Origin of the sequence: Pseudomonas sp. (assembly GCF_030683065.1) — a bacterium.
Taxonomy (GTDB): Bacteria; Pseudomonadota; Gammaproteobacteria; order Pseudomonadales; family Pseudomonadaceae; genus Aquipseudomonas.
Window position 1 is genome coordinate 1 of record NZ_JAUXMX010000037.1, and the last position, 57,671, is coordinate 57,671.

The window sequence follows — 57,671 nt, forward strand, 5'->3', positions numbered from 1 at the left end:
GGTGATTGTGCTGGATGGCGATGACTACCACGAGGCCCTGGTTGGCTGGTTCGACACGCAACCACCGCAACTCAGCCGCCTGCCGCGCGGTACTGAACTGGCTGAGGTACTGGCGGACTCGGCCGCCCACCAACGCCTGGCATGGTTCACCAATAGCGTGCTGCGCTACGACCAGATCGGCGAACACCTGGTGGTCACCGACATACGCCTGGGCATGACCGGCATGCACCCGTTCCGCTTCGACTTTGCCAGCCAACACAACGGCGAATGGCAGATTCATGAGCAGATCAGTCGCTGGCCATCAGAGCTGACCGATCTGCGGCGCCTGCAAGTGCTGTGGCGACGCATTTGGCAACCGGACGTGCAGGTGCCCCTGACAGCATGGGCCAACGAACTGGGAAAGCCCCTGCTCAGCGCCGCTCGGCAGGCCTGCGCCACCGAGCGTGATGACTGCTGACAGGCCCGCCGGCTTGTGTGCAGCACCGCTGATTCGCGACATCCACCCAGCCCCAGCGCTCTTAGATCCAATGTTCATGCGCAAGGTCTGCAGCATCGGGTGGATGACGCTCTATCCATCCACCCATAGCGATGGCGGATGAAAAAGGCGTCAGCTACGCGCCCCGATCCCCCTACACCGCTCTCGTAGCCCGGAGGCAATCCGGGAAGTTCGGCGTCTGTCAAACCGCTGCCGGATTGCGCAAAGCCCTGGGTTGACTTGACTTCAGGTACGGAACTGCGCGACCACGTCTTGCAACTCAAAGCCCAGGCGCGCCAGCTCAGCGCTGGAGGCGGCAGCGGCGATCTGCTGCAACTGAATCAGTAACGCGGTAACTGCTGCCAGACTGTCATGCAGCCGCTCGGCACGCTCGGTGCCTTGCTCGATAGCACCATTACGCTCCTGTCGGCGCGCCTGGAGAAATTCCATATTCACGGCAGCTAGCTGGCAGGATCGACAAGCTGGTTGCCCAGGTAATCGAGAAAGCAGCTGATGCGCGAGGCCAGCGCGGTATTGCGGTAGTACACCGCGTGAATCGGCTGCCGCACCTCGACTGTTTCACGCAGCAGCAGTTGCACCAGCCCACCGCTGGCGCGGTCGGCTGCGGTCATAAAGTCCGACAGGCAAACGATCCCCACACCGGTCAACGCCAGTTGGCGCAAGGTCTCGCCGCTGGAGGCGCTAAGGCTCGGGGTGATGCTGTAGGCATCGCCCAAAGCATGGCGCAGCGGCCACTGGTTAAGGCTGTCAGGCTGGGTAAAGCCGAGCAGGCTATGCCGGCTCAGGTCCTCGACGCTTTTCGGCATGCCATGAGCCTTGAGGTAGGCCGGGCTGGCGAGAATACGCAGGCGATTGCTGCCCAGCGGCCGCGCATGCAGGGTGGAATCGCGCAGCGGGCCGATGCGGATGGCGATATCGGTGCGCTGCTCCAGCAGGTCGATAATCTGGTCGCTACTGTGCAGCTCCAGCTGAATCTCCGGGTACTGCGCACGAAACCCCGCCACCAGCGGCACCACCGCATGCAGCATAAAGGGTGCGGCAGCATTTACCCGCAAACGCCCGGCGGGCTTCTGCCGGCGCACTTGTATCTGCTCTTCAGCACTTTCCACCGCATCGAGAATCTTGCGCGCCTGGACCAGAAAGGCCTGGCCCTCCTCGGTCAGCTCCAGACGGCGCGTGGTGCGGCGCAACAGGGTGACATCGAGCTTTTCTTCCAGCCTGCTCAGGGCGCGACTCACACCGGACGCCGTCTGCGTCAGTTGTTGGGCAGCAGCACTGATCGAACCACAGTCCACCACGCTGACAAAGGCCAGCAGTTCATCGAGGGTCGTTTTCATTCATGCATATTAGTCAAATATCTTGTGCTGAAAACCCTATTTTTCTGCATGAGTGTTCCGGTGAGACTGCGCGCCACACAACCCTCTGCGGAGTTTCCCCTATGCCCATCGCCCTACTGGCGCTCACCCTCAGCGCTTTCGCCATCGGCACCACCGAGTTCGTGATCGTCGGCTTGCTGCCCACCATCGCCGCTGACCTAGGTGTCAGCCTGCCCTCTGCCGGCCTGTTGGTCAGTCTCTATGCCCTCGGTGTGGCTATCGGCGCGCCACTGCTTACCGCCCTCACCGGGAAGGTACCGCGCAAGTCACTGCTGCTCGGCCTGATGGTGCTGTTTACCACCGGCAACCTGCTGGCCTGGCAAGCACCCGGCTATGAATCACTGTTGATTGCGCGGATCGTCACCGGCCTGGCTCATGGGGTGTTCTTCTCCATCGGCTCGACCATCGCCACCAGCCTGGTCCCGAAAGAAAAAGCCGCCAGCGCGATTGCCATTATGTTCACCGGCCTGACAGTGGCCCTGGTCACAGGCGTGCCGTTGGGCACCTTTATCGGTCAGCATTTTGGCTGGCGCGAAACCTTCCTCGCGGTGTCCGCCCTGGGGGTAATCGCCTTTGTCGGCAGCCTGCTGTACGTGCCGAAGAACATTCAACACAACAAACCGGCCTCGGTACTTCAGCAACTGCAAGTGCTCAAACAACCACGCCTGCTGCTGGTGTACGCGATGACCGCCATCGGCTACGGCGGCACCTTCATTGCCTTCACCTTCCTTGCGCCGATCCTGCAGGACCTGGCCGGTTTCAGCGCTGGCAGCGTCAGCCTGGTGCTGCTGGTGTATGGCGTGTCTGTGGCCTTCGGCAATATCTGGGGCGGCAAACTGGCGGATAAACGTGGGCCGATCAGCGCACTGAAAATCATCTTCCTGCTGCTCGCCGCCGTGCTGTTTATGCTCACCTTTACCGCCCACAATCCATGGCTAGCGCTGCTGACCGTGCTGCTCTGGGGCGCGGTGGCCTTCGGTAACGTGCCGGGCCTGCAGGTGTATGTGGTGCGCCAGGCCGAACATCACACACCGCACGCTGTGGATGTCGCGTCGGGCCTGAATATCGCTGCCTTCAACCTCGGCATCGCTGGCGGCGCCTGGGGTGGTGGGCTAATCGTTACCCATCTGGGACTGATCCATACCGCCTGGATCGGCGGCCTGGTAGTGCTGGTGGCGTACGCCCTGACCGTCTGGAGTGGTCATCTGGATCGCAAAAACCCACTGCCGCAACCGAGCAGCGGTAGCGTCACATTGGTCGCCGGCCACTGAGCCCGATCGGCGCTTAAAAGGTCGACCTTGCCGCGCCCTGCCTTGATCGTGCCGCGAATGCTCTCGTCTTGCAGGCGGCGCTTTTTCGAACCAGGGGAGGCTTGGTCGAGCACCGGGTTTTTTCGGTTTTAGCGGCGCTGCGAATCAGCTCTGCCAGGCGCTCCAGCGCGTCGGCACGGCTCTGTTCCTGGTTGCGCCAACACGCCTTTGGCGGTGATGAGGCTGGCGCGCAACGCCAGCAGCCGCTCCCTGGAGAACGGCGGTAAGCTGGACGCCTGGATGTCGAAGCGCAGATGTACCGCACGGGACACCCTATTGACGTTTTGCTCGCCTGGGTTGCCAAGCGCCTATGGGCTTAAGCGCCGATGGCCTGACCCAAATACCGCAGGCCGTGACTAGCTGCCACGGCCTGCAGGCTTGCGCGTTAAACGCGGAAGCGGCTGACCAGCATTTGCAGTTGATTGCCCAAGCGCGCCAGTTCGGCACTGGAGGCGGCGGTCTCGTCACTGGCAGTGGCGGTTTGCTCGGAAATGTCGCGCACGCTGATGATGCTGCGGCTAATTTCCTCGGCCACCGCACTCTGCTCCTCGGCAGCAGCGGCGATCTGCTGGTTCATCGACTGAATATTGGACACCGCATGGGTGATGTTGCTCAACGAGTCGCCCGCCTTGCGCGTCAGTTCGACGCTGCTGTCGGTGAGGCTGCAGCTGTTGCGCATCGCTGCCGCCACCTGCTTGGTACCGTTCTGCAGACCGGCTATCAGCGCTTCGATTTCCTCGGTGGATTTCTGCGTGCGCTGGGCCAGGCCGCGTACCTCGTCGGCGACCACGGCGAAACCGCGCCCAGCCTCGCCGGCGCGCGCGGCCTCAATGGCGGCATTGAGCGCGAGCAGATTGGTCTGCTCGGCCACCGCTTTGATCACGTCCATCACGCTGCCAATCTTGTTGCTTTCTTGCTGTAGCCCATTCATGGCCTCGCTGGAACGGCTGACCTCGGCGGCCAAACGCTCGATCTGAGCGATCACCTCGCCCACTACCTTGTCGCCAAGGCGCGCCTGGCCGTCCGCCTCGTTGGCGGCCTGCGAAGCCTGTTCGGCGTTGCGCGCCACTTCCTGCACGGTGGCCGACATCTCATGCATGGCGGTGGCCACCTGGTCAGTCTCGCTTTTCTGGCTATTAGCGCCCGCACTGGTCTGCTCGGTCACGGCAGACAGCTCCTCGGCGGCACTGGCAATCTGCCCCACGCCATCACGGATACCGCCGATCAACTCACGCAGGGTCGCGGCCATATGCTGGATACCTTGCTGCAACTGGCCCATCTCATCGCGACGGTCGACCTGCACACTGGCAGTCAGGTCACCCTCGGCAATACGCTGCACCGCGCTCAGGGTGTCCTGCAGCGGACGGGTGATCTGGCGGGTAATAACCCAGGCGGCCAGCACACCGAAGAGCATCGCCAGCAGCGTGGCGCCGATCTGCAAGCTACGCGCCTGGGCGCTCTCGATGGCCAGGCGGTCCATCTGGAACTGGTACAGCGTCTCGCTGATACGCACGATCTCGCCCTGCTGCACGGTCATTTCCTGACGGGTACGCGCAATGTCGCCAGTGGCCAGTTTGAACGCCTGCAGCGTCTTCTGGTACTGACCCAATGCCGTTGCGATGCGGCGTACCACATCCTGCTGAGCGACGCCGAAGGCTTGCTCCAACGGGCCGAGACTGGCGTGGGCGGCGGCGATGCGCTCAACCAGCGCCTGCTCGGTTTGCGCATCTGGGGCGCTGTCGTAACGTTCAAGCAGGTAGCGCAGGCGCAGCAGCTCGCCCTGGGTGCGGGTTAGCGCCTGCAACTGGGCAAAACGGTCGCCGTCGTACTCCGGCAACAACTCCACACTGCGCTCCATGGCGCCCAGCAACTCGCCGAGTTGTTGCGTCTCGCCGGCTACCTCGCGCCGTGCAGCATCAGTAGCCGCATAGGCGGCGCGCATGCCACCGAGCGAGCGCTGGTAATCCTGGTTATAGCGATCCTGCTCCTGCAGCAGCTTGACGTTGACCGGATTGGTGAAACTGCCGAGCAACTTCTTCTGCTGCTGCAAATAGATATCGAGGTTGCTCAGTACGCGATCGCTGCTCGCTGCATCGCCCTTGGCCAGCATGAACTGCAGGCGGGCAATGCGCAGATTGGTCAGGGTGGTGTTGAGCTGGGTGATATCGCTCATCCAGGTACTGCGCTGGATAAGGCTACCCAGACCGGACCAGGCGACCCATGCCAGGGCGAGAGTCAGGGCCAGCACCAGGCCGAAGCCGAGGGCCAGCTTACGGGTGACACTAAGGTTGGCAAACCAGGTGTTCATGAAAATTCTCCAGCTGTGACTAAGACAGGCCGTTCAGGTTTCGCTGGAGAATTATTGTTGTTGAAGCCAGCACAAGGGCTGTGCTGACGCCCTCACACGGGGTTGCGGCACAAAAGTGGTATGCGTGCCCGTAACAATCCACAAACAGTTTGTCGCCGGCATTGGGCTGGACTCGCGCCGGTTCCGCATTTTTACGGTGCGACGGCTGGCTGATTCCGACGCTGAATGCGCTTCAGCTCACCTGAGTGGCGCAGCCGCTCCAGAGCACTGGCCCAGGCAGCTACCCGCTCACCGTCACCATCGAGACTGAAGGCGATATACAGCGATGCGCGATAGGCGTCTGCCGCAGCGTGCCGGGGGCGATGTTCAACGGGTGGCTGCAGTAAGCCTCCCCCGCACCGGGGTCACCGATGATGATCCCGGTGCGCCCGGCCAGCAGCATAAGGTAGAGCTACTGACTCGCGGCGGCACTTCGCCCAGCGCCTGACGATGGCCGCGGCTACTTCTAACGCCAGCAGCTGTCTTGATCGCACCTGGCAACCCGAAATTCAAGTGCCGTTACTGGCCTGGACCAATGAACTGCGTAAAGCGCCGCTGACCAGCAGCGGCGTGCAATAACAGCGTTCTGATCAGGTACGGAACTGCGCGACCAAGTCTTGCAACTCAACGCCCAGACGCGCCAGCTCAGCGCTGGAGGCGGCAGTTTGCTCGCTGGCTGTGGCACTCTGCTCACCGATATCGCGTACCCGGGTCACGCTTTCACTGATGGTTTCTGCCACTGCGCTCTGCTCTTCGGCGGCGGCGGCGATCTGCTGATTCATCTGCTCGATGGTGCTCACCGCCTGGGTGATACGGCCCAGAGCGGCGCCGGCTTCGCCAGCCAGGGCGACTGTGCGCTGAGTCAGCTTACGGCTGCTTTCCATCTGCTCGACCGCACCACCCGCCATACGCTGCAGGCTGCCGATCAGGCCTTCGATTTCTTCCGTGGAGTCGTGAGTGCGCCGCGCCAGTGCCCGTACTTCGTCGGCGACCACAGCAAAACCGCGGCCCTGATCCCCGGCCCGAGCTGCCTCGATGGCCGCATTGAGCGCCAGTAGATTGGTTTGCTCGGCGACCGCACGAATTACCTCCAAGACACTGCCGATACGCGCACTTTCCTGGTTTAACGCCTGAATCGCTGCTGCCGACTGATCGACCTCCAACGCCAGACTGCCAATCTGCGCCACCGCCTGCTGCACCACCTGATTGCCCTGCTGCGCCTCACGGTCGGCGTCGCGGGCGGCCATGGACGCCTGCTCGGCGTTCTGCGCCACTTCCTGCACGGTGGCCGCCATCTGGTGCATGGCAGTGGCTGTCTGTTCGGTTTCCTGACGCTGACGCTGCACCCCGGCGCTGGTTTGCGCGGTGATCGCCGACAGCTGCTCAGCCGCTGCGGCAATCTGGCTGACGCTGCCACCAATTCGCCCGACCAGGCTGCGCAAGCTGCTGGTCATGGCCTGCATGGCTGCCAACAACTGGCCAAGCTCGTCGCGGCGATTAAGCGGTAAGTCCTGGCTGAGGTCGCCTTGGGCGATTCGCTGGGCGAAGGCAACGCTCTGGCGCAAGGGTATGATTATCGAACGGGTGATCAACCACGCCGCCAGTAGACCGAAAATCACTGCAGCCGCGCTCATGCCGGCGAGCAGCAGCATGGCTTGGCGACTGCCGGCAGCCATGCGCTGCTCTTCTGCGGCTTGCGCTGCCTCGGCCAGACCGAGCACTGCCCGTGCGCGCTCGATCATGGCGGTTTCAGTGGTGCGGCTTTGTTCGCGAACCTGCTGGTAATAACCGAAGGAGCGCTGGTAGGTAGTCAACGATTGCAAAGCCGTTTCGATCGACGCTTTCTGCTCATCGTTAAGCCACACCATCAGGCTGCGGGCGACACTCTGCAGATCCTCGCTGACGTAGGCCCACTCTTCCAACGCCGCGGCCGAACTGTCGATGATGAACAGGCTCTCCTGCCCACGCAGATCAAGCATGCGCTTGCTCATGCCAGATGCCGTTTCAGCCAGCGTCAGTGGGTCGCTGCCACGCAGCCGGTCACCCTGCAGGCGTAATTCACGCACGGCGTCGTACATATCCAGCTCAAGCGTCTCGAACTGGTCACGCGTTTCGGCTGCAGCATCGCTCATGTCCTGGCGCGCCGCGCTCGCCCGGCTCTGCAGGTCGACATAGGTATCGAACTGGGTCAGGTAGTCGGCAACTGCCTGCTGCATGGTCTGATAATGCTTGGCTTGCGCCGCCGGGACGCCCTGCTCTAACCGCGCCAGCAGCTCTGTAACTGCCGCCAGGCTCTTGTGCACTCGCTCGGCACTCTCGGTGCTTTGCTCGATGGCGAAACCGCGCTCCAGCCGGCGCGCCTGGAGAATCTCCGTATTCACGGCCGCCAACTGCCCGGTCAGGTTATGCCCTTGCAGGATGGTCTGCACCGCGATGAAGCCGCTAACGGCCACAGCAATGGTCAGCAACAAGACCAGGGCGAAGCCACAAAGCAACTTCTTGCTCACGGCAAGATCGGTGAACAGGCGGGAAGCAGTCTGCAACATACGCGTAACTCCATTATTGTTATTCGACACGCCAGCCCGCCTTTGCGCAGAGGGGTGGCTGGCATGCAGATGCACGACATCGACGTTTCAAGCCCAAAACATCGCAACCCTTGTGCCAGCTTTGACTTTCGCCTCTCTTTATCATCGGCCGCCAACTGCAAAGCATTAAGACAGAGGGCCTGCAAGGATGCGCGAGCAAGCGGGCAAGACCCTGCCAACCCCTCGCGCAATCAGCCTAACCGGCTGCTTTCCGCCGATAACCACCTTAAAATGGCGACTATTCGCCATATTAGCGGCGCCAGATATTCGTCAATTCAAATCCCGTACGCATAAAAAAGGGCGCACGATTCAATGTCGGGCGCCCCTTGTTGTCGATCTGATCCAGAACTTAGCGGCCGGCGAGTACCGGCAACACACGTGGCCGCAGCACCTCGCCAAGCACTGTAAGCAGACCGATGGCACCGACGATCCAGTACCACTCGGTGACCGGGTCGAAGCCGAGCCAACCGAGCGCGTGCAGGAACACCACCATGATCAGCACCGGACTGACGTAGCGCACCATGAACAACCAGAGGGCATAGCCCAGCGGCGGCAGGCCCAGTTCGTCGCGCATGATTTCGTCGCGCAGCGCATAGCCCGCCAGGCAGACCAGGAAAATCCCGCCAAGGGGCATCATCCAGCGCGATGTCAGGTAATCCAGCCAGTCGAAGAGGTTCTTGCCCAGCGGCGTCCAGCCGGCCATCAGGTTGAACGAAAGCATGGCCAGCAGGCTGATCACCAGCAGCACGCCGCCAGCCAGTACCGCAGATTTCATGCGGCTGATGCCGTGCTTCTCGTTTAGGTAGGCCACCGTGGCTTCGATCATGGAAATCGCTGAGGTCAGCGCGGCGATCGACACCATGGCGAAGAACAACACCCCGAACGCGGTGCCAAACGGCATCTGCTGGAAGGCCAGCGGCAGGCTCATGAAAATCAAACCTGGCCCTGCTCCCGGACTCATGCCATTGGCAAAGATAATCGGGAAAATCGCCAGACCGGCGAGCAGCGCGACGCTGGTGTCGCACAAGGCAACGACGAATGTGGTGCGGGCAATTGACTGGCCATCGGGAATATAGGAGCCGTAGGTGAGAATCGCCCCGGAGGCCAGACTGAGGGTGAAGAAGGCATGCCCCAACGCGGCGAGCAGGGCCTCGCCGGTGATCTTCGAGGCGTCGAAGCTGAACAGAAAATCGAAGCCGGCGCTGAAGCCGCCGCTGGTAAAGGCATAGCCCACCAGCACCAGCAGCATTACGGCCAGGCCAGGCATCATCCAGCGCACCGCATTCTCAATGCCCTGTTGCACCCCCTTGGCTACAATCGCCAGGGTCAACAGCGACACCAGCACGCTCCAGCCGCCGAGTTGCCAAGGATTGGCATTGTGTTGACTAAACACCTGACCGAGGGTGTCGACGCTGGTGGCTGCCAGCGAGCCGTCGAGCATCTTCCACGTGTAGGCGAAAGCCCAGCCAGCCACCACCACGTAGAAACACAGAATCATAAAGCCGGCCAGCATGGCCATGCCGCCCACCGCCTTCCACAGTGGATTGCCGCTGCTCTCGCGCACCACCCGGCCGATGGCGTCGATCGGGCTGCCACGCCCACGACGGCCGATAGCGATCTCGGTCATCATCACCGGAATACCAATCGCCAGAATGCAGGCCAGGTACATCAATACAAACGCACCACCGCCGTACTCGCCGGTGATGTAGGGGAATTTCCAGATATTGCCCAGGCCCACGGCGGAGCCGGTTGCAGCGAGGATAAAGCCCCAGCGCGAGAGCCAGAGGTTCTTCGGTTTTTCACGGGTCATGCGTCACCTGCTTGTTTTTATCTGTGACGAAAAAGAACCCGCCGCGCTTGTGGCGCGGCGGAATGAGCAGGCCTGGATAAAAGCCGGGTTTCGCCAAACCCGCGCAGCGTCAAGCGCGGTGCGAGGTTATTGGGCGTCGGGTTGCACCTCAGGCGCCGCCTGTTGGAAGGCATCCAGAGATTCACAACGCGCCGCCATGGCGAGAATGCGCGGGTACGCATCGAGGTCACAGTTAAAACGGCGGGCATTATACAACTGTGGAACCAGACAGGCTTCCAGATATCCAGGCCGCTCACCGAGGGACAGCCGATCATTGAACACCGCCAGCCCGGCTTCGACCGCAGCCAGGCCATTGTGCGTCCAATGCCGATACCAGGCGTCTTTCCCTGCCTCGCTGACCCCCAACTCGCCGGTCAGATATTGCAGCACCCGCAGGTTATTCAGCGGGTGGATATCGCAAGCGATATGCAGGGCCAGGGCACGCACCTGGGCGCGCTTGGCAGGGTCGTTGGGCAACAGCGCGGGTAGCGGAAACACGTCGTCGAGGTATTCGAGAATCGCCAGCGATTGGGCGATACGCACCCCGCCATTGCCTTCGTCCACTAGCAGCGGCAGCAATTGCTGCGGATTAAGCGCCTGGTACTCGGCCGCATGCTGCTGGCCGCCATCCTTGACCAGATGCACGGGCACTTGCTGGTAGGCCAGGCCCTTGAGATTAAGGGCAATACGCACTCGGTAGGCGGCGCTGGAGCGCCAGTAAGAATATAGAGTCAGCATGCAAGCTCCTTTGGCGACCTAACCAAGAGCGAAACGTAGGATGGGTTGAGCGCAGCGATACCCATCACTGCACCCGATGGGTATCGTCGCTACGCTCCTCGACCCATCCTACGATCTACCCATTCACGGCCTGTACTTTTCCACCACCTGATCGATGGCACCGAACAGGCTATGGCCTGCGGCATCGAACATCTCGATACGCACCCGATCGCCGAACGTAAGGAACGGGGTTTTCGCCTCGCCACTCTCGATAATCTCCAGCATGCGTTTCTCCGCCAAGCAGCTGGAACCAGCGCTGCGGTCGTAGTTCGACACGGTACCCGAACCGATGATGGTGCCTGCTCCCAGCGGCCGGGTCTTGGCAGCGTGGGCGACCAGGGTCGGGAAATTGAAAGTCATGTCGGTGCCGGCATCCGGCTGACCGAATAACGCGCCGTTGATGTGCGAGACCAGCGGGCGGTGCACCTTGCCGTCTTTCCAGCAGTCGCCCAGTTCGTCCGGGGTAATCGCCACAGGCGAGAAGCTGGATGACGGCTTGCTCTGGTAGAAGCCGAAGCCCTTGGCCAGCTCGCCAGGGATCAGGTTGCGCAACGACACGTCGTTGACCAGCATCAGCAACTGGATGTGCTGCCCGGCCTCGGCCGCAGTGACGCCCATCGGCACGTCGTCGGTGATCAGCGCAATCTCGGCTTCCAGGTCAATGCCCCAGGCCTCGTCGGCCATTTGGATCGGGCTGTGCGGCGGGATAAAACAGTCGGCACCGCCTTGGTACATCAGCGGGTCATGCCAGAAGCTTTCTGGAATTTCAGCACCGCGCGCCTTGCGCACCAACTCGACGTGGTTGACGTAAGCGCTGCCGTCCGCCCAGTGGTAAGCACGCGGCAACGGGCTGTGACAGGCGGCCTGATCGAAGGCGAATGCGCCCTCCTCCAGCCCATCGTTAAGACGCTGATACACCGCTTCCAACTTGGGCTTGGCCACCGCCCAGTTATCCAGCGCAGCCTGCAGCGTGGCGGCAATAACCGGGACTTTGATAGCGCGGCTGAGGTCGCGGGACACCACGACGAGAACGCCGTCGCGGCCTTTATTCAATGATGCGAGTTTCATGCTCAAACCTCGTAGGGTGCGCCGTGCGCACCACATATATCCGTCGGGTTGCGGCGCGTGCGGCCTACTTCAATCCCGGCGCACGCCAGGAGTTGACGTATTCGGGCACATCGACCTGTGCGGCGGCCGGGTGTATGTCCAGGGCGCGGCGGGTGTCGATCATCACCGCCACCTCGTCGATAAAAGTAGCCGGATCGACCTGCGCCTTTTTCAACGCCTTGGGGTGCGGCCCGTGGGGAAAGCCGCACGGGTGCAACGTGACCATGCCCTGCTCGATATTGTCGCGGCTGAAGAAGTTGCCACGGTGGTAGAACAGCACTTCGTCGTAATCGTCGTTGTTGTGATAGAACGGCACCTTGAGCGCACCGGGGTCGCTTTCCACCGGACGCGGAGTAAAGGTGCAGATCACGAAACCGTTGGCGACAAAGGTGGTGTGGGCCGATGGCGGCAAGTGGTAACGGTGGCTCATCAGCGGGCGAATATCGCGCCAGTTGAGGCGCACCACAGTGTTGTCGCCATGCCAGCCAACCACATCCAGCGGGTTGTACGGGTAGGTGACGGTGCTGATCTGATTGCGCCGCTTGATCCGCAGCTGCCAGGTGTTCTCGTCCTGCTGAGCCTTGAAGGCCTCATCAATGCGCGGATGATCGAGCACCGCCGGATCGAAAATCGCCTGCGGACCAAGCAGGCCCTTGTCCGGCAGCTGGTAGGCGCCATCGGTGCTTTCGATCAACAGCATAAAGGTCGGCGCACTGGTCTCAATCCGCCAGGCGGTGCCACGCGGAATCAGCAGGTAATCGCCGTCGCGGTAGCTCAGGTGGCCGAAGTCGCAGTAGAACTCCCCTGCCCCCTCATGAATAAACAGCAGGTCGTCGCCATCCGCGTTGCGCACCAGGTGGCGCATCGCGCCGTGGGTCCTCCACAGGCGCAACTTCATATCGGCATTGTGCAGGGTCAACGGCGCTTCCAGCGGACAATCGCGCTCACTGGAAATATCGTTGAAGTTGAAGGCGTGCGGGCGCAACGGGCCTTGCCAGTCGATCCAGGCAGTCGGCGGATGCTTATGGTGCAAGTGCGCCGTAGGGCCGAAAAACCCCTCGCGGCCCATCTCGCGCTCGTAGGTGCCCTCGGGAAAGTCGCAATGCGCCTGGCGCGAACACTCGCCTTCACGCAGGGGAAAGCTGATCCAGTTACGGCTCATGACAGAACTCCATCGTAGGGTGCGCCGTGCGCACCTATAATCGGTGCGCCTGCACACTATTAATCATAGGCGCCGGGGCGAAGGCTCATTCGGCCTAGGAGCCTGTCGGACTTGACCGTTCGTAGCGAGGGAAAGCCCGGCTTGAGGCAGTTATGGTGCTTTTCCGAGGCGAATAGCTGGCTATTTAACGAGGGAAAGCAGCAAAAATGACCAAATCCGGCTTTGCCGCAGTAGAACAGTGTTAAGTCCGACAGGCTCCTAGAGCACACCGCGCTTGATCTGGTCTTCTTCGATGGACTCGAACAATGCCTTGAAGTTGCCCTCGCCGAAGCCCTGGTTGCCCTTGCGCTGGATGATCTCGAAGAAGATCGGCCCGATCACCGTATTGGTGAAAATCTGCAACAGGATGCCGTCGTCCCCCGACGTAGCGACGCCCGGAGCGCCATCGATCAGGATACTCAGCTCACGCAGCACATCAGTCGGCTCGCCATGACCGGCCACGCGGGTGTCGACCTTGTCGTAGTAGGTGCCAGGAGTTGCCAGGAACTGCACGCCGCTGGCGCGCAACTGGCGCACGGTGGCATAGATGTCCTCGGTGGACAGGGCGATGTGCTGAATACCTTCGCCGTGGTACTCGCGGATAAATTCCTCGATCTGCGACTTGTCGTCGGCCGACTCGTTGATCGGGATACGGATTTTGCCGCACGGTGAGGTCATGGCCCGTGAAACCAGACCGGTGAGTTTGCCTTCGATGTCGAAATAGCGAATCTCGCGAAAGTTGGCAATCCGCTCGTAAAAGCCCGACCAGACATCCATCTGCCCGCGCTTGACGTTGTGGGTCAGGTGATCCAGCTCTTTCAGGCCGACCGCGTTGTCCTGCGGGGTGCGGCCTTCGATGTACTCGAAATCGACGTCATAGATGCTCTTGTCGCCATAGCGATCCACCAGATACAGCAAGGAGCCGCCAATACCTTCGACGCAGGGGATATTCAACTCGCCGAAGTTAGCGTGACTACCGACCAGCGTGGCCCCTTGCGACTCGACATAAGACGCTGCCTGGGCGGCGTTTTGCACCCGGAATGCCATGGCGCAGGCGCTTGGCCCGTGCTTCAAACCGAATTCGCGGACATGCCCGGTGGGACTGCCGTTGAGCACAAAGTTGATGTCGTTCTGCTGGAACAGCCAGACTTCCTTGGAGCGGTGCTTGGCAGTTTCGGTAAAGCCCATGGCAGTGAACAGCTCGCGCAACTGCTGGATGCCTTCGGGCGTCGGCGCGGTGTATTCGACAAACTCGAAACCGTCGGTGCCGACGGGGTTGTGCTGTTCGATCTTGTTCACGGCGGTCATTGCGCCTCCTCGTTATTGTTGTGGACTCAGCGCCATCGCAAAAAGGCAGGACGACGCGGATAGCTTCATAACAACCGAGGCGGGGACGCCCCACAAGACGACTAGAGCTGCAAGATAGCGGCACCTGGCGCGCACACTGGCAATAAAACCTTACAGCCTACTAAACTTGAGCAAAAGCGTCGGGAACGCGGTAAAAACCCGAGCAATGCGTAACGTTTTATTTACACGGCGGCGCATATTACTGCCAAACAAGCACTGATTTTGCTGAGGCTGCCGCATACACTCTCGATCAGCACCCTAAGGCAGCGCTGAAATACACCGAGCACAGGAGTTACCCGTGAGTCATAGCCCACAGCAGACACTCTAATACCCAGAGCAACCAGACGAAGCGTCAGCCACGCTCAAATAGTGGCACAATGCCATTCAAGTAGACGCTACTCAGACCGCCACAATCATGCGAGGGTAAAGCCATGAGCAATGACCCGAAAGAAACTGGCGACGAACCTGTCAGCGCAGAGCAACGCCTGGAATTGCTGGAGAAAGGTCGCAAACTAGACCGCATCCTGTTGTTTGCCCTCGCCGCAGTATTGGTCATGACGCTAGTCAGCTGGTTGACCATAGCCTTGCTCAGCAAGCCCGAGGTAAAACAAGAAAATATCAGTGCCGGGCAGATTCAGGGCTTGCAAGAACAAGCAGCCGCACTGCAGAAACAGATCACCGCACTCGAACAAACATCGCGTCAGCACGGCGACCAGTTGGGCAGCCTGCACAGCAGCAAGCCCGCCGTGACACTGGCCAAGGGCGACAACCGAGCCGTGCAGCAACAAGTTGCACAGACCTTGATCGGCCAAGAGCAGAGCTTCCAGCTCAGCCTGGCGGCGCTGAAAAACGGCATGCGCGACCTCGCCGGCATGATCGCAGGCTCACGCAGCTGGCTGAGCGACTACCAGGAAGCACTGGATAAGCAAATGGCCGACAGCCAGGCACGCGCGAAACACCTGCAGAAGTGGGCCGCCTCGCCAGCCGCGCCCTAGCCTCTGCAAGGGTAAGGCCGCAGCGGGTGACTTAGCGAGGCAACGGCCAGGCGCACAAGGTAAGAAGCGCGCCAGATAGCATCACTTTGCCCGTTGTCTCAATGCTGCAAATGTCCATACAGCTTGGCGTATAGCCCGCCATCGGCGATCAGCTGCTGATGATCGCCATCCTCAGCGACGCTGCCGCCATCGAATACCAGGACCCGATCCGCCTGCTTCACCGCACTCAGGCGGTGGGCGATGATCAGGGTGGTGCGCCCGCGCAGGAACTGATTGAGGGCCTGGTGCAGGGCATATTCGGTGGCGGCATCGAGGGCCGAGGTGGCCTCGTCGAGAATCACCACTTTCGGCTCGGCCAACACCATGCGCGCGATGGCCAGGCGCTGGCGCTGGCCGCCGGACAGGCGCACGCCGGAGCGGCCGACGATACTGTCCAGACCTTTTGGCAGCGCGCTTATGGTGCCGGCTAACTGGGCGATTTCCAGGGCGCGCCAACAGGCTTCGTCGCTGCGTTCACGGCCCATGCACAGGTTGGCACGCACCGTATCGTTGAACAGCGCCGGATGCTGCAACACCACCGCGACCTGCTCACGCACGGTTTCCAGACCAATCTCCTGCTGGCTGCAGCCGCCGAAGCGAATGATCCCCGCCTGCGGCGTGTAAAGACCCAGTAACAGCTGCACCAGGGTGCTCTTGCCGCCGCCACTGGCACCGACGATGGCCACCTTTTCACCCGGCGCAATGCTCAGGTTGAGGTTGTCCAGCACCGGTTCGTCGTTGTACGCGAAGGTCAGGCCACGCACCTCGATGCCGACGGTTTCGTGCCCGGTGAACGGATCTGCACCGCCTGGATACTGTGGCTCGTCACGCCGCGCGAGCAATTCATTGATCCGCGCCAGCGCACCACCGGCGGCGTAGAACGCGTATTGCAGGTTGAGCAACTGTTCGACCGGGCCGATCATGAACCACAGGTAGCTGAACACCGCGAGCATCTGGCCAATCGACAGGTCGGAGAACAGCACGGTGAGCATCGCTGCAGCACGAAACACGTCGATGCCGAACTGAAATAGCAGGCCGCTGGCACGATTCGAGGCGTCGGTTCGCCATTGCGAGGCCACGGCGTAGTCACGCACCTCCCGCGCTCGCCCGCCAAGACGACCAAGAAAGTATCCCTGGCGATTGCCGGCACGAATTTCCTGGATCGCTTCAAGGGTTTCGGTGAGCGCCTGGGTAAAGCGCGAGGTACTGTCGTTTTCCAGGCGTTTCAGGTATTTGACCTTTTTGCCCAGCAGCACCGTGGCGTAGATCACCAGCGGATTGAACAACAGGATCAACAGCGCCAGTTGCCAATGCATCCACAGCAATATCGCCGATGTGCCTGCCAAGGTCAGCACAGCAACCAGAAAACGACTGAGGGTTTCGCCGACGAACTTGTCCAGGGTTTCCAGATCGGTGACCAGGTGGGTGGTCACGGTGCCGCCGCCGAGGCTCTCGTATTCAGTGAGGGAAATGCGCTTGAGCCGCTCGAGCAGACGAATGCGAATACGGTAGACAATGTCTTTCGACAAGCGCGCGAACAGGCGTGCCTGCAACACGTTGAAGATCAATGCGGTGCTCCGCAGCAGCAAGGTCAACACCAGCATCAGGCCAATATAGCCGGCCGCGGTTTCCCAGCCTGTGGGGAGAAAGCGATCCATCACCGTGAGCGCGGTATCGCCATCATTGAGCAATACTTCGTCGACCAGCAATGGCAGCAGCAGTGGAATAGGCACGCTGCACAGAGTGGCGAAAAACGCCACCAGATTGGCCAGAACCAGGGCTTTCTTGTGATGCAAGGCCAGGCGGCGGATTTCCGCCCAGCTCAATCGATCAGGCATGAGCCGCGCGCTCCAACCAACGACCGAGCAAGGGCGCCAGAACGTCGAGGGGCTGATAGCCATTGGTCAGCAGAGCCAATTGGCCGTTATGCTCGGCCAGCAGGGTGGGGAACCCGGATATACCCAAGTCCTGCACCCAGCTGAAATCGGCACTGGTGGCTTCACGCTGCTCAGCACTGTCGAACGCGGCGGCAAATGCGATTCGTGGAATCCCCGCACGCTCGGCCAGGCCGACCAGCACACTGGCCCGAGTGACGTCTTCGCCCTTGGTATAAAAAGCGTTCTGGATCAACTGGGTCAGCGGCCAGACGCTTTGCGCATCGAGGCTCCGTGCGGTAACCAGCGCTCGGCAGGCCGGTTCCGTGTCGTAGACCATGCCCTCGGGCAAGCCGTCGATGAAATTGAATAGCTGACCAGTACTGGCATTGACCGCTTGCCAGTAACCCAGGTAACGCACCCGGGCAGCCGCGTCGATGGCCACGCTATCACGACGCAGACCGCCGAGTACCAGCTGCAAGGGGACACCGGCCGCAGCCGCCTGCTCGACGAGGGACTCGAGTACCGGGGCAAAGCCCCAGCACCAGGAACACATCGGATCCATCACGTAGAGCAAGCGCGCTTGCATGGTCTATCCCTCGTTAACGTGGCGTGGGTTGTAACCCAATGGATGCGGTTGGTTACGTGCTTTGGCCAGTTCGATCTGCTTTTGCCGTTCGCGAGCGCCGGCGCGGGTCTTCTCCGGCAGCGAATCCCAGCAATACGGGCAGCTTACGCCTGCGGTGTAGTACTCGGACTGACGATCTTCCACGGAAATCGGCGTGCGGCAGGCATGACACTGGTCATAGTCGCCCGCCGTCAGGTCATGCCGCACCGTGACCCGGTTGTCGAAGACGAAGCAGTCCCCGCGCCACTTGGTCTGTTCCTGCGGCACTTGCTCCAGGTACTTGAGGATCCCGCCTTTGAGATGGAACACCTCGGCGAAACCAGCACCGAGCATATAGCTGGACGCCTTTTCGCAACGAATCCCGCCGGTACAGAACATCGCCACTTTTTTGTGCCTGGCCGGGTCGAAGTGCGCCTTGATGTAATCGGGAAACTCGCGAAACGATTTGGTCTTGGGGTCGACCGCCCCGTCAAAAGTGCCGATCGCCACTTCATAGTCGTTGCGCGTGTCGATCAACAATACTTCGGGATCGCTGATCAATGCGTTCCAATCTTGGGCGTCAACATAGGTGCCAACCTGCTGGTTCGGGTCGACGCCCGGCACGCCCAGGGTGACGATTTCCTTCTTCAGTTTGACCTTGGTGCGGTAGAACGGCTGTTCGTCGCAGTACGACTCTTTGTGATCGACATCGGCCAGGCGCGGATCCAGGGCGAACCAGGCGAGCAGGCCGTCGATGCCGGCGCGCGAAGCGGAAACGGTGCCATTGATGCCTTCTTCGGCGATCAGTAAGGTGCCCTTGACACCATTGGCCAGCATGCTTTGCAGCAGGGGCTCGCGCAATGCAAGGTAATCCGGCAGGGAAACGAACTTGTACAGCGCGGCCACAACTATTTTGTCAGTCATCAAGCTTCTTCCTTCAGTAGTCGCCCACGTAAAGGGCGGACTGGATCTACAAACGAACGCGCCGGCGTAAGCCGGCGCGCTGCGTAGTTTACTTTTCTTGGCGCTTGCCGTGTAGAGCGGATCAACAGAGGTTCAACGCCTGCGCCACTCGCGTAGCGTCAATGCCCGCCCTTGCAGGTCGGCGAGGCTGGCGCGACACCTTGCTGCGCCCACTCCTCGGGGGTATAGGTGTGCAGCGCCAGGGCATGCACCTGGCCCATCAGCTCACCAAGGCTGGCGTAGACCTTCTGATGGCGCTTCACTGCATTCAAGCCCGCAAATAAAGGGCTGACGATCACGGCTTTGTAATGGGTTTCCAGCCCCCTGCTGTGCATGTGACTTTCGTCCAGCACCTCAAGATGCAAAGGATCAAGTGCAGCCAAAGCAGTCTGCAGTTGAGCTAATTTCGACATATTAAAACTCCATTCACGGTTTTTTCGGCTCCAGCTCAGTGGTCATGTCCGCCAGCAGCTTATTCACTTTCGGCACGGCTGCTTGCAGTTTACCCTGAGTGAGCTGTGCCGACTGCTCGGTCAACATCGGCATCTTTTGCAAGACTTTCTGGCCCAATGGCGATTGATAGAAGCTAACCAATTCCTGCAATTCCTGCTCGTTGAAATTGCTGGTATAGAGTTTGATCATGTCTGGCTTGAGTTTGTCCCAGGCGACCGCCCGATCCAGCTCGGTGTTGGCCTTGGCCTGATAGGTTTCCAGCAGCGCCTGTTTGTCCTTGCCCGTACCGCTTTCGGCAAACCGCTGGGCGAACATCTGTTGCACCTGGGCATAGACGGGCACCACCAGCTTGTCGGCCTGAGCCAGCTGTAAAAAACGCTCCGCATCGGCAGCATGGCTGGTGGCATCGGCAAACGCCTGAGCGCTGCCGCAGGTCAATACGGCGACGGCACAGAGGGCAGAAAAACGTGACATTTTAGGCTCCGGATTTAATGGGACGAGTAGGTATGACCCATGGCCGACCATTTTGTGCCCAAGCCCGTCCGCCACTCAAGCAAACGCAGCGCAACGCCGGCACTTGCCTTACTCTGCAGGTGCGGGCACGTCTACCCGCTTCGATGACAACGAACGCGCTGCGCTATCTGCAGCAACATACATGGATGTAATCGATGAACAGCCACCCACACGCCTCATGCGCGATCCCCCTGTGCGACGCTCGAGGCCAGCTCAATCCGCAGGCCATTGGTTGGTCGCCCCGCCCTCGGGTCGACTGCGCCCTGCCCGGTCACCTCGGCCGCCGTAAACGCTGGAACCACTGGTGTATCACCACCCCGCACTGGATGCTCTCCCTGACCCAGGCCGACCTCGACTATGTGGGCTACGGCGCCGCCTACTTCCTCGACCTGAGCAACGGGCAGTCAATCGCGCATAGTCAGTTGCGTCTGTTTGGAAAAGAGTGCGGGCTGCCAAGTCAGCCTGAGCAAAGCCATGAATTCTGCCACCCACGCCTGCAATTTCGCGTTATTGAGCAGCCTGGACGCCTACGCCTGACGGTTGCGGCACCAGATATAGGCGGCCAACCACTGCAGGTTGACCTGGATATCCAGCGACCCGCTCACCTCGACTCGGTCAACCTGGTCGCTCCGCTCGGCCCGCGACACTTTCACGCGACATGTCGACAAATGGGGCTGCCTACTCGCGGCAGCGTGCAACTGGGCAACCACCATTACAGTTGCACCGCCGGACAGAGCTTCGCCGCCATGGACTTTGGCCGCGGTGTCTGGCCATTGCACAGCCGCTGGACGCGCGCCGCCTTTGTCGCGCCGGGCGGCATTGCCGGCAACTTCGGGGCGGGCTGGACCGATCACAGCGGATTGTCGGAAAACGCCCTGTGGTTCGGCGGTGAATTGCTGCACCTGGATACCCAGGTACTGATCCAACAACCCCAGACACCACTGGCGCCGTGGCGCCTGAACAGCCTCGACGGACGTGTCGACTTGACCTTCACGGCGCAGCAGCTACACAAAGCCTGCCCACGCTTCGGTCCCTTCTACGCCGATACCCAACAGTGGTTTGGCCATTTTGACGGCATACTCCGCGGGCCAACAGGCGCATGCGTGCCGGTCAATCGAGCGCTGGGCTGGCTGGGGAAAACCCAAGCGCGCTGGTAGAGCCACTGCCGACAGCGCACAAGCACCACAGGCAGCCGGTTAGGGAACCTGCGAACCCTTGCAGCGGCCTAAACTTGCTGAATAGCCTTCTGGAGAGTTCCATGAGCCGCACCGAAACTGACAGTCTAGGCCCCATTGAAGTACCTGAAACGGCTTACTGGGGCGCGCAAACCCAACGCTCACTGGTCAACTTCGTCATCGGCGAGGAGCGCATGCCAGTGGCCGTTTTGCATGCCCTGGCCTTGATCAAGAAAGCCGCCGCGCGGGTCAATGACCGCATCGGCGACCTCCCGCCGGACATTGCCAGGCTGATCGAGCAAGCCGCCGACGAAGTACTGGCCGGCCAGCACGACGCGCAATTTCCGTTGGTGGTCTGGCAAACCGGCAGCGGTACCCAGAGCAACATGAACGTCAACGAGGTAATCGCCGGCCGCGCGAACGAACTGGCCGGCAGCGCGCGCGGCGGCAAGAGTCCGGTGCACCCCAATGATCATGTCAACCGCGCACAAAGCTCCAACGACAGCTTCCCCACGGCCATGCACATCGCCGCTGCCAGCGCCGTGCTGCATGACTTGCTGCCGGCCCTGGCCGAACTGTCTGGCGGGCTGGCCGAGCAAGCCGCACGCCACAGTAAACTGGTGAAGACCGGGCGCACTCACATGATGGATGCCACACCGATCACCTTCGGCCAGGAACTCTCTGCTTTCGTCGCCCAGCTCGACTATGCCGAGCGAGCGATCCGCGCCACCCTGCCGGCGGTTTGCGAGCTGGCTCAAGGCGGCACTGCCGTCGGTACCGGACTCAATTCACCGCCGGGTTTTGCCGAAGCCATCGCCGCCGAACTCGCGGCGTTGAGCGGCCTGCCGCTGGTCAGCGCGCCCAACAAATTTGCCGCCCTGGCCGGCCACGAACCCCTGACCAGCCTTTCCGGGGCGCTGAAAACCCTTGCGGTGGCCCTGATGAAAATCGCCAACGATTTACGTCTGCTCGGCTCAGGCCCGCGTGCAGGGTTTGCCGAGGTCAAACTACCGGCCAACGAGCCTGGCAGTTCGATCATGCCAGGCAAGGTCAACCCGACCCAATGCGAAGCGCTGTCGATGCTGGCATGCCAGGTACTGGGCAACGACGTGACCATTGGTTTTGCCGCGAGCCAAGGCCATCTGCAGCTCAACGTGTTCAAACCGGTGATCATCCACAACCTGCTGCAGTCGATTCGCCTGCTCGCCGACGGCTGTCGCAACTTCCAGCAGCACTGCATCGCCGGCCTGCAACCGGATGCAGCACAAATGGCTAAGCACCTGGAACGCGGCCTGATGCTGGTCACGGCCCTGAACCCGCATATCGGTTACGACAAAGCCGCTGAAATCGCCAAGAAAGCCTATCAGGACGGCAGTACCCTGCGCGAAGCCGCACTGCAACTGGGTTACCTGACAGCACAACAATTCGACGCCTGGGTACGCCCGCACACCATGCTTGGAGCAGGCCACCATGACTGATGCAGGCAAAAGCGGCGCCACCCCCATCGAAGGCGATGGTAAACGCATCCTGATGATCCTCGGCACACCAAAAACCAATAGCCTCTGCCACGCCCTTGGCGAAGCCTATGCCCAGGGCGCGCGCAGCAAAGGGCACGTGGTGCGACAATTGAAACTCGGCGAACTGAGCTTCGACCCAGTGCTGCGCGACGGTTATGACCAGAGCCAGACCCTGGAGCCGGACCTGCTCGAAGCCCAACGGCAGATCCACTGGGCCGAACACCTGGTGTTCGTCTACCCCGTCTGGTGGGGCGGCTTACCGGCACTGCTCAAAGGCTTCTTTGATCGGGTGTTCCTGCCTGGTTTCGCCTTCAAGTACCGCAGTCGCTCGCAACTATGGGACAAGCTGCTGAGTGGCCGTACCGCCGATTTGCTGGTAACCCTGGACACCCCGCCCTGGTACTTCCGCTGGATCTATGGCGCGCCGGCGCATCGACAGATGACCCGCACCATCCTCGGTTTCAGCGGCATCAAAACCCGACGCCTGAGCGAGTTCGCCCCGGTCCGCAACTCCTCCGAAGAACAACGCCAAAGCTGGCTACGCCGCGCCGAAACCCTCGGCAGCCGCGCCTGAAACGGCCTGGATATCCATAGAGGAGTACAGACACCATTCAGAACGGCCTCCCCAAGTAGAGGTAGAAACTGTTGTTGCCGTCCTGTGCCCGCCCGTAACCCAGATATAGCGGCCCCAGGGGACTGTCTGCGCCAACGAAGATGCTGGCGGATTTCAGCCAATCCTCCGAATTGCCACGCACTAGTGGGTTGCCGATACGTCCAGCCTCAAGGGATAAGCCGCCATAAGCACCCTCCAGCAGAGTGCCGCGCATAATCCGGTGGTAGTACATAAGACGGCCGAACTGCAGGCTTTCGCCGAGCAACTGGCCGGTGGAGTAACCAGACTGCTGGAGGAAACCGCCCCACTGGAAGTACTCGTAACGTGGCAAGGGGGCACTGCCCAGCTTGTCTCCCACTTTCATGGAGAAGTTGAACGTGTGATTACCGAACGACTTGGCCAGCGTGCCATCAGCAACCACACGGGTGAATGCTTCATCCGCGCCCAGCGCACTGCGCGAATCATAGATATTCAACCCCGCACGCCAGCCCGAACGGGGGAAATGAACGCTGTCGAGCTGATCAAGTAGTAGGCGGCCGGTCAACGCGCCCAGTTGTACCCGCGACTCGCCCGGCGACAGGATCTGCGGGCCGGTATCCAGGGTCGGTTCCAAGATACCCCCGAGTATACCCAGACGCAATTCACCATAGCGGCTGAAATGACTGCCCAGGTCGACCCCGGCGGATTTTTCCAGCACCTCATAGCTGGCGATCCGATCATCTTGCTGATAGAGGTCGGCGGTACGCCGCTCAATAGTCAGGTGCGGGGCGACAAACAACGGCCCCGTAGCGCTTAAGGGCTGATAGAACTCACTGTACAGGCCACTGGTACGACCAATCTGCAGATCGCTGCGCCACTCGGCGCCCAGTTCATTGAGCCAGGTTTTCCGATAGCTGCCGAGCAGGTTGAAGTAGGCGTCGCCACTGAAGTCAGTGGACAGGCCCAGACCGAAACGCAGGTAGTCAGGCCCCCAGGATTTCTCCGCGGCATCAATGGCCAGCACATGTTTGCCGGCATCATCCAGCAGGCTGTACTTCACATGCTCGAAGTGGCCGGTGCCATACAGACGACGCAGATCGCGATCCAGGGTGGGCTGATCGATCAACTCGCCCACCCGGGTATCCAGCACTGCCTGGGCATAGTTGGGATTGACCCGCTGCAGGTTCTCGAAGCGGATCTCATCTACCACCCGCTGCTCAGGCTGCACGGTGATCTGCTGGCGCTGACGCAAAGCGGCATAGTCCGCGGGCGGCATGGACAGGTGCTGAAGTTGGGCGGACACCTGGCGTGCGGCGGTCTCCCCCAGCGGGGCAATCTGTCTCAGGTTGTCGAAATCGCCAGTAGAGAAATTGCCCAGCTCCGGGGAAATCAGGATGTCTTGGTCCGTCAGCGTCGCCAGCGAGGCCTGGACGTTCTGCTCGGTCAGGATGCTCAGCATTTGCCCGGTGACGCCGAATATACCGTTGATCTCCTCGCGCTTGAGCAGCGGGGTCCCGACATTGACCGCGATGATGATATCCGCCCCCATTTCACGGGCAGTCTGCACGGGCAGGTTGCTGGTGAGCATGCCATCGACCAGGAGCATGCCATCGACTTCGGCCGGGGCCACAGCACCCGGTACCGACATGCTGGCGCGCATCACGTTCGCCAGTTCGCCCCGGTCGAAGACCACGGCCTTGCCGGTGACCAAGTCGGTAGCGATCGCACGGAAGGGTATGGGTAGGTCATCGAACACGTAGAAGCCTTTTGCCTTGCTCAACTGGCGCAGCACAGTTTCCAGTTGCACCCCGGTCACCAAGCCCTTGCCGACCTTCACCTGGCCCTGCTGCAAACCCACCTCGGGGGTGAAGAGAATCGTGTAGTCATCCTGTTTGCGGCGCATATTCTGCTCTTGCCGCGGCGGGTTTTCCTTGAACAGCAGTTCGGTGGAAATACTACCGAGCAACTGCTCCATCTCCGGTAGTGACATACCAGTGGCGAAGGCAGCTCCCACCAGCGCCCCCATGCTGGTCCCGGCGATACAGTCGATTGGAATACGGTATTCATCCAGCACTTTGAGCACACCGACATGGGCAGCACCGCGCGCGCCACCACCGGAAAGCACCAGGCAGATGCGCGGGCGCGCCTCGTCCAAGGCCGCGGATTCGGTCCGCTGGTGATTGGCGGCCAGAAGGGATGCGGATAAGCATGCAGCCGTAATGGCTATCCATAACGGATACATGTAACGGACAAACCCTGCGTTCATACATCCTCCCAGGGATATTTTTAGCTATGTCTGCGCAGCGGCCAGCAGGCCCCATTCACAGGTTCAGGGTGATACGGTTCGGATCAGGCGGGAAAAGTCCGCCGAGTCGCTCGCCTGGCGGGCTCGCGTGTTGATCAGGGCATCACGCTGCACCTCGCTGAAGGGCCGCTGGGCATTCTGCAGATAGCCGTTTTCATAGAGATATTCGGGCACATAACCACTGGCAAGGACTTTCCAGCTAAAGGAAATATGCTGCGGGTTAACCCGTGAACTCATCCAGATGCGCGTCGTGCAATTGGTGGTCAGGGTGTTGTAGAACTCCGGCCGATCCCTCAGTGAGTTCATCCGGTGCAGGTACTCCAGAAACAAGCGCCGGCCATTCTCGATCGGGGCACGGAGGGAATACAGGTAGACATCTTCCGGCGGATCGCGCCGATAGTTAGTGCGCAGCCGGATCACGTCGCGCTCGTCGGCTACCACGTAGTAAAGTTCGTACTGGCGAAAAAAACCCTTGAGGGTGGAGTAGCTCTCGTGGCGTTCCTTGCGCGTCTCGATGGATATGGCCAGATGCGCACCGTCAGCAAACGCGAAGCTGAGAAACACATGGGCAATGGCCGGCCCCATCCAATACGAAGTAACCATGTCGACCCCCACCAGCTGGCGTAGATCGAACTCCCGGTCGTAATACGCTGGGGTGTAGTCGGTTTCGCTGCGGTACTCGAAGTTGCGGATGTTATGCACCGTGACCCGATTCCCGACGATGGTGGCATATGGCAGTACCGCCACATCCGCCTGCCAATGCCTCGCGTTGGACGGCTCGATGCCCTGATACCAGGAGAACAGCGCAGCCAGGGGCAACAGATAGGCCAGCAGCGCCCGCCTGCGCCAGCGCGCCATACCGAGGCCAAGCAAGGCGATCAGGCTCGACAGGGCAAACAGTAGGGCCAGGGCTAACCGTAAAAGACCCGCATCGTCCCCGGCGAAGACGATGGCCAATACGCCCCAGGCACCTAGTGCCAAGATCAGCAGCCCTAGCAGCAGCAGGCCTATGATGGTTGTAATACGCTTCATCGTGACTGCCTCATTCTGATCACTTCAAGCCCTGCCTTGGACGCTGCGACATGCCACCTGCATGACCACGTCACCATGCACATCTGACTCGCGGCCGAAGAAAGAATAGGGTTCTGCATAGCCTGTAAGGGTTGGACGCAGCGCATGCAATACGGCGGTCGTTGCCCCTTGCACATGCTGGTTTCAACGGCATGCTAGTACAACAGCGGGTCCTCGGGATTGAGGCTAGCCAGTTCCGCGAACAATGCATTGGCCTGTTGTATGGCACCGGACTCACGCAGGTAACTGATCAGGGCCATACGCAGGGTGCGGTTGGCCGGGGCCAGCACTAGCTGGGCGCGCAGCAGGGTCAGCGCCGCCTCGACTTGCCCAGCATCGTGCAGGGCAACGGCGAGCACATAGGCGTAATCGCGATTCTCCGGGGCCAGTTCATAAGCCTGACGCAATGCCGCCAACGCCTCCTGACGCTGACCACTACGAACCAGTGCCAGGCCCAGTGCGTGGTACAGGCTTGCCTCCTCGGGGTAATTCGCCGTGCTTTCGTGCAACAGCGCGATACCCTGCCCTGCCTGCCCCTGGGCTTCCAGCCATTGCGCCAGCATTAGCCGTGCGGGATGAAAATTCGGATTACGCTGCAAGGCCAGGTGCAAACTCGACTCGGCCTGATCGGCGCGCTGGGTCACTTGATAGAGCGCGGCCAGATTGGTCAGCGCCTCGGCACGATCCAGCTGCGCCCGCTGCGCCTGCTCATAGTCAGCCAGGACCGCCGGCCAGCGCGGCAAGCCTTGGTGCAAGGCGGGCGGTAGTTGTGCCAACTGCCAGGTGGCGGCCAGTCGTACCGCTCGACGAGGGTCATTCAACAGCGGGCCAAGAGCCTGTACCTGTTGCTCGGGCGTGGTCAGCGCGCCCACCACTTCGATAGCCGCCAGGCGTACGACGGGGTCGGGATGACGCAGGGCCGCAACCAGTATCTGCCCCGCCTGCGGTGTCGGATACTGGGGCAACTCTGCCAGCAGGGTCGCCTTGCGCAACCCAGGTAAATCCGTTCTCGCCAACTGTGCATAGAGCGCGGCAGCTGCACCGGCACGCCCCTTGCGGGCGGAAAACAGGGCCTGAGCATAGCCGCCGTCGGCTGGCGCCGGCATGCCGTACCAGGCGTTAAACTGCTCAACAAGCTTCCCCGTTTCATCCTGCTGGTGGCACCCCAAGCAGGCGTCGCTGTGACCAAGTTCCAAAGCCTGGCGCGGGTTGGGCCGGCTAAAGCTGTGGTCATGGCGCAGGTCATTGCCCATGTAGTAACGCCCGGGCATATGGCAGCTCTGACATTGAGCACCTGGCGAATCTACAGGGTGATGGTGGTGAGCCGGCGACTGATAGTCCTTGGCCTGCAAACCACCCATTCGAATGCCGCTGCGGATGGCCTGGCCGCTGGGGTTATGACACTGGGTACAGACAGCGTCGCCCCTGGCGCGCAGTTCAGTGCTATGGGGGTTGTGGCAATCCGAGCAGCGCACGCCGGCGGTATGCATACGACTCTGGGTGAAGGAACCGTACTCGAACACTTCGTCTTGAATCTTGCCGTCGACCTCATATACACCGGCAGCCAGGAGGCTGGGCTGGTAATCGTCATACAGCCGATTTGCTGCGTGGTAGCCCACCTCCAGCGCCGCACGGCGGCTATGGCAGCGGGCACAGGTCTCCACTTCTGTGTGATTGCCGGCATCCTTCAGGTTCACCGGCAAGCCACGGCCGGTTGTGCCGAAGCCCTGCGGATCGGCCGCCCAAAGCAGATGATTGGAGGCTGGGCCATGACAGCTCTGACAACCCACGCCCAAAGCCTGCCAACGGCTGGAAAAACTATTGGTTTGACTGTCGAAGCGGCGCTCGAATCCGGTGGTATGGCATTCGATGCACATGGCGTTGGCATTCTGCTGCGCACCGCTCCAGTGCAGCGGATCACGATGATCCACCTGGGGATAGAGATGGAACCACTGTTGCTGCTCCACATTCCAGGCTGCCCCCAGGGCCTGCAGATGACCACCCGGCAGCGCCAGCAGATACTGTTGCAGCGGGCTGACGCCGAATGTATAGGCCACCTTGAAATCGGCTGGCTGGCCGTCTGCCCCCGGCAGGGTGACCCAGAACTCCTCACCCTTGCGCTTAAAGACTGTGGTTTCTGCCGGCGTATGCAACGGCGCGGCAGTGAAGTCCGCCAGAACGGTCTCAGCACTGGCAAGCTGCATAGCCAGATGATGATGGGAGCCTTGCCAGTCCTGCACCTGTGAGGAATGACAACCCTGGCATTGCTGCTCATCCACCCAGCGCGCTGCACCCTGAGGGGTCGGTACCGCTGGTGTGTCCCACCAGATGGCATAAATGCCAGCCACCAGGATCAGGCAAAGAGCCAATAACACTAACCAGAAGCCTTGACGTGGCAGGTGGGTATGCATAGTGAAAGGCATTCTAAAATCCGGACAGAGAGAACAACGCAATTCACCAGCCCCCGCCACACCAAGCCCAAGAGCGAGGAGTGGGGAGGCACCGCCATCGAACTTACTGGAAACTCAATATATCGCGGGTCAGGTTGTCGATCACCGATTTGAAGTCATTGGCAGTTAGCACCTGCTTGTCATTATCCAGGGTTTTGCCAAGGCCCTTGCGCACAACGCGCAGTAAGGGTTTGCCAGTGGAGGTGTCCACCAGTTCCGCTTCCAGATACAGCTCGGAGTTCTGACTGCGCCCGCCACTGGCCGCCATGGCACCAGCCACCACCAAGGCTACCGGAATCACCTCATAGGGTTTAAGGCCCTGGGTACTAGCATCGACACCGGTGATGGCCCCGCGAAACGCCAGGGTACCCGGGCCGGCACCGATACTGGCCGGCTTCAGGCGACTGAACAGGGCAGTACTCACTCTGTCATTGGTGTAATCCAGCAGCTCCTGCAGGGTCTGCTGGTTGATACGTTCGCTGGAATGAGGCTCTGGATAGAAACGGATGGGCTGGTAAATCACTTGGGTGTAGTTGGCTACGTTGAAATCAGGGTCGGCCCAGCGCAGCACGCTATCACCACTGGTGGTCTTGGCCGCACTCAAGCCCTCGTAACTGGACAGGAATCCGGAATACTGCGACTGACTGGTGGTCGTAGTACTGCATCCACCGAGGGCGAAAACAGTGGCCAATAAGCCGCTCAATAGCAGTTTCGTTGTTTTCATCGTTAACACTCCAGGCAAGTAAACAGGCGATGTGCTTAAAAGTAGAGTCGATAGATGCCAGCATCATGTGCGCAATGCTGTGCCCTGAAGAGCTTAACGTGGGAATAGCAGGGTCACCGCCGCCCTGAAACCCCAGCCGTATGCACCATTTACCGTACTGTCGAGCCAGTAACGTGGACCGAGCTGAATGCTCAAAGGCTGGCCGCCAATCCTCAGCAGCTGGGTCACCGACAGGTTCAGCGGCACGGACCACTCTTTAGTCCGCCAGTCATAAGTTGACTCGGTATTGACACCGAAGCTGGTGTAGGTAGAGGTGGTGTAGGACACAAAGGGTTGCAGAAAGGTGGCGTTGATCCTTTCACGGTCATCGGCAGGGCTACCCTCCAGCGACCACAGATGATTAGCCAGAGCGCCAACGGTCCAGCCATTGGCCTGTTTCAGGACCACCGCCGTAGGGCCGGCGGCCCACTGATCCTGGGTTAGCAGATCATCGCTACCAGTCGGGATAAGAAATACCGGGCCTGCGCCCCAGATCCAGCCACTCTCGGTGGCGGCCTTGGGTGAAAAGAACAGACTTTGGGTCACATCACCGATACCTGACTTATCCGCCAATCCATTGGGGGCCAGGCTGCGCTGATCGATTACCGGCAGAATAGTCCTTGAGATCAAGTTCCAATCTTCATTGATGGAAAACGGCAGTACCGGTTGGATATTGGTCACCGTCTGGATGCCGTCGCTGGTTGGCCCCAGCTTCTGGTTCCAGTTGTACTGCACCGGCAGGCTGTAAATCGCGGCGATGGGATTGAGGGATTTTTTCGCCAGCTCCGCCGCGTCATCAGCCAGTGCCCCACTCGCCACAAGGACCAGGCAGCCCCCTATCAAACCGTTACACTTCACCTGCTAACCCCCCATACAAAGAAAAGGCCATGTAGCCGTTTTGTGTTGCGCGGCGCCGAAGCACTTTTTATCAGCCAGCTTGCTGGCGATCCCCCCACAGGCAGGGTGCACCCTGCGTGCGCACCGGCGAATGACCGATGTGGGTGATGCGCACAGCGCACCCTACGAACTCAGGCCACTCAGGCGCAGGCCTTGGTATGAAACAGCCCGGTGCTAGAAGCGCCAGGTCGCACTGGCACTCAGAACCTGGATCCAGGCACCGTCGAAACTGCCAGACACGCGGTCACCATTGGGTTTTTCCTGGGTAACCGGCATGTCACCCATCCAGGCGAACTCATAGCTCAGATTCAGCTCGGTCTGCTCATCCAGCGCATGGGTAAGGCCGGTAGCGAAACGCCAGTTCTCACCCATTGGCACGGTGATACTGCGATCCTTGTCGGCCACCGACGAGCTGTCGTAACCCACACCCGCCGACCACATCCAGCGTGGGTCGAAACGGTATTGGCTACCCAGCGACAGGTGCCAGGTGTCCTTGAAGTTGGCATTCAGGGAAGCCGACTTGGGCTGGTTGCTGTCCAGGTCGATACCGACCTCACCAAAGCGCGACCAGTCTTGCCAGTTGGCGCTGGCCAGCAGCGCCCACTGTGGATCCAGTTGGTGATACAGGCTGAAGGTCAGGGTCTGCGGCACCTGCATCTTCAGGGTAGTGGCGGCGTCCAGCACGCCGCGATTTTGCAATGCGTTCGTGGCTAGCGGGCCCAGGCCCTCAAGCTTCATGTTGTCCTCGAACTCCAGGTCTATCTCGCTGGTGTAACTGAGACCCAGGCGGGTACCCGGATTCGGCGAATAGATCAGCCCAAGGCTGGCGCCATAGCTCCAGTCATCGGCTTCGAACTTGGCCCGGCCATCGCTCAGCAGCGGATTGAGATTGTTCACCGCCAGCTCGTTGCTCAGCATGGCGTAGTAGCCAATCAAGCCGAGGCCAACAGCCCACTGATCGTTGAACTTGTAGGCCACGCTGGGCATAAAGGTCATGCCCATCAGTGCCCCGTCCTGCAGGAAGTAGCGACCGCTCCAGTCGTCCTCGTAGTCGACACTCAGGCCGAAATCACCATAGTTGGCGAAGCCGACGGACCAGCCATTGCCCAGCTCATGGGTGACGAACAGGCTGGCGCCCGGGATCCACTCCACCGCATTGCCACTGTCGCCGCCGCCGACAGTGGTGTTGCCGTCGACTTCGAAGCGCATATTGCCGTGCAACAGCTGAGCCCCACCACTGACCTGGGTACCGGACAGCAGCGCCATACCTGCCACGTTGCTAGCCAGGGTCGCCGGCCCCTGGGCACGTGCAGCAGCACCGGCGTTGGCCAGGCCGACGCCGTCGCTGCCAACCTCATAAAGCATCAGGCCACCGGCCAGCGCCGGCAGGGGCAAGGCCACCAGACAGGCCAGCAGGGTCAGGGGGAAATTCGGTTTCATGGGTTCAATCCTGCCAAATAGGTTGCGTCACTCCGGCGCGCACCATGCGCGCCGGAGTCGTCGAGTCAATGCACCTGAACGGTGATTGTGTCGATTTTGCCGGTGAAGGCCGAACGCTGGCCGCTGCCGATGCTTTCCACCACCGGGGTGGCCAGATCGACGCCGACATCAGCCGTTTCATCCGCGGAGAACACCACAGGCTGAGTGCGCTCAATCCGTCCTTCTGCCACCTTCTGCTCATTCACGTAAAGCGTGCCCTGCCCGCCCTTGCCGAGGCCACCGCCGTCATAGGCGAACTCATAGCGCACAGTGGCCTTGCCCGCCGGCAGTGGTTTACTCGCCTGCAGTGCAGTCTGCTGCAAACCCAGGTAGTTGTAGGCGTAACCCGGCACGCCGTCCTTGACGTACAGCGACCAGCCACCGAAACGGCCACCCTGAGCGATCAGGGTGCCATTGGCCCCGCCTGCGGGGATCTCCACCTCGGCGGTGATGGTCTTGGACTTGTTCTTCACGTTGATAAAGACGTTTTCGCTCATGCGCGTCATGCCCTCGCCCAGGGTCAGGGAGGTACGACCAGCCATCAGATCCAGACGCCCGGCGATTTCCGGCACGGCCCGCTCAAAGCCACGGTCATCGATGGGCAGCACGTGGTTCTTTTCGGCTTCGGCCATAAACAGGGCCTGCATCTGCTTGAGCTTCTCCGGCTGCTTGGCGGCCAGATCAGTACTCAGGCTGAAGTCATTGCGCACATCGAACAGCTCCCAGACATCGTCGGCCAAGGGACGAATCGGCTTGGGCGCCCAGGCCTCGCGGTGGATGGTGCGGGCAAACCAGCCCTCATGGTAGATGGCGCGGTTGCCCACGATCTCGAAGTACTGGGTGGTGTTGCGCTCGGCTGCCTTGGCATCATCGAAGCTGTACGCCATGCTGGTGCCTTGCATGGGGATCTGCGGGGTACCATTGACCACTTTCGGCTCCGGCAAGCCGGCCGCCTCGAGAATGGTCGGCGCCACGTCGATCACATGGCTGAACTGGCTGCGTATTTCGCCCTTGGCCTTGATGCCCTTGGGCCAACTCACCACCAGGCCATTGCGGGTACCACCGAAATCGGAGGCCACCTGCTTGGTCCAGGCGAAGGGCGCGTCGAAGGCCACGGCCCAACCGGCGGCCATGTGCGGATAGGTGTCCGCACTGCCCCAGCTGTCCAGCTTCTTCAGCATGTCCGCCAGGCTTTCCGGTACACCGTTGAAGTAGGTGTACTCGTTGCTCATGCCGAACTCGCCGCCTTCGGCGCTGGTACCGTTGTCGCCGATGATGTAGTAGACCAGCGTATTGTCGGCCTGACCGATGTCGGCGGTAGCCTGCAGCAGGCGGCCGACCTCATGGTCGGTGTAATCGACGAATGCGGCAAAGACTTCGGCCTGATGGCTGAACAAGCGCTTCTCGTCAGCCGAAAGTTTGTCCCAGTCCTTGATTGCGGTGGGTTTGGGCGGCAGCTTGGTGCCGGCCGGAACGACGCCCTGCTTGATCTGACGGGCCAGGCTTTCTTCGCGGATCTTGTCCCAGCCCTGATCGAATTTACCCTTCCACTTGGCGATCCACTCCTTGGGCACATGATGCGGCGCATGCACGGCACCCGGCGAAAAGTAGACAAAGAACGGTTTATCCGGCGTCAGCGCCTTCTGGTACTTCATCCAGGCCACGGCCTGGTCGGTCATGTCGGTGAGGAAGTGGTAATTCGGGTCCTCCGGCGCCTCGATCGGCGTGGTGCCATCGTACAGCGCCGGCGCCCAGTGATTGGTCTCACCGCCAAGGAAACCGTAGAACTTGTCGAAGCCCTGCTGAGTAGGCCAGCGGTTGAACGGGCCAGATACACCGGTTTCCGCCGCAGGCGTTTCATGCCACTTGCCGAAAGCGGCGGTGCTGTAACCATTTAGACGCAGCATCTCGGCCACGGGTGCAGTGGCGTTGGGAATCTGCCCGGTGTTGCCGGGGAAAGCCGTGGCCAACTCGGTGATCAGGCCCATGTTCACCGTATGGTGATTGCGCCCGGATTTGAGCGCGGCGCGGGTCGGCGAGCACACCGCCGTGGTGTGGAAGTTGTTGTAGCGCAGACCCTGCTGGGCCAGGCCATCGAGGGTCGGGGTCGTAATCGGGCCACCAAAGGTGCTGGTTGCGCCAAAACCCAAATCATCGATCAGCACAATGATCACGTTAGGTGCGCCCTTGGGCGCCTCAATCCGGAAAGGAGCAGGCGGCGTGGCATTGCGCACGTCCAGTTCGGTGTAGCGAGGACGCTCAGGCTCGGCGATTGGAAGCACCGTGCGCTCGAGCGCCGGAGCGCCGGTTTGAGCATAAGCACCGATACTCGACAAGCTGCCGAGAAGAAAACAACACAAGACCGATCCGTAACGTTTCATCCTGCTTTCTCCACAATTCCCAAGGTCGCTGGGTGCAGGATAGTAGTCACGTAGCGGTAGGCGTCAATTTACCTTGGCATTTTGCGCCAAGACTGTTTTAGGTCAATTTTCTGACACACGAAACCAAATCAGAGCGCGTCTTAATTGTTATTAAAGAGGCTGCCTCAGGACTTGTAGACAGTTGCGCCGCAGGGCTCGCCACTGCGAAGGTGGCAAACCGGACCAGCGCCTGAATGCGCGATTGAACGACCCAGCGTCGGTGTATGCGAGCATGGCGGCGACCGCTTTTACGCTGAGATCTGTTTCCTTCAATAGCCTCTTGCTGATGGCGTAACGGGCCACATCTACAATTGAAAAATAACTCGCACCCTCCAATTCCAGCTGCCGATTCAGGGAACGTGTACTGAGGCCAAGATGCTGAGCAATATCAGCCTGGCAACATTTGCCAGACAGTAGCTGCGCATAAATGGCGACCTGCGCACGCTCAGCCAATGCCAGATGACCGGCCGGGTTAGCCGCGCACTCAACACCGGCCAAGCCAGGTAAGCCTGTAGGCAACACTCTTGCCAGCACCTCCGAAGGGAAGAGCAGTTCGTTATTCAGGCTGTTGAAGTGACATGGCGCCCCCATCAATTGCTCATATTTCTCGGGCCTAGTCGGTGGGCGATGGGAGAAGTGTAGTGCCTCAGGCCGCCATGTGGGCCCGCACAAATCCTGCATGATGCGTAATGCGATCATAAGGGCCGCGTCCTGAATCAATGACAACCCACTGAAGCTGCCCTCAAACACGCCATAACCTAATGCCGCGTATCCATCCACATGACGCAGGGTCACAATTGCGGCACGATCGTGCAGATACAGCATTTGCTGCGCTGCCTCCAAGGCCTGCCCCACTGTCGGCATCATGCCCATCACTTGAGCGACCGGGCCGAGCTGAGCGACACCGCTGTAATACCCCAGCAATAGCCCCAAGTGTTCGCAATGCAACTGCTGGGCAGCGCGTTCCAAGATGCGCCCCAACGTGACCATCGGAATACTATTCTCCGGCTGTTGAAGCAGTGCAGGCGAAATATTCAACTCGCGCAAAATGGGCGCCAAGGAGCCGCCCAAAGACTCCATCAGCCTGGGCAATGCCATCAGCGGAGCCACCCGCAGTTGCCCTCTAGCCAAAGATAACGACCTATCCATAGCCACCTGCCTTGTTCAATCCGAACGCAATGCCCGCCAAGCGAGCTGCACCGGATTCTAGGTAGCACGAAGCTTGGCTTTATTAATCCAGATCAACGTAATCAGTGATGCTCAGGTACGTGGCCAGCACGTAATACTGCAGCCATGTCATTTGACCTAACCGTGTTGGTTGTAAAGTCCTAAGCCGGCGTGCCCCATCTTGATGGTCAATCCATCTCGTCAGGATGTCCCCGGCATACTGAATAACCTGCCCGGCAAGCGAGGTGTCAACACAAAAGGCGGCACTGCGGCCGGACAACGCCGTAAGGACGATCCGTGGCCGCGAGCCCTATGAAGGAAGGATCTTAACTAACGGATTGAGTTTGCCGTCATGGTGACGCCTACCAACTTTTCCTTCAGGCATCTGGCATGAACGAATACTCGTATTCACGTTACCTCAACGTCGAACGGAACGTCGGGCAACCCCGCCCACATTGCCGATCACTCCAGGTTGATTAATGCCTGGATCCACCACTCCTACGCCAGGAGCACCGAGGCCAACGCCAGGTGCTACTCCTAAACCAGGTGCACCCACACCGACGCCGGGGGCCACGCCTACGCCAGGCGCGCCGACTCCAACACCGGGAGCGACGCCTACACCGCGCGTGACCCCAGGGCCAGGCTTACCAACTCCGAGGCCGGGATCGACCGCTGCAGCTGTACCGGCCAGCACCAGAATCAAACACCCAATCACTGGTACAAATATGCGCTGCGCCGCTTCGTACTTCATCATTGCCTCCCGTTACATATGGCGTCGCCTCAATGGCGACTACTGCACGACATAGACCAGGTTGTTGCCCTGGAAGCCCGAGCGGTAAAGGACACCACCGCAATTCTGATATTCGACGCCGCTGTTGATCTCGGCCTTGCAGCCAGCTGGCAAGGTACTGACAACGGTACCGACCGCCGGAGCGCCTGCCGGGCGTGAAGCGGTGGCCTGCGGTTGCGCTGCAGTAGCAGGCGGAGTTGCTCTCGATGCCGCGGCCGCACGGGCGGTACTACGCCGCGCAACGCCGGCCACCGACAAGGGAGTGAGGGGCCTGCCAACAACGGCGTGGGCTTCAGGCATCAGTGTCAAACCCGACACTGAATCGGTCGATACTTGCGCCAGGTACAGCATCGGCACCAACGATGCGACGACGAACGTCTTGAGTATTTTGCTTGCTGCCATGTCGAATTCCTTGATTTAGCGCGGCAGAAAATCGACTTTGTTGACACCCGCAGGCGCTACGAACGAAAAAGTCTGCGCATCGAAAATCGGCTTCAACTCCCACTTTGTAAGCGTAACCGCGAACTGCGGCGCATTGGGCAGGTCGCGCGTGGTGATAATGAGCTTGCGCGGCAACGGCTGCGAGCCTTCCTGAATCCAAACCTGCAAATCGACATGCGGTGCGCGGAAGGCAAGATGGTCACAGCGCACGCCCTCAATCATGGCCTTACCCACCACGAAACCATCGGTTACGCCGTCCATCAATACATCGAAAGCATTCTTATTAATCAGGTCACCTGCTGGCGCGACTATGTCGAGCTTGGTCCGGGCAAATTCGAGCATGGCCTCTAGCGTGTCAGGCGCCGCAACTTGAGCGTAGGCCTTGTCCTGCGGGTTATGCAGCGTTAGAGATTTGCCGTCGTAGACAAAAACCTGATCAACAAGATCACCGGTGCGTTCGGCACGAAGCTTATCTGGCCGCTGCACCGACACACGGGCACTGTGATTGAACTCTATCTTCTGCCCGGAGTTCAGCACGACTTCAAGAGTATTGCGCGTCTCAGCGTTGAACTGCTTCTGACTCGCGAGAAAATCGGTTGACTCCTTCATCAGCCGCTGTGCCTCAGGATCTATGCCTGCAGGCTGGGCCTGAACCGCCAGCGCAAAACTGGCTAAGACAACTATTGAGCCGCACCAAATAAATGTTGCCTCCAGATGCTTGCGAAGAGTGGATTGCATGATGGGTCTATCCTTATTGAGTGATGCCCACTGCAATCGATATGCTCGATCGCTTGCCAATCCACTAGATGGTGCAACCCCACCCTGAGGTTTAGCTTCGGAGCTTATTTAAACTGTAGGACAGCTTTTTCAGCAGCTGAAAATTTATCTTCTAGCCTGCTGTAACTTGGCCATCGCGCAGGCAGGTTCGCTCGGCGTATACACATAGCGGCCTAGCCTGGCAAAAGACTGGTAAAGCGCAGATTTTCAGGAAACAGCCTCTGTGAAAATGAATACCTGTATTGCTATGGGTCGGCATGAGCCAGACGAAATAATCTCCACCGTAGTCAACGCGCTTGTTCAGGCAGCTGCGGCTCGAATCTGATTGGTGCAGACCAGACCAGGCCACCCTCGATCTGCCCAGACAGGTGATAAACCCCGGCCAGCACTCCTCGCTCGGGACTGCGCATCAGTTCGAGCCACTCCTCATCAAAGGCGGCATTGATATTCTTGCGTAGCTGCGCTTCTGTTTCCGGCCGGTCATTCTCGCGCGCGATGGCAGTGAAGGCCGCCACGCCCAGGGAAATAGTCGCGCCGGCCACCCCACCGACTATTGCCGAGACTGCGCTGGCGCCGCCGCTGGTGGTGAAGTCGGCCACCAGCCGTTCGCTGGTTCGTTGCGCCACCGAGGAAATTCCGGGGTTCGCCGACCAGTTACCCAGGCCCCCGGAGGGGCTGCGGATACTTGTGATCAGAGCCTTATAGGCCGGCAGCCTGTCGAGCGGGTCGGCGTGCACGAGCTGGTAAAGGGAGGCGCCGGGGGCAAGCGCAATCGCCGGAATCTCCTTGAGGCGCTGGTCGAACTGCTCCTGCGGTACGCCATGGCGCGGCCCAATGCCGTGCAGCCGCTGGTCGAGTTGGCGAACGTAGAGCCCGATCGTGCGCTGCATGATCTGCTCCGGGCTGGTCTCCTCGGCGACCGGCTTCAGCACGCGACTCTGGTACTGCTCCTGCAGATAGAGGGCCAGCCGCTGGACAGTCGAATCCTTCTCGCCATCGGCGCTCAGCTTGTACCAGGACACCTTCACGCTCAGCCATTGCTGGGTCCAGTAGCTGGAGAACCACGGAATGAAGACGACGTCGGTCTGCCGGTAAACCAGATCCATCCAGCGCTGCATATCCTTCAGGGCATGCGCTCTGGCCTGGTCCGAGGCGGCCTGCGAGGCCGCGGCGATGTCGCGGTCGACCTGCTGCCAGGTGCTCGCGGCAATCTGTATCGGCGGGTCGCTGGCACAGCCCGCCAGTGCCAGCAGCAGGGCGACGATCAGGACTCGCAGACTGGTCATCTCAAGCCTCCGCAGCAGCAATGCAAGCACATACAGGGGTTGTAGGAGGCCTCCAGCGCTGCTCATGAACCTGCTATCCCGCAGGCCCATGACGCTTGCGCAGCGCTGCCAGCCCCGCGCCAACGGAACGTCCTGCTCGTCCGGCTCTGGTGTTGTGCGTTCTGGTGTTGTGAGTTCTGGTGTTGTGAGTATAGGTGTTGTGAGTATAGGTGCCGGCAAGGCTGTTGCCTTCACGGTGCCCGGCAACTGCACGCAGGCTCAAGGCTCAGCTGTGGGGAAAATATCGAGCGCCGTAGCGAGGCCGTCATTCTAGGAGGCTGTCCGAGAACGGAGCAGTGTTCAGTACCTCACCTGTTCCGGCGGTGCTGTACTGGCGCTGAAACGGTGCCGCAATGATGGCCTCAGCCAAAGGCCGAGAAATCTATAAAGATCGCAAGACCTTCGTTGAACCGCTATTTGGCCAGATCAAAAATTGAGCAGGAGCAGTTGAACACCTGGGTCAGTTTTCGGTCAGCGGCAACAGGTGAAGGGTTTAGTGCGCCCGGAATACGGAAACTTAGTGCCAAAGCCGACCTAAAGCGCTGAATTTTGCCTTAAAACAGGCAAAAGTGGCCTCGTAAAGCGGCTAACGAAAGTTTTGTTGAGGCTTGGTTGACCGTAGATCACCTTCGGGTGGTCAAGTGGTGCTTTGGGGGCGCCGGGCGGACTGGAACCGCATTCTCAGGCAGCCTCCTGGGTTTGCAGAAGGCGCAGCGCTGCCGTGTTTATGATCCAAATCAACTTTCCCTTTACCGAGGCGCGCCACTATCGCCACGGCATGTCCTATGAGCTGTGGATGGCTCAGCATCTGCAAGGTCAATCGAAAGCCCTGCCGACAGAAGAAACCTCTCGGATTAATACGACCTTCATCGCGCTGGGGGATGCATGAGCCTCGAACATTCCGCGCCTGCAACGACAGGGCTTGCATGCGACCGTGGGTAAAAGCGTCAGACAAAGAAACTCAGGCTCGTCTAGCTTTTTATCGTGCTGTTGCTATGCAAGAGCAAGTACCCGGATCAATAGCAGCGGATGGAGATTTCAATGAAGTTCAGCTACTCAACCCCCCTTTGGGTGGCAATCCTCAGTTTGCTGCTGGGTACAACGACCGTGCAGGCACAACTCACTGCCGCTATGAAAATGAGCACCGAGATTGCACCGGGAATTGCCTCGCCGGACAAGGTGGATACGCGACTGGGTACGCTGAACTTCTTTGACGGCTTCCCGGATCAGGACACCGTTACCAAGGTCTACGACAACCTCGACTTCCAGCGCGCGGTGCAGGCCTACCTGCTGGCACTGCCCGCCGTGAACATGGCCGGTCTGCGCGAGGGTCTGCTGACCGTCGGCCCGGCCAACGTCACCATCCCGACCTTTGAAAACAACCTCAATGCCCGTTCGATCTTTCTGACCCCGAACGCCACCACGCCCTACACCTGGATCTGGCTCAATCTGCATGAGGGTCCGCTGGTGGTTGAAGTGCCGCCCATGACCCTCGGCATGATCGATGATTTCTGGTTCAAGTACGTGACCGACATCGGCCTCGTCGGGCCGGACAAGGGCCAGGGCGGCAAGTACCTGCTGCTGCCGCCGAGCTATGCCGGCGAGGTGCCAGAGGGCTATCTGGTGGTGCGGATGCCGACCTACGAGTCGATCCTGGTGTGGCGCAACATGCCGGTTAAAGGCGACATCAAGCCGGCCATCGAACGGCTGCACAAACACACCCGCATCTATCCCCTGGCCGAGGCTGCCAACCCACCCGCCAACACCTTCGTCAACGTCTCCGGGCGCGACTTCTCCACGGTGGCACAAGCCGATTACCGCTTCTGGGAACGGCTCAACTACGTGGTGCAAAACGAACCGGTGGAATCCCTTGATCCGGTCACCCTCGGCTTCTTCGCCTCGATCGGCATCGAGAAGGGCAAGCCCTTCGCGCCGGACGAGCGCATGAAGAAAATCCTCACCGAGGCAGCTGCAGTAGGTGACGCCACCGCACGCACGCTCACCTTCCAGAGCCGCATCCCCGAGGCTTTCTATTACCCGAACAGCACCTGGCGTCAGTGGCTGGGCGGTTACACGTTCCAGTCGCAACCCGGCGTGGCCTATCTGGATGCCGCGGCTTTCTTCTACTTCTATGCCACCGGGGTAACCCCGGCCATGGAAGCCAAGATGGTGGGCCAAGGCTCGCAGTACGCCGTCGGTCTGGTGGACGCCAAGGGCAAGCCGCTGGACGGCAGCAAGACCTATCGCCTGCGGGTGATGGCCAATGCGCCGGTAAAGGACTTCTGGTCGGCGATTGTCTACGACAACCAAACCCGTTCGATGCTGCAAACCGATCAGGCCTTCCCCCCAGGTGAGCAGCCTGGACAAGGGTTTGCGCGTCAATGACGATGGTTCGGTGGACGTTTGCTTCGGCCCCGAAGCGCCAGCCGGCATGGAGAAAAACTGGATCCAGACCATTCCGGGCAAAGGCTGGAACATGCTGTTCCGTCTGTACGGCCCGCTTGAGCCTTGGTTCGACAAGACCTGGAAACTGAACGAGATCGAACAAATCAAGTAAGCCGCATTAGCCAGTCAGAGGGCGGCACCCTGCCCACGTTGCGCCTTGACGGCCGGCCGCTATGGATTGAACAGCGAGACGCGCGTACCTGCCCCTGACTGCGCACCGCTTAAAATGATCGGCAGCGGTGAAAACTGAGTGCGCAACTAACCGCTGTACCTGGCAGCCCTGATCAACGACCATTGGCCGCAAGCCGGGCTTGCCTGCCCTGCACCCACAGTTACCCAAGGCCGGACCTTGTTCTCCTCTGAACGTTTAAAAGGTATCGATGTATTTGTATGCGTAGCCGAACTCGGCAGCTTTGCTGCGGCGGCCGAACGCCTGAGCCTCACCAGTTCGGCGGTGAGCAAAGGCATCGCGCGGCTGGAGACCCGCCTGGGTATCCGCCTCTTCGAGCGCACCACGCGCAGGCTTGCGCTAACCGATGCAGGCACAGCCTTCTACCGAACCTGCACGCGAGTGCTCACCGATCTGGAAGAGTCGGAGCAGGCCCTGCATGCCGAGCTCTTCGCGCCGCGCGGGCGCATCCGCATTGATCTTCCGGCCTCGTATGGGCGCTTGCACGTGTTGCCGGTGATTCTGCAGTTCGTAAAGCAGCATCCGCTGCTGATGCCGCATATTTCCTTTACCGATAGCTTTGTCGACCCCGCCGATCAGGGCATCGACATCCTGGTGCGGATCGGTGGCTCGGATATTTGGCCGGCAACGTTGGGCCATCGCTTCCTGGGCGCCGAGCGCCTGATCTACTGCGCCGCCCCCGAGTACCTGTCCACGCGGGGGGCACCGGCAAGCGAAGCGGCACTTGAACAACACGATTGCGTGCTCTACGGCCATAGCGATGGCCAGGTCAGCCCCTGGTATCGGGAAGGCCCTCAGCCGGGCGATAAAAAGCGCCGAATCATGCCGGCACGAATCGCTGTCGGCGATGGCGATGGCGAAGTACTGGCCGTTCTGGCGGGATATGGCATTGCGCAACTGCCCACCTGGCTGGTGCAAGGGCATCTGGACAGCGGAGCACTGGTGGAGGTGCTACCGCAGTTGGCCACCGACGGCCTGCCGATGAACCTGGTCTGGCTAAAGAAACGCGAGGCACTGCCCAAGGTCAGCGCCCTGCTGGAAGTGCTCGCAGTCTGTCTGACGCCCGCGGGGCACAGCTTGCCTGAGCAATCAGATACGTGAATCCAGATCATCAATACTCAGAATAAACACCTGCAATAGGAATCTAAAGAACCAATACCATGGTGCCCCCTTTACTAAAGAGCGGCGTCATGAGTGCTATCGAATCACCCCGGCCACTGGCTTCCACTGCTGAAAGCTCTACGCTGAGTATCACCATTCTGTCCATCTCGGCCTTTCTGATCGTCACCACAGAATTTCTGATTATCGGCCTGCTCCCGGCCTTGGCCCGTGACTTTGGCATTTCCATTGCCGCAGCCGGTCAGTTGGTCACGCTGTTCGCCTTCACCGTCATGTTCTTTGGCCCACCGCTGACCGCCGCCCTCGCCCACCTGGACAGGAAAAAGCTGTTTATTACGATCCTGCTGGTCTTCGCCTTTGCCAACGGCTTGGCGGCACTTTCGTCGAACATCTGGGTACTGGCGATCGCGCGTTTTATCCCGGCACTGATGCTGCCGGTCTTCTGGGGCACAGCCAGTGAAACGGCAGCCCAACTGGCCGGCCCGGCAAAATCGGGGCAGGCGATAGCCCGGGTCTATCTTGGTATCACCGCCGCGCTCCTGCTGGGCATTCCCCTTGGCACACTGGCGGCCAACGGTATCGGCTGGCGGGGCGCTTTCTGGCTGCTGTCGGGCCTGCCACTGGTGATGGCGATTGCCATCGCGCTCTACATGCCGACAGTCGCGCGCAGCCCACGGGTCGATTTCCTCAAGCAAGCGCGCATCTTCAAAGAGCCCCTGTTCCTGGCCAACGTCGCGCTGTCGATCATCATCTTCAGCGCCATGTTCGTTGCGTACACGTATTTGGCAGACATGCTGGAACGCCTAGTCGGCGTGGCCCCGGCGCATGTCGGCTGGTGGATGATGGGCTTCGGCGCCATAGGCCTGATTGGTAACTGGATTGGCGGCAAAGCAGTGGATCATTCGCCCCTCAAGGCCACAGCCTTGTTCGTTGCACTGCTTGCGCTGGGCATGGCGGCGGTCACGCCGCTGGCAGGAGCAGGCTTACTCGTCTGCATTGCGCTCGCGCTCTGGGGCATTGCCAACACCGCGCTGTATCCGATCTGCCAAGTGCGGGTGATGAACTCGGTGAGCCATTCACAGGCTCTTGCGGGGACGACCAACGTTTCTGCGGCTAATGCGGGGATAGGTATTGGAGCGATGCTTGGCGGTTTGACTATCCAGACCGCAGGCATAGCCAGCGTTGGCTATGTAGCCGCGGCCGTTGCGGGCCTTGCGCTGCTGGTGATGCCGTTGGTGGGCCGCCTGGCCGCTCGCAAGTGATGGCCAGAAAAGGCGAAACCAGCACCTAGCAAAACCGAGAGCAGATGGTTAGTCCTAGCGCTCCCCCCCGTCCTCGACCGGGTAGAAACGGCATCCTGATGGTTTCGTCCACTGCATGAATTCGAGGAGGGTGGTGCGCATGGCACATCTGCGCAATGTGCGGCGTTGCTCAGGCCGCCCCAAACCCTGTCAGGCCAGCAGGAAGTCCAGCAGTTGGCGGGTAAACGGCTCACCGACCTCGACATTGGACAGGTGTGCGGCATGAAACTCGATCAGTTGCGCGCCAGCGATCTGCTGCTGCATAAAGCGGCCGTGCTCGGGCGTGGTCACCACATCGGCGGTGCCACAGACGATCAGGGTCGGCACCTTGATGGCAGCCAACAGCGCGCGAAAGTCGGCATCACGCACCGCCGCGCAGTTGCCGGCGTAGCCCTGGGCCGAGGTGGCCGCCAGCATCGCGGTAATACGGCTGGCCTGGGCCGGCTCGGCCGCGGCGAATTCGGGAGTGAACCAGCGCGCAATGGACGCATCGCGAAGATCGCTCATGGCCTGTTGGCCGCCCTGCAGCACCATGTCGATGCGACTGTTCCACACGTCGTCGCTGCCGATCTTGGCCGCAGTGTTGCACAGCACCAGCTTGTGCAAACGCTCACCGGCATTGATGCCCAGCCACTGGCCAATCAGCCCGCCCATGGACAGTCCACAGAAATGCACCTGAGCAATATCCAGGTGATCGAGCAGAGCCAGCACATCGCGGCCCAGTTGCTCGACGCTGTAGAAGCCCGCACTAACCTGCGACTGGCCGTGACCGCGGGTATCGTAACGCAGCACCCGGAAATGCTCGGTAAAGGCCGGCATCTGCGTGTCCCACATACCCAGGTCAGTGCCCAGGGAATTGCTCAGCAACAGCACCGGCGCGTCCGCCGGGCCTTCGAGTTGGTAATTCAGGTCGCCAGCGGCGAGGTGGACAACAGGCACGGCAAAACTCCTTCAAATGAATAGGACTCGATGTTCGGCCAGGACACGTTCGCCCCAGCGGCACTGCCGCTTGCGATCAAGCCCTTGCCACGGGCGCCTGCATGAATGGTGCAGGCAGGCGCGGATCGAGGCAACGCGGTTAGCCTGCGGTGCGCAGGGCGCACCCTGGGATCTGGAGGCTCAAACCCGTTCGATAGCCAGCGCCAACCCCTGGCCGACACCCACGCACATGGTCGCCAGGCCACGCTTGCCAGCGGACTTCTCCAGCTGGTGCAAGGCGGTCAGCACCAAGCGTGCGCCGCTCATGCCCAAGGGATGACCAAGAGCGATGGCACCGCCATTGGGGTTGACCTGGGCCGCGTCGTCGGCCAAGCCGAGGTCGCGGGTTACCGCCAGGCCTTGCGCGGCGAAGGCTTCGTTGAGTTCGATCACGTCGAAATCGCTGATCTGCAGATCCAGGCGCTGCAGCAGCTTGCGCACCGCCGGCACCGGGCCATAGCCCATGATCCGCGGCGCCACACCGGCACTGGCCATGCCCAGCACCCGCGCACGCGCGGTCAGGCCGTGCTTTTTCACCGCGTCGGCGGAGGCCAGGATCAGCGCCGCCGCGCCATCGTTGACCCCCGAGGCGTTGCCGGCGGTGACGGTCTTGCCTTCGCCATTGACCGGCTTGAGCTTGGCCAGGGCTTCAGCCGTGGTCTCGGGACGCAAGTGCTCGTCCTGGTCGATCACGCTGTCACCCTTCCTGCCCTTGATCGTCACCGGGACGATTTCTTCGGCGAAGAAGCCGGCCTGTTGGGCGGCGGCGGCGCGCTGCTGGCTGCGCAGGGCGAACGCATCCTGATCGGTGCGGCTGATCCCGAACTGATCGGCGACGTTGTCGGCGGTCTGCGGCATGGCATCCACACCATACTGCTGCTTCATCAACGGATTGATAAAGCGCCAGCCGATGGTGGTGTCTTCGACCTTCTGATTGCGGCCGTAGGCCGTGTCGGCCTTGCCCATGACATAGGGCGCACGCGACATCGACTCAACGCCGCCGGCAATCGCCAGCTCCATCTCGCCGCTGGCAATGGCGCGAAAGGCGCTGCCCACCGCGTCCATGCCCGAAGCGCACAAGCGGTTAAGGGTCACCCCCGGCACGCTGTCCGGCAGGCCGGCCAGCAGCAGGGCCATGCGTGCGACGTTGCGGTTGTCTTCGCCGGCCTGGTTGGCGCAGCCCATAAACACTTCGTCGATGGCGACCAGATCCAGGCCCGGATTGCGCTCGATCAGCGCCTTGAGCGGCACCGCAGCCAGGTCGTCGGCACGCACCGGGGCCAAGCCGCCGCCGAAGCGACCGATCGGCGTGCGCACGGCGTCGCAGATGAATACCTCGCGGCTCATTCCTCACCCCCGACCTGGCCGTGGGCGGCTGCGGTACGGGCTTCCAGAGCGCGCAGGGCGCTGAGTTCGACCTCGCTCGGTTCGGCGGTGACGCTAAGGCTCTCGGCGAAACGAATCTGCCAGCCGGTGGCCTCGATCACCTGCTCGCGCGTTACGCCCGGGTGCAGCGTGGTGACGATAAATTCGTTGCTGCCGGCTTCCGGTTCCATGATGCACAGGTCGGTAATGATGCCCACCGGGCCCGCGCCGGGCAGACCGAGGCGCTGACGATGATCGCCGCCCTCGCCAAAACCGACCGAGGTGATAAAGGCCAGCTTGTCGACAAAGGTGCGGTGCGACTGCTTGAGGATGATCAGCACCGACTTGGCGCTGCCGGCGATTTCCGGTGCGCCACCGGCGCCGGGCAGGCGCACTTTCGGCTGGTGATAGTCACCGATCACGGTGGTGTTGATGTTGCCGAACTTGTCGACCTGGGCGGCGCCGAGGAAGCCAACGTCAATGCGCCCACCCTGCAGCCAGTAGCGGAAAATCTCGCCGGTGGGCACCACGCTGTCGGCGGTTTCGGCCAGCTCGCCGTCACCGATCGACAGCGGCAGCACGGTTGGCTTGGCGCCAATTGGGCCGGACTCGTAGATCAGGACCACGTCTGGCGAGGAGGTCAGACGCGCCAGATTGGCGGCCTTGGATGGCAAGCCGATGCCGACAAAACACACCGCTCCATTGCGCAGGCGGCGCGCGGCGGCCACGGTCATCATTTCATTGGTGCTGTAGGCGCTCATCAGTTGGCCTCCTGCTGTGCGGCCAGTTTGTCCTGGCGCAGTTTTTCTTGAAAAGCGGCGAAATCGGCAGTGCCGCGGATGTACTCGTCGATCCAGGCGCTGAAGGTCTCGCGGTCGCGGGCAATCGGGTCCCAGGCCTGGTAGAAACGGTTGTCGCGCTCGGAGTAGCCGAGGGCGTAGGACGGATGGGCACCGCCCGGTACGTGGCAGACTGCAGTCAGCGCCCAGCTCGGCAATACGCAGGCGTTCATCGGCGCATTGAGGTCGTCGACGATTTCTTCCACGGTGACGATGCAACGCTTGGCCGCCAGGGCCGCTTCCTTCTGCACGCCGAGGATGCCCCAGAGCAGCACGTTGCCCTTGCGGTCGGCCTTCTGCGCGTGGATCACGGTGACGTCCGGACGCACCGACGGCACCGCCGCCAGCACTTCGCCGGTGAACGGGCAAATGACCGTTTTGATCAGAGGGTTGACCTTGGGCAGGTCGGAGCCGGCGTAGGCACGCAGCACCGCAAACGGCAGGCCCGAGGCCCCGGCGACGTAGGCGTTGGCCATGTCGGCGTGGCTGTGCTCCTCGATCTCCAGCGGCTTGGGCCAGCCCTTCTCCACCGCGTCACGCAAGCGGTGCAGGGAGCCGACACCAGGGTTGCCACCCCAAGAGAACACCAGCTTCTTCGCGCAACCGGCACCGATCAGCAGGTCGTAGACCAGGTCGGGAGTCATGCGCACCAGGGTCAGCTCGCGCTTGTTCTGGCGGATGATCTCGTGGGACGCCGCAGTCGGGATCAGGTGGGTAAAGCCTTCGAGGGCGACGCTGTCGCCGTCGTTGACGAAGCGCTGTACGGCTTCGGCAAGGGAAATGATTTCGGCCATCGGTGCTGCTCTCACTGGTTGGACAGTGCCACCGGGTCAAGGTGGCGGGTGCGTCAACAGTAGGTCGCAGGGCGCGCGCAAACAATCCGATAATCGACTTACCGTTCGATTATCGAACACAGCTTTACTCGACTCGTTCGAGCAAGCAACCCAGGCCTTCGGCCAGCTCACGTTGACGCTGCAGCCCCTGCATGACCCGACCGACAATCTCCATGCGCTCGCGGGCGCCGATGCGCAGTGCATCCATGGCCTCGTGGGCGGCGGCCGACGTATTCAGACCGTTATGGGCCGACTGATCGACCTGACCCAGACCAGCGCTGGCCTCATCGGCGGCACTTTTCAGGCCCTTGGCGATCTGCATGATCTGCTCGCTGGAGTCGTTGGCACGCACCGCCAGGCTGCGCACCTCGTCAGCCACCACGGCAAAGCCGCGGCCGTGCTCGCCGGCCCGCGCGGCCTCGATGGCCGCGTTCAGTGCCAGCAGGTTGGTCTGCCGGGCGATGTCCTGAATACTGCCGACAATCGCGCCAATGCGCCGCGACTGCTCGCCCAGGGTGTTGAACACCTCGCCGGTGCGCCGCAGGTAATCGGCCAGTTCGCCGATTGACTGGCGGGTGGCCTGGATGCTCTCGGCACTGCTGCTGACCTTCGCGCCGGACTGCTGGGCCAGTTGGGTGGCAAAGTGCATGTCGGCCTGGCTCTGCTCGATGGCGTGCAGCAGCTCGCGTTGATGCTGACGCAGCGCAGGGTCTAAAACCACTTCGGGCGGCGGGCTGGGGGGCACCAACACTGGCGCTTCCGAGTGCGCTGACGGTTGCGACCAGTCGCAGTTCTGCAGCACCCGCTCGATAATCTGCGGCGGCTGGGTCAGGTAGAAGAAGCCGGCCAGCAGCCCGGTGATCAGCAAGCCTGCGGCCACGCCTGACTCCCAACTGCCACTGGTCATAACTACCAGGGCCACAGCCCCCAGCAGGTTGCCGGTCAGCAGCGCGCTGGCCAGATGCTGGCGCCAGCTGCTGCGGCCCATTGTTTGATCGCGCTTCATGGATGCTCTCTTATCTCGTCAAACCAAAATAGGACCTCCCCTCCGTTATGCGCGGCATGAGGGAAGGTGCTTTTGCAGGACCGATGCCGCGTTGTAGGAGCAGGTCATGCGGCAGGGCTGGCTATTTCGCGACCATGGGCCGCGCCTACGAGGGGTCCTGCGGGTACGCTTGGCATGTCCGCCGCCGCCAAAACCGGGCACCTGAGTGCCCTGCCCTGCCCTGAGGATGATTGAAATTACAGGCCGATATGGCTCTGCAAGATCGCCGGCTGGCCCTTCAGTTCCTGGCTGGGACCGTCATAGACCACTCGGCCCTTGACCATGATCATGCTGCGATCGGTGAGGTCGAGCAGTACGTTGACGTTCTTGTCGACCACCAACGTAGCAATACCGCTGGCCTTGATCAGGCGGATCACGTCCCAGATCTCCTTGCGGATCAGCGGCGCCAGGCCTTCGGTGGCTTCATCGAGAATCATCAGCTCGGGGTTGGTCAGCAGCGCGCGGCCGATCGCGACCATCTGCTGCTCGCCGCCGGAAAGGTTGCCGGTGAGATGGCCGAAGCGCTCGGCCAGTCGCGGAAAGGTCGCCAGCACCCGCTCAAGATCCCAGTCGCGGCGACCGTCCACGCCGGGGCGCGCTGCCATCACCAGGCTTTCGCGCACCGTCAGATTAGGGAACATGCCGCGACCTTCCGGCACATAGCCGATGCCGCGACGAATCACCTGGTGCGCGGCGCTGCCGGTGAGATTCTCGCCCCTTATCCGTACCTCGCCACTGCGCGGCGGGGTCAGGCCAAGCAGCGAGCGAATGGTGGTGCTCTTACCCACGCCGTTGCGCCCGAGCAGGGCCAGGGTTTCCCCCGGCGCGATCTGCAGGTCAACGCCATGCAGCACATGGCTGTTGCCATAAAAGGTGTGCAGTCCGCGCACCTCGACCAGCGGGGTGGCTGTTGTGGTCGTGTTCATCAGAATTGCTCCTCGCCGTCGCCCAGATAGGCTTCCTGCACCGCAGGGTCGTTGCGCACCTGCTCCAGCGGACCGCTGGCCAGCATCTGCCCGTTGACCATCACGGTCAGGGTCTTGGCGATGCTGAACACCGCGTCCATGTCGTGCTCGACCAGCACCAGCGAGTAGTCGCGCGCCAGCTCGGCGAGCAGCTCCACGACCCGGCTCGACTCCTCCTTGCCCATGCCAGCCATCGGCTCATCCAGCAACAGAAAGCTCGGTTCGGTGGCCAGTACCATGCCAATCTCCAACTGGCGCTGCTCGCCATAGCTCATCGAACTGGCGATGCTGTGGCCCTTGCTGCTCAGGCCGCAGGCCTCCAGGGCTTTTTCCGCACGCTCGCGCACCGCCAGATAGCTGTCGCTGCGACGGAAGAAGCGGAAGGAGTTCTTCATCCGCGACTGCGCGGCGAGCATGCAGTTTTCCAGACAACTGAAGCTGGGAAAGATATTGGTGCGCTGGAAGCTGCGCCCCACCCCCAGGTGCGACACCTTGTTTGGTGCCAGGCCGGTGATGTCCTGGCCATTGAAGATCACCTGGCCGCTACTAGGCCGCAGATGGCCCGAGAGCAGGTTAACCATGGTGCTCTTGCCGGCACCGTTGGGGCCGATGATGGCGTGGATCTCACAGGGTGCCACTTGCAGGCTGATATCGCTGACGGCGCGCAGCCCGCCGAAGTGCTTGCTCAGGCTACGGGTTTCCAGAATCAGGGCGCTCATTGTTCGGCCTCCTGTTTGATCGTGCCGGTATGTTTCACCGCTGAAGTTTTAGTGGCCTTGCGCTGCGCCAGTTGCAGCAGCAGGCCGGCGATCCCGCGCGGCAGCAGCAGCACCATGGCGATCACCACCACGCCCATTGGTAACTCCCAGTGCGGGGTCAGACTGGCGAACCAGTGATGCAGACCCTCGAAAGCGAAGGCGCCGAGAATCGGCCCGAACAGGGTGCCCATGCCGCCGAGAATCACCATCACCAGGATATGCGCCGACATCTGCCAGCTCAGCTGGCCGGGGCTGACGAAGCCGTATTGGGTGGCCGACAGCATGCCGGCATAACCGGCGATGGTGCCGGCGATGACGAAGGCCGCCAGCTTGTAGAACAGCGGGTTGAAGCCCATGGCACGCACCCGTTGCTCGTTCTCCTTGATCCCCAGCAGCACCCGGCCGAAGGGCGCACGGAGGAAGGTGCGCAGCAGGACGAACAACAGCGCCAGCGAGGCCAGCACCACATAGAACAAAGTGGTGCGGTTCTCCAGGTCGAGCAGTTGCACCCCGGCGATGGCGACCGTGGGTTTCATGAACAGGTAGGCCCCGTCCGAGCCGCCGGCAAAAGACGCATCGTGGAACAGGTAATAGAGCATCTGCGAGAAGGCGATGGTCACCATGATGAAGAAGATCCCCGAGGTGCGGATGATCAGTAGCCCCATCAGCAGTGCGGCCAGAGCGGTAATCCCCAGACACAGCGGCAAAGCGATCCAGATGCTCAGCGCCTCGTATTCGGGGGCGAACAGCACCAGGGCATAACCGGCCATGCCGAAAAAGGCCGCCGAGGCCAGGCTGACCATGCCACTGACCCCGACCAGCAGGTCGAGGCCCAAGGCGACAATGGCCAGGATCATGATGCTGGTCAGTTGCTGAAGGTAGAAGTCGTGTTTGTCGCCAGTCAGGCTGGCACCGAACAACGGGTATGCAGCCATCAGCAGCAACAATAGCGCCAGCAGCAGCTGGATCGGGCGAGGTAATGCGTGCATAAGAAAATCCCCGAAATGGTTATTAGGCGAACAGCCCGCGCGGTTTGAACAACAGCACCACGGCCATCAGCACATACACGGCCATGCCGGCGTATTGCGGCACCAGTACCGCGCCCCAGGTGGCGGTCAGTCCGACCAGCAAGGCGCCGAGAAAGGCCCCGCGAATCGAGCCCAGGCCGCCGATCACCACCACCACAAAGGCGATGATCAGGATCTGGTTGCCCATGCCCGGATACACCGACGACACCGGCGCGGCGATCATCCCGGCGAAGGCGGTCAACGCTGCACCCGCGGCGAACACCAGGGTGTAGATGACGCGGATATTGATGCCCAGGCCCTGAACCATCTCGCGGTTGCTCGAACCGCCGCGGATAATCATGCCCAGGCGGGTGCGTTGCAGGATCAGATACATGGCCAATGCAATCGCCGCGCAGACCGCGGAGATGAATAGGCGATACACCGGGTAGTCGAGGGTCTCGGTGAGCTGGATCGAGCCGCTGAGCAGCGCCGGGATGGCCACGCTGTGCACGTCGTTGCCCCAGATAATGCTGCGTAGCGAGTCGATGACCATGATCAGGCCGAAGGTCATCAGTACCTGGTCGAGGTGCTCGCGCTTGTACAGCGCCTGAATCAGGAAGCGCTCGATCAACACCCCCAGCAGCGCCGCCAAGGGCACCGCCAGCACAATGGCGATAAAAAAGTTATCGACCAGCCCGCTCAACCAGTACATCAGGTAGGCGCCGACCATATAGAGCGCACCGTGAGCCAGGTTGATGATGTGCATGATGCCGAAGATCAGGGTCAGGCCGCTGGCAATCAGAAACAGCAGCAGGCCGTACTGCAGACCATTAAGGGTCTGGATAAGAATCGTGGAAAGTTCCATCGGGCATACCAAGGTCAGGAATGGGGCAGACCCGCCCCCTGGTCATGGCTAAACGGCAAGGCTGATCAGCTGGATCTAACAACCCCTGCCGAGGTTTGGACAAGGCGCTGCGACGGGTCATAGCCGGCTATGACCAAGTGCAACAACGCGGGATCCAAACCTCGGCAAGCGAACTCGACTCAGCCAACCCGCCCGCCGACCAACCATTAGCGGCCAGGGCGCGGGGATAACGCGCTACTGCAGCTTGCAGCCCGGCGCAGGATCAGCCAGGGCGGCGACAGCCGTGCTGACTACCACATTGGCGCCGTCACGCACCTCGCGCAGGTAGATGTTCTGCACCGGGTTATGCGCCTTGGAGAAACTCCACTCGCCCCGCGGGCTGTCGATCCTGGCAGCGGCCATGGCCGCATTCCAGGCAGCACGATCCTTGGTATTACCGTTGACCTTGGCCAACGACTGGACCAGCAACAGACCAGTGTCGTAGCCCTGCACGGCGTAGATGTCGGCCTCCTTGCCAAACTTCTGCCGGTAGTCCGCGCGAAACTTGTTGTTCTGCGGGGTATCCAGGCTGTCGGCGTAATGCAGGGTGGTCAGCACACCGCTGGCGGCCGAACCTTGCGCGGCCAGGGTGCCCTCGGTGAGGAAGCCCGAGCCGAGCAGCGGGATCTTGCCTTGCAGGCCAGCCGCGGCGTAATCCTGAACGAACTTGGCGGCGCCACCGCCGGCAAAGAACACAAACACTGCGTCGGGCTTGAGCGCAGCGATTTCAGTCAGTTGCGACTGGAACTCGACGTCTGGGAACGGCACGTAGATTTCCTTGCTGACGGTGCCGCCGGCCTTCTCGAATCCTTCCTTGAAGCCGTCTACCGACTCGGTGCCGAAGCCGTAACGCCAGGCCACAGTGACGATATTCTTGTAACCCTTGTCCGCCGCCACCTGCCCCATCGGGTAGGCGGTCTGCCAGGAGGTAAACGAGGTGCGGAAGATATTTTCCGCGCACAACGGCCCGGTCGCCGCGTTGAAGCCGGCGTTGGGAATGATCAGCGGCACGCCGGTTTCCCGAGCGACCTTGACCGCGCCCATGCCGACCCCGGAGTGCACGGGGCCGACCACCACGTCGACCTGGGAACCAGCGATCAGCTTCTGCATGTTTGGCACGGCCTTGCCGGGGTTGGCTTCGCTGTCGACCACCACGTATTGCACCGGGCGCCCGCCGAGGCGGTTGTCATGTTGCTCGATGGCCAGTTTCATGCCGTTGGTGGTGGCTTCGCCCAATGCGGCGAAGGTCCCGGTATACGGCAGCAGCAAGCCGATTTTCACCGGATCGGCCGCCATGGCCAGGCTGTTCATCGACGCACTGAGGGCCAACGCCAGGGCGCTGGCGCGGAAGCGGGTTGTGCAAGGCATCTTGTTATTGTTGTTCATTACTATCTCCAGCGGCGCTCTGCGGCGCAGCATTAAAGGAAAACGATCTTCGATTGCCGTTTTTTGTCGAGCCGCCGACACCAGGCCGACCGCTCGTTGCACGCTTACTGTCAGAGCAGATTCCAGGTGTAGTTGAGGATCAGGCGGTTCTCATCAACGTCGGTGCGGTAGTTGGAGCGCGCGGTGACGTTGCGCACTTTCATGCCCAAACCCTTGAGTGAGCCGCTCTGCACCACATAGCCGATGTCCAGATCGCGCTCCCACTCCTTGCCCTCGAAGCCGCGGCCGGTGTCGACGTTGTCACCGGTCAGATAACGCACCCCGGCGATCAGCCCCGGTACGCCCATGGCGCTGAAGTCATAGTCATAACGCACCTGCCAAGAGCGCTCGTCGGCCGCGTCGAAGGTAAAGGTCGGCACCTCGTTACCCAGCGGGCTGACGTTGGCGAACACCCGCGGCAATCCGTCGTCGCCAAACATGGCCTGATAACCCAGGAAGAAGGTATGCCCGCCATGCTTGGCCGAGAGCAGCGAGTAGAAGGCCTGGTTGTCGATCTTGCGCGCCAGTTCGCCGTCTTCGGCGGAGTCGAAATAGCCCAGATTGGCGCCAAGCACCCAGTCGCCGACTGGCTCACTGTGCTTGAGGCTGAGATGACGCTGGTTGTAGATATCTTCCAGCTGGGCATACCAGGCACCGACCGAGGTACGGTTGGCGTTGAAGGCATAATCTGCGCCGGCATAGTTGAAGCGATCCGTAGTGATCAACTTGCCTGCATCGCGCAACGGGACAAAGCCGAGCATGGCGCCCAACTCGTCATCGCCAGCCTCGTTGCGCAAGCTGGTGGAGCGCAACTGGCCGCCTTGCAAGGTAAGACCGGCAAACTCATTGGAAACGACACTGACGCCCTGGTAGGTCGGCGGCAACAGGCGAATATCACCGAAGAACAACACAGGCAGTATCAGCTGCTGCTCGCCTACCTTCAGCTCGGTCTTCGATACCTTGACCTTCAACGCCGCACCCAAGCGGCTGTAATCGTCGGGTGCCCGCCCTTGGTCAGTCACCGGCAGCAAACCGGTGTTGACCCGGTCCGCGCTGCTGTCGAGCTTGACGCCGAGCAAGCCGATGGCGTCGACACCAAAGCCGACAGTGCCCGGGGTATAGCCGGACTTGACGTTGAGGATGAAGCCTTGGGCCCACTCCTCGGCCTTAGACTGCTGGTTGGGCCCGACGATGTCGGAGTAGTCGCGGCTGAAGTAGTAGTTACGGGCTGTCAGGGTGGCCGTAGTGTCTTCGATAAAACCGCCTTCGGCCGCCTGCACCATGGCTGGCAGGCTGAGGGCTACGGCAACGGACAGCAGAAGGGGCTGCAGCTTCGGATAGTGAGTCATGATTTAGCTCTTTGTTGTTATTGAAATTATGCTGTTGCTCCACCTTTGCCGAGGGCAGACCCGGCAACGCAAGTAGGTGGTGTGACTACCGCCGCGTCGACTTCAGATCGACATGACGGCAATGCTCAGGGGCCAGAGGCGGCTAACCGGTCGCCTCCTCCTTGGCCAAATTCGTGGTAGGCAGCGGCGCGGTGGCGACCACGGCTTTACGCCGGACACTCAGCAGCAGGTGCGCGGCGATGCCGAACATCAATCCCCAGAAGGCCGCCGACAGGCCGAGAAATGACATGCCCGATGCTGTCACCAGAAAGGTGATCAGCGCCGCTTCACGATCAGCCGGCTGGGCCATGGCTCCCGCCAGCGAACTGGCAATCGCGCCGAACAGCGCCAGCCCGGCCAGGGCGGCGATCAGTTCTTTGGGGAAGGCAGTAAACAGCGACACCAGCGTCGCGCCGAACAGGCCCAGCAGCAGGTAGGCCACGCCACCCACCACCCCGGCGACATAGCGCCGGGCCGGGTCTTCATGGGCTTCGCGGCCGGTGCAAATAGCGGCGGTAATCGCGGCCAGGTTGAGGCCATGGCAGGCGAAAGGCGCCAGCAGCAACGAACCCAGGGCACTGCTGGTAATGATCGGGCTGGCCGGCGTCTGGTAACCAGCGCCGCGCAACACCGCCATGCCCGGCACGAACTGCCCGGTCAATGCCACCATGACCAGCGGCAGGGCGATATTCAGGCTGGCCGACAGACTGAACTCAGGGCTGATCCACACCGGCATGGCCAGGCCGATCACCAGTGCCTCCTGACGCAAATCGCCCGTGGCAAAGGCGATGCCGCAGCCGACCAGCAGCACCGCCATCACTGCGTAGCGCGGCAGTACACGCTTGACCAGCAAGTAAGTGGCGAACATCGCCAGCACCAGAAAGGGCTTAGCCTGCAACGAGACGAACAGACCGGTGCCGAAACTGAACAGGATGCCGGCCAGCATGCCGGCGGCAATCGCTGCGGGCAGTTTGCTGATGATGCGATCGAAGGCGCCGCTGATACCGACCAGAAAAATGATCAGGCTGGCAACGATATAGGCACCGACTGCTTCATTCAGGCTGATCTGCGGCAGCAGCGACACCAGCAACGCCGAACCGGGTGCCGACCAGGCGATAATAATGGGCACGCGGTAACGCAGGCTGAGGCCTATGCCGAGCACCGCACTGCCAATGGAAATCGCCCAGACCCAGGACGACAGCACGGCATGCGACATGCCCGCGCTCTCGGCCGCCTGGAAAATGATCACCAGAGGGCCGGCATAGGAAATCACGGTGGCGATAAAGCCGGCCACCACGGCGGACAAAGAGAAATCATTGATCAAGGCTTTCATCGGGCCTCGCAAGGTATTAGTGGCGCTCCTCGGGGAGCGCTCTCGTTGTATGTAGGCCCCGTGACCGCGGCTTGAACCGGCTCACACGGGGCCAACTGGCACGGCATCAATGGTGCGCGCGGCGCACCCTACGCACCCTGCAACGCACGCGGACGGTTGCTGCGCTGTTCGGCTTGTGCCGCGGGAGCCTTCTGCAGCTGGAAATCGAACTGCAGTTCGGCAAAGCGGCTGCCTTGCACGCCACGGTCATTGGCGACAGCGGCGTCCTCGACGAAGGTGATATCGCCGACCAGGCCATCACGGGTGGCGTAGGCGAAGTCGTCCCACAGGTATTGCTCGCCGGCCAGGTTGATCTGGGTGGTCAGGTGACGATGGCCCGGTGCGGAGATGAAGAAGTGGATGTGCGCTGGACGCTGGCCGTGACGACCGAGCAGATCCAGGCATTCCTGAGTCGGGCCGTCCGGGGAGCAGCCATAACCGCAAGGCACAATGCTGCGCGCGCGGTAGCGGCCCTCGCTATCGGTGACGATGCGCCGGCGCAGGTTGTACTCGGACTGGCTCTTGTCGAAGTAGGAGTAGTTGCCCTGGGTGTTGGCATGCCACAGGTCGACCACCGCACCGGCCACAGGCGCACCGTCGGTGTCGCGCACCACGCCTTCGAGGAACATCACGGTGGCGGAGTCCAGCTCACTGCCATCGTCCATGCGCACTTCGCCTTCGGCCAGCGGTGCACCAGCAACATACAGCGGGCCTTCGATGGTGCGTGGA

Annotated in this window: 47 protein-coding genes and 6 pseudogenes (1 of these 53 running past the window's edge); 11 read left to right on the forward strand and 42 right to left on the reverse strand. The window is 61.1% G+C overall.

Annotation, left to right across the window (positions count from 1 at the left end):
* A pseudogene (locus Q8K09_RS12345) lies at positions 1-457 on the forward strand (metal-dependent hydrolase); the annotation flags it as partial.
* 264 nt (positions 458-721) lie between these two features.
* Here the strand turns inward: Q8K09_RS12345 and Q8K09_RS12350 are convergent.
* Together Q8K09_RS12350 and Q8K09_RS12355 are read right to left on the reverse strand one after the other, a co-directional pair.
* Positions 722-931, reverse strand: a complete 210-nt coding sequence (locus Q8K09_RS12350; RefSeq protein WP_305255267.1) for a hypothetical protein — start codon at positions 929-931, stop codon at positions 722-724.
* Between the two features lie 5 nt (positions 932-936).
* A complete protein-coding gene (locus Q8K09_RS12355; RefSeq protein WP_305255268.1) occupies positions 937-1,833 on the reverse strand; it encodes a LysR substrate-binding domain-containing protein in 897 nt (298 codons plus the stop codon).
* A 101-nt stretch (positions 1,834-1,934) separates the two neighbouring features.
* Here Q8K09_RS12355 and Q8K09_RS12360 point away from each other — a divergent pair, with 101 nt between their 5' ends.
* Positions 1,935-3,143 carry an MFS transporter gene (locus Q8K09_RS12360; RefSeq protein ID WP_305255269.1) on the forward strand — a complete coding sequence of 403 codons (1,209 nt, stop codon included), beginning with the start codon at positions 1,935-1,937 and terminating at the stop codon, positions 3,141-3,143.
* 20 nt (positions 3,144-3,163) lie between these two features.
* Here the strand turns inward: Q8K09_RS12360 and arfB are convergent.
* The 11 genes and pseudogenes from arfB to hppD form a co-directional block, all read right to left on the reverse strand.
* A pseudogene (gene arfB / locus Q8K09_RS12365) lies at positions 3,164-3,475 on the reverse strand (alternative ribosome rescue aminoacyl-tRNA hydrolase ArfB); the annotation flags it as partial.
* Between the two features lie 92 nt (positions 3,476-3,567).
* Positions 3,568-4,461, reverse strand: coding sequence for a methyl-accepting chemotaxis protein (locus tag Q8K09_RS21300; protein WP_370869520.1), 894 nt, complete (start codon positions 4,459-4,461; stop codon positions 3,568-3,570).
* Between the two features lie 9 nt (positions 4,462-4,470).
* Positions 4,471-5,490 (reverse strand): annotated as a pseudogene (locus tag Q8K09_RS21305) (methyl-accepting chemotaxis protein); the annotation flags it as partial.
* A 191-nt stretch (positions 5,491-5,681) separates the two neighbouring features.
* Positions 5,682-5,941: pseudogene (locus Q8K09_RS12375) on the reverse strand (peptide ABC transporter ATP-binding protein); the annotation flags it as partial.
* A gap of 178 nt (positions 5,942-6,119) precedes the next feature.
* On the reverse strand, positions 6,120-6,992 hold the full coding sequence (locus tag Q8K09_RS21310) for a methyl-accepting chemotaxis protein (protein WP_370869521.1): 873 nt from the start codon (positions 6,990-6,992) through the stop codon (positions 6,120-6,122).
* Positions 6,978-8,075, reverse strand: a pseudogene (locus Q8K09_RS21315) (HAMP domain-containing protein); the annotation flags it as partial. The gene Q8K09_RS21310 and the pseudogene Q8K09_RS21315, both read right to left, overlap by 15 nt.
* 388 nt (positions 8,076-8,463) lie before the next feature.
* A complete protein-coding gene (locus Q8K09_RS12385) occupies positions 8,464-9,924 on the reverse strand; it encodes a sodium-dependent transporter (protein ID WP_305255272.1) in 1,461 nt (486 codons plus the stop codon).
* 126 nt (positions 9,925-10,050) lie between these two features.
* Positions 10,051-10,701, reverse strand: a complete 651-nt coding sequence (gene maiA / locus Q8K09_RS12390; protein WP_305255273.1) for a maleylacetoacetate isomerase — start codon at positions 10,699-10,701, stop codon at positions 10,051-10,053.
* Between the two features lie 123 nt (positions 10,702-10,824).
* A complete protein-coding gene (locus Q8K09_RS12395; RefSeq protein ID WP_305255274.1) occupies positions 10,825-11,808 on the reverse strand; it encodes a fumarylacetoacetate hydrolase family protein in 984 nt (327 codons plus the stop codon).
* 64 nt (positions 11,809-11,872) lie between these two features.
* Positions 11,873-13,009, reverse strand: coding sequence for a homogentisate 1,2-dioxygenase (locus tag Q8K09_RS12400; protein WP_304882466.1), 1,137 nt, complete (start codon positions 13,007-13,009; stop codon positions 11,873-11,875).
* A gap of 258 nt (positions 13,010-13,267) precedes the next feature.
* Positions 13,268-14,356: a 4-hydroxyphenylpyruvate dioxygenase gene (hppD, locus tag Q8K09_RS12405; RefSeq protein WP_305255275.1), complete on the reverse strand. Its 1,089-nt coding sequence runs from the start codon at positions 14,354-14,356 to the stop codon at positions 13,268-13,270.
* A gap of 470 nt (positions 14,357-14,826) precedes the next feature.
* Between hppD and Q8K09_RS12410 the strand changes: the two genes are divergently transcribed.
* Positions 14,827-15,390, forward strand: a complete 564-nt coding sequence (locus Q8K09_RS12410) for a hypothetical protein (protein ID WP_305255276.1) — start codon at positions 14,827-14,829, stop codon at positions 15,388-15,390.
* 98 nt (positions 15,391-15,488) lie between these two features.
* Here Q8K09_RS12410 and Q8K09_RS12415 read toward each other — a convergent pair whose 3' ends face one another.
* From Q8K09_RS12415 to Q8K09_RS12435, 5 genes are all read right to left on the reverse strand, one after another.
* Positions 15,489-17,267, reverse strand: coding sequence for an ABC transporter ATP-binding protein (locus Q8K09_RS12415; RefSeq protein ID WP_305255277.1), 1,779 nt, complete (start codon positions 17,265-17,267; stop codon positions 15,489-15,491).
* The gene (locus Q8K09_RS12420) at positions 17,260-17,892 is read right to left on the reverse strand and encodes a DsbA family protein (RefSeq protein ID WP_305255278.1); all 633 of its coding nucleotides are present in this window, start codon (positions 17,890-17,892) and stop codon (positions 17,260-17,262) included. The genes Q8K09_RS12415 and Q8K09_RS12420 overlap by 8 nt, the downstream gene beginning before the upstream one ends.
* A gap of 3 nt (positions 17,893-17,895) precedes the next feature.
* Complete coding sequence (locus Q8K09_RS12425; RefSeq protein WP_305255279.1) at positions 17,896-18,834, reverse strand: rhodanese-related sulfurtransferase; 939 nt, start codon at positions 18,832-18,834, stop codon at positions 17,896-17,898.
* Between the two features lie 158 nt (positions 18,835-18,992).
* The gene (locus tag Q8K09_RS12430; protein ID WP_305255280.1) at positions 18,993-19,286 is read right to left on the reverse strand and encodes a BolA family transcriptional regulator; all 294 of its coding nucleotides are present in this window, start codon (positions 19,284-19,286) and stop codon (positions 18,993-18,995) included.
* Between the two features lie 13 nt (positions 19,287-19,299).
* Positions 19,300-19,800: a DUF2059 domain-containing protein gene (locus tag Q8K09_RS12435; protein ID WP_305255281.1), complete on the reverse strand. Its 501-nt coding sequence runs from the start codon at positions 19,798-19,800 to the stop codon at positions 19,300-19,302.
* 194 nt (positions 19,801-19,994) lie between these two features.
* Between Q8K09_RS12435 and Q8K09_RS12440 the strand changes: the two genes are divergently transcribed.
* From Q8K09_RS12440 to Q8K09_RS12450, 3 genes are all read left to right on the forward strand, one after another.
* Positions 19,995-20,996: a DUF2804 domain-containing protein gene (locus Q8K09_RS12440; protein ID WP_305255282.1), complete on the forward strand. Its 1,002-nt coding sequence runs from the start codon at positions 19,995-19,997 to the stop codon at positions 20,994-20,996.
* A gap of 101 nt (positions 20,997-21,097) precedes the next feature.
* A complete protein-coding gene (locus Q8K09_RS12445; RefSeq protein WP_305255283.1) occupies positions 21,098-22,492 on the forward strand; it encodes a class II fumarate hydratase in 1,395 nt (464 codons plus the stop codon).
* On the forward strand, positions 22,485-23,105 hold the full coding sequence (locus tag Q8K09_RS12450) for an NAD(P)H-dependent oxidoreductase (RefSeq protein WP_305255284.1): 621 nt from the start codon (positions 22,485-22,487) through the stop codon (positions 23,103-23,105). The genes Q8K09_RS12445 and Q8K09_RS12450 overlap by 8 nt, the downstream gene beginning before the upstream one ends.
* Positions 23,106-23,142: 37 nt before the next feature.
* On the opposite strand, the gene Q8K09_RS12455 is transcribed toward Q8K09_RS12450, so the two are convergent.
* The 11 genes from Q8K09_RS12455 to Q8K09_RS12505 form a co-directional block, all read right to left on the reverse strand.
* Positions 23,143-25,278 carry a patatin-like phospholipase family protein gene (locus Q8K09_RS12455; RefSeq protein ID WP_305255285.1) on the reverse strand — a complete coding sequence of 712 codons (2,136 nt, stop codon included), beginning with the start codon at positions 25,276-25,278 and terminating at the stop codon, positions 23,143-23,145.
* A gap of 174 nt (positions 25,279-25,452) precedes the next feature.
* Entirely contained in the window at positions 25,453-26,460 is a 1,008-nt protein-coding gene (locus Q8K09_RS12460) for a DUF4105 domain-containing protein (RefSeq protein ID WP_305255286.1), read from the reverse strand.
* A gap of 194 nt (positions 26,461-26,654) precedes the next feature.
* Complete coding sequence (locus tag Q8K09_RS12465; RefSeq protein WP_305255287.1) at positions 26,655-28,922, reverse strand: multiheme c-type cytochrome; 2,268 nt, start codon at positions 28,920-28,922, stop codon at positions 26,655-26,657.
* Between the two features lie 91 nt (positions 28,923-29,013).
* A complete protein-coding gene (locus Q8K09_RS12470; protein WP_305255288.1) occupies positions 29,014-29,673 on the reverse strand; it encodes a DUF3313 domain-containing protein in 660 nt (219 codons plus the stop codon).
* A 93-nt stretch (positions 29,674-29,766) separates the two neighbouring features.
* Positions 29,767-30,540: a transporter gene (locus tag Q8K09_RS12475; RefSeq protein WP_305255322.1), complete on the reverse strand. Its 774-nt coding sequence runs from the start codon at positions 30,538-30,540 to the stop codon at positions 29,767-29,769.
* Positions 30,541-30,783: 243 nt separating this feature from the next.
* Positions 30,784-32,049: an OmpP1/FadL family transporter gene (locus Q8K09_RS12480; protein ID WP_305255289.1), complete on the reverse strand. Its 1,266-nt coding sequence runs from the start codon at positions 32,047-32,049 to the stop codon at positions 30,784-30,786.
* Between the two features lie 65 nt (positions 32,050-32,114).
* On the reverse strand, positions 32,115-34,469 hold the full coding sequence (locus Q8K09_RS12485) for an arylsulfatase (RefSeq protein ID WP_305255290.1): 2,355 nt from the start codon (positions 34,467-34,469) through the stop codon (positions 32,115-32,117).
* 150 nt (positions 34,470-34,619) lie between these two features.
* Positions 34,620-35,657, reverse strand: coding sequence for an AraC family transcriptional regulator (locus Q8K09_RS12490; protein WP_305255291.1), 1,038 nt, complete (start codon positions 35,655-35,657; stop codon positions 34,620-34,622).
* A gap of 808 nt (positions 35,658-36,465) precedes the next feature.
* Positions 36,466-36,867, reverse strand: coding sequence for a hypothetical protein (locus Q8K09_RS12495; protein WP_305255292.1), 402 nt, complete (start codon positions 36,865-36,867; stop codon positions 36,466-36,468).
* A gap of 15 nt (positions 36,868-36,882) precedes the next feature.
* Positions 36,883-37,644 carry a DUF2092 domain-containing protein gene (locus Q8K09_RS12500; protein ID WP_305255293.1) on the reverse strand — a complete coding sequence of 254 codons (762 nt, stop codon included), beginning with the start codon at positions 37,642-37,644 and terminating at the stop codon, positions 36,883-36,885.
* A gap of 326 nt (positions 37,645-37,970) precedes the next feature.
* Positions 37,971-39,035: a hypothetical protein gene (locus Q8K09_RS12505; protein ID WP_305255294.1), complete on the reverse strand. Its 1,065-nt coding sequence runs from the start codon at positions 39,033-39,035 to the stop codon at positions 37,971-37,973.
* A 694-nt stretch (positions 39,036-39,729) separates the two neighbouring features.
* On the opposite strand from Q8K09_RS12505, the gene Q8K09_RS12510 reads away from it, so the two are divergent.
* The 5 genes from Q8K09_RS12510 to Q8K09_RS12530 all read left to right on the forward strand — a co-directional run bounded on the left by Q8K09_RS12510 (position 39,730) and on the right by Q8K09_RS12530 (position 44,024).
* A complete protein-coding gene (locus tag Q8K09_RS12510) occupies positions 39,730-39,897 on the forward strand; it encodes a hypothetical protein (protein WP_305255295.1) in 168 nt (55 codons plus the stop codon).
* Between the two features lie 152 nt (positions 39,898-40,049).
* Entirely contained in the window at positions 40,050-41,393 is a 1,344-nt protein-coding gene (locus Q8K09_RS12515) for a DUF1254 domain-containing protein (protein ID WP_305255296.1), read from the forward strand.
* A complete protein-coding gene (locus tag Q8K09_RS12520; protein WP_305255297.1) occupies positions 41,380-41,565 on the forward strand; it encodes a DUF1214 domain-containing protein in 186 nt (61 codons plus the stop codon). Before Q8K09_RS12515 ends, Q8K09_RS12520 begins: the two co-directional genes overlap by 14 nt.
* 237 nt (positions 41,566-41,802) lie before the next feature.
* Positions 41,803-42,744, forward strand: coding sequence for a LysR family transcriptional regulator (locus Q8K09_RS12525; RefSeq protein ID WP_305255298.1), 942 nt, complete (start codon positions 41,803-41,805; stop codon positions 42,742-42,744).
* An 89-nt stretch (positions 42,745-42,833) separates the two neighbouring features.
* Positions 42,834-44,024: an MFS transporter gene (locus tag Q8K09_RS12530; protein ID WP_305255299.1), complete on the forward strand. Its 1,191-nt coding sequence runs from the start codon at positions 42,834-42,836 to the stop codon at positions 44,022-44,024.
* 189 nt (positions 44,025-44,213) lie between these two features.
* Here Q8K09_RS12530 and pcaD read toward each other — a convergent pair whose 3' ends face one another.
* From pcaD to catA, 13 genes and pseudogenes are all read right to left on the reverse strand, one after another.
* Positions 44,214-45,002 (reverse strand): 3-oxoadipate enol-lactonase, encoded by a 789-nt coding sequence (gene pcaD, locus Q8K09_RS12535; RefSeq protein ID WP_305255300.1) that lies wholly within the window; start codon positions 45,000-45,002, stop codon positions 44,214-44,216.
* A 180-nt stretch (positions 45,003-45,182) separates the two neighbouring features.
* Positions 45,183-46,388, reverse strand: a complete 1,206-nt coding sequence (pcaF, locus tag Q8K09_RS12540) for a 3-oxoadipyl-CoA thiolase (protein WP_305255301.1) — start codon at positions 46,386-46,388, stop codon at positions 45,183-45,185.
* Entirely contained in the window at positions 46,385-47,167 is a 783-nt protein-coding gene (locus Q8K09_RS12545) for a CoA-transferase subunit beta (protein WP_305255302.1), read from the reverse strand. Before Q8K09_RS12545 ends, pcaF begins: the two co-directional genes overlap by 4 nt.
* The gene (locus Q8K09_RS12550; RefSeq protein ID WP_305255303.1) at positions 47,167-48,039 is read right to left on the reverse strand and encodes a CoA transferase subunit A; all 873 of its coding nucleotides are present in this window, start codon (positions 48,037-48,039) and stop codon (positions 47,167-47,169) included. Before Q8K09_RS12550 ends, Q8K09_RS12545 begins: the two co-directional genes overlap by 1 nt.
* Before the next feature lie 124 nt (positions 48,040-48,163).
* Positions 48,164-48,550 (reverse strand): annotated as a pseudogene (locus Q8K09_RS21320) (methyl-accepting chemotaxis protein); the annotation flags it as partial.
* 770 nt (positions 48,551-49,320) lie between these two features.
* Positions 49,321-50,049 carry an ABC transporter ATP-binding protein gene (locus tag Q8K09_RS12560; protein ID WP_305255305.1) on the reverse strand — a complete coding sequence of 243 codons (729 nt, stop codon included), beginning with the start codon at positions 50,047-50,049 and terminating at the stop codon, positions 49,321-49,323.
* Positions 50,049-50,807, reverse strand: coding sequence for an ABC transporter ATP-binding protein (locus Q8K09_RS12565; protein ID WP_305255306.1), 759 nt, complete (start codon positions 50,805-50,807; stop codon positions 50,049-50,051). The genes Q8K09_RS12560 and Q8K09_RS12565 overlap by 1 nt, the downstream gene beginning before the upstream one ends.
* The gene (locus tag Q8K09_RS12570) at positions 50,804-51,835 is read right to left on the reverse strand and encodes a branched-chain amino acid ABC transporter permease (RefSeq protein ID WP_305255307.1); all 1,032 of its coding nucleotides are present in this window, start codon (positions 51,833-51,835) and stop codon (positions 50,804-50,806) included. The genes Q8K09_RS12565 and Q8K09_RS12570 overlap by 4 nt, the downstream gene beginning before the upstream one ends.
* A 22-nt stretch (positions 51,836-51,857) precedes the next feature.
* Positions 51,858-52,718, reverse strand: coding sequence for a branched-chain amino acid ABC transporter permease (locus Q8K09_RS12575; protein ID WP_305255308.1), 861 nt, complete (start codon positions 52,716-52,718; stop codon positions 51,858-51,860).
* Positions 52,719-52,952: 234 nt separating this feature from the next.
* Entirely contained in the window at positions 52,953-54,143 is a 1,191-nt protein-coding gene (locus Q8K09_RS12580) for an ABC transporter substrate-binding protein (protein ID WP_305255309.1), read from the reverse strand.
* 110 nt (positions 54,144-54,253) lie between these two features.
* Entirely contained in the window at positions 54,254-55,531 is a 1,278-nt protein-coding gene (locus Q8K09_RS12585; RefSeq protein ID WP_370869518.1) for an OprD family porin, read from the reverse strand.
* 142 nt (positions 55,532-55,673) lie between these two features.
* Positions 55,674-56,903 carry a benzoate/H(+) symporter BenE family transporter gene (locus Q8K09_RS12590; protein WP_305255310.1) on the reverse strand — a complete coding sequence of 410 codons (1,230 nt, stop codon included), beginning with the start codon at positions 56,901-56,903 and terminating at the stop codon, positions 55,674-55,676.
* A gap of 128 nt (positions 56,904-57,031) precedes the next feature.
* A protein-coding gene (gene catA, locus Q8K09_RS12595) for a catechol 1,2-dioxygenase (RefSeq protein ID WP_305255311.1) crosses the window boundary here: on the reverse strand, positions 57,032-57,671 show its 3' portion. 302 nt of this gene lie beyond the right edge of the window; the window shows 640 of its 942 coding nt (coding positions 303-942); the start codon falls outside the window, past its right edge — the gene reads right to left on this strand; it ends in the stop codon at positions 57,032-57,034.

What these genes read in the sequence shown, in the direction of transcription:
- Q8K09_RS12355 (WP_305255268.1), bottom strand. Translation starts at nt 1,833, where the DNA reads ATGAAAACGACCCTCGATGAACTGCTGGCCTTTGTCAGCGTGGTGGAC.
- Q8K09_RS12360 (WP_305255269.1), top strand. Translation starts at nt 1,935, where the DNA reads ATGCCCATCGCCCTACTGGCGCTCACCCTCAGCGCTTTCGCCATCGGC.
- Q8K09_RS21300 (WP_370869520.1), bottom strand. Translation starts at nt 4,461, where the DNA reads ATGGGCCAGTTGCAGCAAGGTATCCAGCATATGGCCGCGACCCTGCGT.
- Q8K09_RS21310 (WP_370869521.1), bottom strand. Translation starts at nt 6,992, where the DNA reads ATGCAGGCCATGACCAGCAGCTTGCGCAGCCTGGTCGGGCGAATTGGT.
- Q8K09_RS12385 (WP_305255272.1), bottom strand. Translation starts at nt 9,924, where the DNA reads ATGACCCGTGAAAAACCGAAGAACCTCTGGCTCTCGCGCTGGGGCTTT.
- maiA (WP_305255273.1), bottom strand. Translation starts at nt 10,701, where the DNA reads ATGCTGACTCTATATTCTTACTGGCGCTCCAGCGCCGCCTACCGAGTG.
- Q8K09_RS12395 (WP_305255274.1), bottom strand. Translation starts at nt 11,808, where the DNA reads ATGAAACTCGCATCATTGAATAAAGGCCGCGACGGCGTTCTCGTCGTG.
- Q8K09_RS12400 (WP_304882466.1), bottom strand. Translation starts at nt 13,009, where the DNA reads ATGAGCCGTAACTGGATCAGCTTTCCCCTGCGTGAAGGCGAGTGTTCG.
- hppD (WP_305255275.1), bottom strand. Translation starts at nt 14,356, where the DNA reads ATGACCGCCGTGAACAAGATCGAACAGCACAACCCCGTCGGCACCGAC.
- Q8K09_RS12410 (WP_305255276.1), top strand. Translation starts at nt 14,827, where the DNA reads ATGAGCAATGACCCGAAAGAAACTGGCGACGAACCTGTCAGCGCAGAG.
- Q8K09_RS12415 (WP_305255277.1), bottom strand. Translation starts at nt 17,267, where the DNA reads ATGCCTGATCGATTGAGCTGGGCGGAAATCCGCCGCCTGGCCTTGCAT.
- Q8K09_RS12420 (WP_305255278.1), bottom strand. Translation starts at nt 17,892, where the DNA reads ATGCAAGCGCGCTTGCTCTACGTGATGGATCCGATGTGTTCCTGGTGC.
- Q8K09_RS12425 (WP_305255279.1), bottom strand. Translation starts at nt 18,834, where the DNA reads ATGACTGACAAAATAGTTGTGGCCGCGCTGTACAAGTTCGTTTCCCTG.
- Q8K09_RS12430 (WP_305255280.1), bottom strand. Translation starts at nt 19,286, where the DNA reads ATGTCGAAATTAGCTCAACTGCAGACTGCTTTGGCTGCACTTGATCCT.
- Q8K09_RS12435 (WP_305255281.1), bottom strand. Translation starts at nt 19,800, where the DNA reads ATGTCACGTTTTTCTGCCCTCTGTGCCGTCGCCGTATTGACCTGCGGC.
- Q8K09_RS12440 (WP_305255282.1), top strand. Translation starts at nt 19,995, where the DNA reads ATGAACAGCCACCCACACGCCTCATGCGCGATCCCCCTGTGCGACGCT.
- Q8K09_RS12445 (WP_305255283.1), top strand. Translation starts at nt 21,098, where the DNA reads ATGAGCCGCACCGAAACTGACAGTCTAGGCCCCATTGAAGTACCTGAA.
- Q8K09_RS12450 (WP_305255284.1), top strand. Translation starts at nt 22,485, where the DNA reads ATGACTGATGCAGGCAAAAGCGGCGCCACCCCCATCGAAGGCGATGGT.
- Q8K09_RS12460 (WP_305255286.1), bottom strand. Translation starts at nt 26,460, where the DNA reads ATGAAGCGTATTACAACCATCATAGGCCTGCTGCTGCTAGGGCTGCTG.
- Q8K09_RS12465 (WP_305255287.1), bottom strand. Translation starts at nt 28,922, where the DNA reads ATGCCTTTCACTATGCATACCCACCTGCCACGTCAAGGCTTCTGGTTA.
- Q8K09_RS12470 (WP_305255288.1), bottom strand. Translation starts at nt 29,673, where the DNA reads ATGAAAACAACGAAACTGCTATTGAGCGGCTTATTGGCCACTGTTTTC.
- Q8K09_RS12480 (WP_305255289.1), bottom strand. Translation starts at nt 32,049, where the DNA reads ATGAAACCGAATTTCCCCCTGACCCTGCTGGCCTGTCTGGTGGCCTTG.
- Q8K09_RS12485 (WP_305255290.1), bottom strand. Translation starts at nt 34,469, where the DNA reads ATGAAACGTTACGGATCGGTCTTGTGTTGTTTTCTTCTCGGCAGCTTG.
- Q8K09_RS12490 (WP_305255291.1), bottom strand. Translation starts at nt 35,657, where the DNA reads ATGGATAGGTCGTTATCTTTGGCTAGAGGGCAACTGCGGGTGGCTCCG.
- Q8K09_RS12495 (WP_305255292.1), bottom strand. Translation starts at nt 36,867, where the DNA reads ATGGCAGCAAGCAAAATACTCAAGACGTTCGTCGTCGCATCGTTGGTG.
- Q8K09_RS12500 (WP_305255293.1), bottom strand. Translation starts at nt 37,644, where the DNA reads ATGCAATCCACTCTTCGCAAGCATCTGGAGGCAACATTTATTTGGTGC.
- Q8K09_RS12505 (WP_305255294.1), bottom strand. Translation starts at nt 39,035, where the DNA reads ATGAGCAGCGCTGGAGGCCTCCTACAACCCCTGTATGTGCTTGCATTG.
- Q8K09_RS12515 (WP_305255296.1), top strand. Translation starts at nt 40,050, where the DNA reads ATGAAGTTCAGCTACTCAACCCCCCTTTGGGTGGCAATCCTCAGTTTG.
- Q8K09_RS12530 (WP_305255299.1), top strand. Translation starts at nt 42,834, where the DNA reads ATGAGTGCTATCGAATCACCCCGGCCACTGGCTTCCACTGCTGAAAGC.
- pcaF (WP_305255301.1), bottom strand. Translation starts at nt 46,388, where the DNA reads ATGAGCCGCGAGGTATTCATCTGCGACGCCGTGCGCACGCCGATCGGT.
- Q8K09_RS12545 (WP_305255302.1), bottom strand. Translation starts at nt 47,167, where the DNA reads ATGAGCGCCTACAGCACCAATGAAATGATGACCGTGGCCGCCGCGCGC.
- Q8K09_RS12550 (WP_305255303.1), bottom strand. Translation starts at nt 48,039, where the DNA reads ATGGCCGAAATCATTTCCCTTGCCGAAGCCGTACAGCGCTTCGTCAAC.
- Q8K09_RS12560 (WP_305255305.1), bottom strand. Translation starts at nt 50,049, where the DNA reads ATGAACACGACCACAACAGCCACCCCGCTGGTCGAGGTGCGCGGACTG.
- Q8K09_RS12565 (WP_305255306.1), bottom strand. Translation starts at nt 50,807, where the DNA reads ATGAGCGCCCTGATTCTGGAAACCCGTAGCCTGAGCAAGCACTTCGGC.
- Q8K09_RS12570 (WP_305255307.1), bottom strand. Translation starts at nt 51,835, where the DNA reads ATGCACGCATTACCTCGCCCGATCCAGCTGCTGCTGGCGCTATTGTTG.
- Q8K09_RS12575 (WP_305255308.1), bottom strand. Translation starts at nt 52,718, where the DNA reads ATGGAACTTTCCACGATTCTTATCCAGACCCTTAATGGTCTGCAGTAC.
- Q8K09_RS12580 (WP_305255309.1), bottom strand. Translation starts at nt 54,143, where the DNA reads ATGAACAACAATAACAAGATGCCTTGCACAACCCGCTTCCGCGCCAGC.
- Q8K09_RS12585 (WP_370869518.1), bottom strand. Translation starts at nt 55,531, where the DNA reads ATGACTCACTATCCGAAGCTGCAGCCCCTTCTGCTGTCCGTTGCCGTA.
- Q8K09_RS12590 (WP_305255310.1), bottom strand. Translation starts at nt 56,903, where the DNA reads ATGAAAGCCTTGATCAATGATTTCTCTTTGTCCGCCGTGGTGGCCGGC.